The organism is Bradyrhizobium centrolobii (genome assembly GCF_001641635.1).
GTDB classification, from domain to species: domain Bacteria; phylum Pseudomonadota; class Alphaproteobacteria; order Rhizobiales; family Xanthobacteraceae; genus Bradyrhizobium; species Bradyrhizobium centrolobii.
In genome coordinates, this window is record NZ_LUUB01000114.1 from 57672 (window position 1) to 113807 (window position 56136).

The following is a 56136-nucleotide window of genomic DNA, read 5'->3' on the forward strand; positions in this document are numbered from 1 at the left end:
TTGCCGAGGAGAACCTGCCAGCGGGCGACCGGGTAGCTGAGCAGAAGAAGCATGGTCCCGCGCTCCATGTCGCCGACGATGGCATCATGCGAGATCAGTAGCGCGATTAGCGGAATCAGGAAGATAGTGAGGCTTGAGAGGCTGACGATCACCACGTCCAGCGCACGCACGCCGACGGTGCCGGTCGGGGCGCTGCCGAGGAATGTCAGCGACAATGCCAGTCCGGCGAGCAGCAGCGTGGATGCGAGCACCCAGCGGTTCCGAACTGCCTGGTGGATCTCCTTGCGTGCGATGATCAGCGCATTCATGGCGTCTTCTCCGCCTCTCGCAGGAAATGCGCGTAGAGTTCGTCCAGCGTCGGCGGGATCACATCGAGGTCCTCAACCGAGCTTCCTGCCGCCGTTGCCCTGTGCAGCAAGCTGATCTTATGCTCGGGTCCAGCATCGATCTCGACGATATGGCCATTGAGACGCCGACAGGCTGCACCACCTGGCAGCCACGACGGCAGTGCGGCGGGCGCGAGTCCGGCGACCTTCAGCCGTATCTTGGTCGGCAATCGCGCGATGTTGCGTAACTTTTCGATAGATCCATCGGCGACCTTGACGCCGCGATTCATGATGATCACGCGGCCTGCGCGTTCTTCGAGTTCGGTTAAGGCGTGGGACGACAAGAGAACCGTGGTGCCCTCGGTCGCGAGCCGCTGGATAACCTCATAGAAAGTCTGGCGTAGCTCCGGATCCAGTCCTGTCGTGGGCTCGTCCAGTAGGAGCACGCGCGGATGCCCGATGAGCGCCTGTGCAAGCCCCAGGCGCTGGCGCATGCCTTTGGAATAGGTGCCGACCCGCCGTCGGGAGGCGTCACCTAGGCCGACGGCGTCGAGAAGCTTCAGCGCGCTGGCAACGGGTTCCCGCTTGAGCCGCGCGTAAAAGGCCAGGGTCTCGCGCCCGGTAAGAGCGGCATCGAACGAGACATTCTCCGGAAGGTAGCCGAGCTGTCGGCGGCCGGCGAATTGCCCTGCCGCCGGATTGTCGCCGAGCACCTCGATCGACCCGGCGGTTGAACGGATCAGTCCGAGCATCAGCTTCATCAGCGTGGTCTTGCCCGCGCCGTTGTGGCCGATCAGCGCCACCAGTTCGCCTTGGCCCAACTCAAACGAAGCTCCGCGGACTGCTTTGACGCGGCCGTAGTCCTTGGTGACGTCGGAGATGCGCACCGTTTTCATCATCGCTCCTCCTCAGCCGGACGGCGCGCGGGCGGAGACATGAGCGGGTGGCTGTCGACGACGCCGCCCGGCAGCAACGCCGGAAACTGTGCCTGCGCCCAGCGGATTACCTGCACGGCGGGGCTGTTGACGAGGAGCTTCGCAGCCGGCGCTGTCCACAGCACGCGATCAATGAGGTCGTTCGGCCGGTATGCCGTATCGGCAATTCCATCCCCGTTGAGGTCGAAGGCCGGATTGTCGCTCCAGTAATTGCCGCGTCCGCCGGACGACCAGTCGAGGTGCCGGGTGCCGACGTATTTCACCTGGTTGGCATTGTTGACGAAGGCGTTGCCGGTGATCTCGTTTCCCTCGGAGCCGGCAGTGAAGTGCACGCCGATGGCGCAGCCTTCGAACCAGTTGTTGCGGAACTTGTTGTGGTTGGTGTTGTAGATGAACACGCACTTTTCCGGGCCATTCCGGATAGCTTGCTCTCGGTTCACGTCCGGAATCATGCCTGGTTCGTCGTCAGGACTGTCTTTCACCATACCCGCGAGCGTGCCCAAGAGTCCCCCCGTCACCCGGTTGGCGTCGATCTCGGCATAATTCGCGTAGTTGAACAGGAGCCCGTGGTCGCGGTCTCGATCGGAAATATTGCCGCGGATCACCAGCCGGTTCGAATACATGATGGCGTAACCGACATGGTTTCCGATCGAAACGTTGCCGCTGACTTCGCTGTCGTTGGTGTACATGTAGTGGACCGCGAAGCGCACCTGCTCGAATCGATTGTTGATGAAACGGTCCTTCCGGCTGGAAATCGTGAAGATGCCGTCACGACCGTAGCGGAACGTGTTGTCCGCAATGGTGACGTCAGGCGCATTCCAGAGCGAGACGCCGTTGCCCGCCTCGCTGAGGCGCCCGCCACGCAGCCCCTCGATCACGTTATGGATGACCCGCGAACCCCGCGCTCCGTGAACGTAGACTCCGAACAAGTTTCCCACCAAACGGTTATTCTCGATTGTCGCCCGTTCGGCGGTTTTCTCGAGAAAAATTGCGGAATTCATCGCCTGCAGATCGCGGCCGGATCCGCGGACGATCACGCCGCGGACGGTAACGTCCGGCGCACCGACTGTGACGACGCTGCCGTCGCCGCCGCCGTCGAGCACCGCGCCGGGGCCTCCGGTCAGCACCAGGGGGCGATCGATCCGGATCGCACCCTGGTATCGGCCCGGAGCCAGTTCGACGACGTCGCCGGCGTGCGCACGGTCCAGCAGCGTCTGCAGCGGCCGGTCGGGCGCAGCGGTCAGCGTCTCCGCAGCGGCGAAGCCCGATAGTCCGGCGGCGACGAGCGCCGCCGGAAGCATTCGTGAGAGAAGACGCACGGGCTGCTCCCGATCAGACCGATTTCGGTTCGACGAACATGCGACCCTTCATCTCCATGTGCATGGCGTGGCAGAACCAGGAGCAGTAGTACCAATAGACTCCCGGTTTATCGGCCATGAAGGTCACCGACGCCGTCGCCATCGGCGCGATCTCCATCTGGATGCCGTAGTTGACGATGCAGAAGCCATGCGTCAGGTCTTCGACCGCGTCGATATTGGTGATGAACACGGTGACCTCGTCGCCTTGCTTGACCTGGAATTGCTCCAGGCCATAGGCGGGCGCGGTCGCCGTCATATAGACACGCACCTTGTTACCATCCCGAATGAGCTTGGAATCGGCCTCGAGGTTGATGCCGTCGGCCTTGGCCTGCTTGACGGCATCCGCAAACATCGGATCCGCCCGGTCAAAGATCGAGATCGGGTTGATCTTGGAACGGTGGACGATCGTGGCGTCATGCGGCTCAGCGAAGCTCGGGCCGTCGTGGACCAGGACCATCTTATCGCCGGAGATGTCGATGAGCTGGTCGTTCTCCGGCTTCAGCGGGCCGACGTTGAGGAAACGATCCTTTGAGAACTTATTCAGCGAGATCAGCCACTTCCCGTCGGCCTCCTTGGTCTGCCCCATCGAGGAATGGTTGTGGCCGGGCTGATAGTGCACATCGATCTTCTGAATGATGGGATCGACCTTCTCGCCCTTGAAGGCGCGTTTGGCGAGCTCGATGTTCCATTTGCAGACCTGGCTGTCCAGGAACAGCGTCGTGTAGGCGTTGCCCTTGCCGTCGTAGGCGGTATGCAGCGGGCCGAGGCCGAGCTCCGGTTCCGCGACGACGACGTCGCGCGGCTTGATCTTGTCGTCGAACAGATCGTCGAACTTGCGGACGTCCATCACCGTCACCGTGGGCGCGAGCTTTCCGGCCGCGACGATATGGATGCCGTCGGGCGCGGTGTTCATGCCGTGCGGATTGTTCGAGACCGGAACGTAGCGCGTGTAGGCCGAACCCTTCCGGCCGTCGATCACGGGCACGCCGCTCATTTCCTTATAGTCGCCCTTCTTGACCGCTTCCTCGATCCGCTTGAGGTTGAAGATGACGACCCAATCCTGCTCGCTGGCCGTCATCTCGGCCAGGGTGACGCCTTCTTCACTGTTGTAGCAGGTCGAGAAGCAGTACTTGCCTTGATAGTCGGAATCGACGTTGTCGAGATTGCCGCTCACCATCACCTGCCAAGCCACCTTCATCGTGTCGCCGTCGAGCGCCGTGAAGATGGAGTGGTACTCTTTCGGGTTGTCGAGAACCTTGCCGTCGTTCGGCAGCGGCACGCCGTCTTCTCCGTTGCAGAACACGTATCCGGTGCGCGGATATTTTTGCAGTCGCAGGCCATGAACCGTGTGCTGGTTCGGCAGTTCGATGATCTTGTCGCACTTCATGATGTCGAGCCGCACCCGCGCCACACGGCTGTTGGCCTTGTCGTTCATGAAGGCGTAGCGGCCGTCGTAGGTGCCGTCCGTGAACGAAATGTGCGGGTGGTGCAGGTCGCCGTTCATGAAAGTGCCGCCGCGGCTCTTGAGGAATTCGCGGGTTGCCGGCTGCATCCCTTCGGTCAGAATCTTCAGACTTTCGTTGGTCTGGCCCCAGCCGGTCGCGCTGCAGCGGTTGAAGACGGGGACACGCATCAGTTCGCGCATCGACGGGAGCCCGATGATCCGCATTTCGCCGGACTGGCCGCTCGAGAAGAACACGTAGTATTCATCGAGTTCGCCAGGCGCCACCTCGGTCTTCTGCACTGCTGGCCGCGCCGCCGGCGCCTTCGGAGCGGCCGTCTTGGTCTGCGCGTCTGCGGTCGAGACGAAGCCACTGCCGTCCTTCGTCACCACCGCTCCACCGGCCAGGCCAACGCCCGCCGCGGCGGCCGTGGTCCCCAGCAGCGTTCGGCGGCTGACACCCTTTCCGTTCTCGTTGTCACTCATGATTATCTCCTCGACTTTCGGTTTCAGGTTGCTGGTGGAGTGATGGCATCGACAGGTGGCGCGCCGACCGGCTTGCCCGCGGCGGTGATGACGGTGGCAGGACCCTTGCCGCCTGTGCGCATTGAAGGTGACGACAGCGCCTGGCGCTTCTCCCGCTTCAGCCGCAACTGGATCATGTGCGGGCAGCGGTGGTCATCGAAATAGAGTTCCTGACAGTGCATGCAGTAGATGCACTCGTTGACGTTGATATGCCCTTCCGGATGGATTGCCTGGACCGGACACTCGTTGGCACAGCGCTGACAGGGCGAGCCGCATTCGGGCCAGCGCCGCAACCACTCGAACATGCGGATGCGGCCGGGGATCGCCAACGCCGCGCCGAGCGGACACATGTAGCGGCAGAAGAACCGCTCGACGAAGAGTCCCACTGCAAGCAGGGCCAAGGCGTAGACGACGAACGGCCACTCGCGCGCGAATTTCAGGATGATCGAGGTCTTGAACGGTTCGACTTCGGCGAGTTGCTCCGCGAACGCGGTAGAGTAGAGCGACATGCCGAACAGGCCGAGGAAGATGATGTACTTGATCGGCCAAAGCCGTTCGTGAAGCGCCCAGGGAACGCGGTACTGCGGGACCTTCAAAGCCTGCGCGACGTTGTTGAGAAGTTCCTGCAGTGCGCCGAACGGGCAGAGCCAGCCGCAGAACGGTCCGCGCCCCCAGAACAACAGCCCCGCCGCGATCGAGGCCCAGAGGACGAAGATCAGCGGCGCCGAGAGGAAATACTCCCAACTGAACCCGGTCAGCAGCGAGTTCGTAAAGGTCAGGACGTTGACGACCGAAAGCTGCGCGTTCGCGTACCAGCCAAGCCAGACCAGAATGAAAAGCAGATAGCCCCGGCGAACCCAAACGTACACGGCGGGACGGCGGACCAGGATGTTCTGAAAAAAGAAGATCAGGGTGAGCGCACCCAGCGCCGCCACGGTGAAGCCGATCTTGACGGTATTGCCGCGCCAAATCCGCGTCCACAGCGGCTCCTCGTCAGACGCGGCAGGCGGCGTACCGACTTCGCGCGTCTCGGCAGCCGCGGGTGCAGACGCGGGCGCCGCCTGTGCAGGCTGCGTCGGCGGCGCCTGGAACTTCAGATAGGTGTCGGGAAGCGTATAGCCGACATCGAAGGTAACCAGCGCCTTGTCCCGGGCGCCAACCACGCGCTGTACCAGGAGCTGCAGTACCCATGGTTCGGTCGGATCGAGCGCGAGCTCGGGCGGCACCGTGAACAGCGCGATTTCCGGGAAGTCGGGTGTGCCCTCGGCCGCAAGGCTGCCAAGCCGGGTGTGATCGCGGTCCCTGAAGCGGACGCTGTTGGTCTCCTGGATCAGTTCTATGCGGTCGAAGATCCCCCCGCGGACGTAGGCGGCGCCCTTGAACGAGTAGCGCCCGGATCCGGCGACGACCAGCGCCTGTTGACCCGGTTTCAGCCGTCCTGCGAGCCGATTGAAGCCTTCGTCCCCGAGCAGACTGCGACCGATCGTGGGGACGGCGACGTCGGCCACATACAGTTCGATGAACGTGTCGTCCGGATCGCCTTCCTCCGGATGCGCAACTGCGGCGGCGTTGCCTGTGTTTTCGAATGCCTTGTTGATGTCCGCAACCGAGAGGAATAGCCGCCGGACCGAACCGTCACCGACGAGACTTTGCCAGTCGCGAACCTCGTTTTTTCCGGGATCGATAGCTTTCGACGCTTGCGGCGTCGCGCTAGTGGCTGCATTGCCTTGGCCGCCGAGGCGACCGCTCTTGATCAGCTTCGCCGCGGAACGGACGATGCTGTCGCCGATCACCAGAACGGTTACCGTAGCGCCGCTGACGATATCGACCTGGGGTGCCGGCGCGGCGCCGCGCGTCACGCTTCCCATATCGACCCCGATCAACTTGTTGACGGCCTCGAGAATGCGCTTCTCCGGAATGCCGACGAGCACGATCGGTTCCTTGTGCTCGACGAGTTTGAGACCGGTGAGGACTCCCTTCGGATCGATTCCGACCAGAAGCCGGATCGGCTTCCCTGAATAGCCGATCGCATTGGCGAAGTCGGAATTGAGGTAGACAAATCCTTGCAACTGGTCGCCGCGGTAGACGGGAACGATCGGCGGGTCCCCCTGCGGCGGCCCGAAACGGTCCGCCCCCGAAAAGAAGTCGCCCGGCGCGACTTTCGGCAGGTAACTGGCGAGATCACCGGCCGCATGCGCCGCATGTGCCCACAACGTCGCGCAAATCGCGAGAATGGCGACGAAGGCCAATGCGGGCGCAGGTTTGGAGGCGGCGAAAAGACGGCCGACCATGGCGTACCTCAAAGCGGAACAGCCTGCCGCATATTCCATCGGATATTGAGTGTTGACGTCCCGGGATCACCATTGACGGCGGATAGGACGACGGGTTGAGCCAAGACAACTTGATCTGGGTCAAGAGGGCCTATGTAGTGATATGAAGGAATGTGAACTTTGCGCTGCAGCAAACAGCGAAGGAAATCGATCATGCCGTTGTTGCGAACGACGCTCCTGCGGGCCGAACCCGCAGGTACCCTGCATTCGCTCGACGAACTGTTTGCGCTTGCAAATGCGATGGAACATGAGGCCGCGACCAAATACGCCGAGCTCGCCGAAGAGATGCAACGGCAGGGCCGTCCTGATCTGGTCGCGGTTTTCGCCGAACTCGCCGCCGCCGAGCGCGAACACGTCGACAGCGTGCAGCGCTGGTCGCAGTCGCGGCGCGGGAAGCCGCCGGATCCTGCCCTGGTCCGCTGGGAAGCGCCGGAGACGTTCGACCCGGAGACGTCCGCGGAAATCAAAGCATCGCGCCTGATGACGCCCTACCGGGCGCTCGCCATGGCCGTGCAGAATGAGGAGCGGGCCTTCGCATTCTGGTCGTATCTCGCCGCATCTGCGCAAGACGCAGAAATCAAGAGGGCGGCCGAAGCAATGGCGCGCGAAGAGCTCGGACATGTTTCGACGCTCAAGAAGGAGCGGCGCCGCGCCTACCACCGCGAGCACGGCCGGAAAGACGCTGACGGATTGGCGAGGGTGGCGCCCTCGCAGGTCGATGCGCGAAGGCTCGAGCTTCGGCTCGCTGCGCACCTTGCGGATGCCGAGCGCTGCCTGCAGGGGGCGGCGGCGGCGCGTGCGCGCGAGCTTCTCGACGAGACGATGGAGATGGCCGATCGAGCCGGCAGTTTCGGCAGCTTCTCCGGCGCCCTTGAACTGCGGGACGCTGAAGTCATCGCCGAGGCCTTGGCCGACGCTTACCTCGAAGGAGCTGAGCGCTCGGACGATGCCGAGCGCGTCCAAATCCTGCAGCGACTCGCGGAGAGAGCGATCTTGAGACTGGCCTGGCTGCGCTCGCTTTCGGCGACCTGAACGAGCGGTGGCTTCGCAGCAGCGCCTGCGCTGCATGCAGCTAGTCGTGCGGATCGTGCCGATCGCACTCCGGGCATCGACCGTCCTCGGCGGCGCCGAGTTGACGGCCGAACTCTTCCCTGAGAGCGTCCGATGGCCAGGCCTCGCCATCGCTCCTAACGATTCGTTTGGCGCGTTCGAAGGCATGGCTCTCGGCGGCATCGTCACCCACGCGGATGACCACCTCCTCATGGAAAGGGCAGACCATCGTGGCGCGGGTGGTCTCGAGTGCATAGCGCACGACTGCAGCTAGGTCGTCTGTGTGAAGATTGGCGGACATCACGGCTCTCCTGCTCGAGTGCCCCCGCGAAAGCGCGTTTGTCGGTCGGCAGACAGGCCTCGCCTGCGACAGCCCTTTGCCGCCGGTTTGAACGAGCCGGACGCAAATCAGCCCCGGCTTCCAGAAGGAGCGCCGAGGCCGATTTCCACTTTCCGTTCAGTTCAGGCTTCGGCGGTCCAACCCGCAATGCCGACTGTAGTTCCACCGAACTGTGCCCAGGCCGGGGCTCCGCAACAGTAACGGCGGCGCGCGCTCATACTTTAAGTGTAGGCTCGAGCCGGCGGCTCGCCTTGACCTGCCTCAACCAGAATGAGGACGGCAGGGCCGCTCCCTGAAGCGGGAAAAGTTTGAGGCTGTCCTGCGTCGGCTCGTGAGTAGTCGGGAGGGGAGTGCCGTCGGCTGCCGCCTATCCTTGAAGCTGGAACGGGTCGAGTCCGGCCGCGTTGCCACGCGCAGGAGGATAGCTCGATGCCAAAGCGAAACGGACGAACCGCGGACGCAAACAGGATGGTCCTCCCGTAGCCGGCGGACAGAAACACGAATTGCACAACGAAGCCCGAAAGAGGGAACGCCTTGCAATTCTTGGGCTCGGTCGCGAGGTCCCCGATCATCTCGCATTCTGCGGTTTGAACGCGCAGATTCCTCCCTAGCGCGCCGATGCGGTCCGGCTTTTCTTCACTTGAGTGAGCGGATGTACTCGGCCAAATCCGAGATTTCCGACCGCTGGAGCGACAGGCTTGGCATATTGGGGTGAGGCCTGAGCAGCAGGAACGCGAGTTGCTTCTGATCGAACTCGGGCGTTCGCGCAATTTGGCTGAATGGCGGCGCATGGTCGATGGCATTCGTCTGGCCGGACTCGACGACATGGCAGCTTGAGCACCAGCGTTTTGCGATGTCCTTGCCGTGTTGGGGATCGGCCACGGCGGATTGCGCCAGAATTGCGAACACGAGAAATGCGACGAAGGAGGATTTGAGTGCTTCGGACATCATGGGCCTTTTAACGTTTCAGCTCAAGGATAGTAGACGGTGCGACTACGTGGAGAGTCGGCCGGATCTACCTTCAGACGATCCGCATGCAGAGACCAGTCGTGGGTCCCGTGGATATTGCAGAATCTCGCCTTGGCCTTCCGCTCCGCCTCCCCGTCCCGAGCGTCGAGTTCGATGGTGGTCTGGTAGACCTCCGACATTTGGCCATTTTTTTTCGCCGAGGACATCCTTGGCGAAGTGGAACGGACAAATCACTCTCGCGTGCGGCGACCTTCTTCGCCTGTCGCCAGTTCTGGATCATTCCTATGTATTCGGCCGGCGCGATGTACTCGCTATTGAATAACCAGGAAACGCGGCTACTTTCGTTCGGCTTCAGCCTCTTGCTCCAGCCGCAGAATATGTGCGCGTAGCGCATCGAACCGCTCTTCGGCAACATCGCTGAACAGCGGATCCTTACGACCGGTTACCGCCGAGGCGATCTCGGTCCAATCCTGTGGCTTTAGTGCCTTAAGCGCAGCGGGAAAGAAATCGCGATCTTCCATCATCATATGACGGCGCTCCTGCTCGATGAAATCGCGAACGATCGTATCCACATTTTGGCGAAGAACCTCCCGATCCGCGAGCACGCTGTCAATCGCGTGAGCGACGCGGCGCAAGCGTTCGGCCCCTTTCTGGTGTTCGCGAGCTAGGTCGCCGACCTTCGCAGCCGCAGCCGGATCACGCGCTTTTAGCTTGGCAAAGACGCGGTCTTCCTGGGGATGGTGATACACTTCCGGGTAGACTTCGAAATAGCTGATCACCGCGCGAATGACCTCGTAGTCGGGACGGTCTCCGCGGTCGAACACCTCGAGTTCCCGCTCGAGGATGGCGAGCAGCGTCTCAATATTGCGATGCTCTTGGGATAGGCGCTCAATGATCATGGCAACACTCCACTGAGTGAACCACTTTAAAGAATGGTCCTCTGGCCAGTATCGGCTTTGCGACAGATCAAATCTGGTCAGATTCAGGATGCAGCCACATACGCTGAAATGAGTTCCGCCGGGGGAGGCTCACCGGCCAGCCGCGCGCCAGGGTGGGACCGCACACGAAGCCGAGATCGTGATTCCCAGGGCCTTGAGTCCGACAGTGACGTCGCGCCGAGCGCTCTCTATGCGGTTGCGATCGGGGGGCTCGAACGTGAAGCGTCGTGTCGTGATGAACCGGCCCGACGATCGCATTCGACGAGGTCGTCATGAAGCCGTAGACAAGATGCGGCCCGGGATCACCTTGGACTTGGTGCTGCGGTCGCCTTTGAATTCAGTCGAGATGCCGCGAGCGCCGTGAGTGGTGGATCGTAACTCAGAACTCATCGCTGCGAAGATTGTTTCCGCTTGGGTGCTTCCTGAATCCACTTCATGTAGTTGAGGACCGCCTCCGCATCGTCCCTGTTGAAGCGGAAGGTCGGCATCGAGGGATGGATGCTGCTATAGCCGTCCTGCAGTCGTTGCAGGAAGTCGCCGTCGTAGAGTTTGGTTTCGCTAAAACTGCGGAAGGGCGGCGCATGCCTATCGGGGCTCGCGCCGGTCCTGCCAACCGAGTGACAGCGGGCGCACAAGCTTTGCAGCAACTCTTTGCCGTGTTGCTGCTCCTCATCGCGCGCGTTGACGCAGGTAGTCCACAACAGACTGACTATCGAAAGTATCAGCAAGGATCGCATAATCGCAGTCTCTTCGCGGAATAGTTACCAACGCGAGGTCGCCTTGCCGTAGATATAGAGCGCAATCAATCCGAGGGTCACCATTGTCGAGAAGATCAAGGCATTTCGATCCCAATCAATCCGTTCCCTTTCGCTTCTCCTAAAAGCGAGCGCCGTGAATAAGGCTTTCATGGCAAATCGGCGCATCGGAGGAGTCCTCCAGATTAAAAAAGCGATACCACGACCGTCGAGAGCCAGTTTGATGCAGCTCAAAAGGTGAGTTCGGCTGGCGATGAGTGCCGCCCACGGTTAGGCCTGGCCGCCGGCTTCTTTGGTGAGAGTTGACCTGCCTCAAGAAGCGCACGCCAATTCGGAGTTAGACGTTATGTTAAACGGAGGCGACCAATGGACGAGGCGTGCAGACGGAGAATACTTCGGCTTCTGGATCAGCACCGGACCATGAGGATCGCGACGTTGCGACCTGACGGCTGGCCACAGGTGACCACCGTTGGCTACGCCAACGATGGCCTCGCTGTCTATTTCCTGTGCGGAGCGGACAGTCAGAAGGCCGCTAACCTCGCGAGCGACGATCGCGTCTCGCTTGCTGTGGATGACGATCCCGCGCAAGTGGTGGACATCACGGGCCTATCGATGGCGGCACGCGCGAAGCTCGTAACGGACCCCGCGGAATTCGAAAAGGCCTTGCGGCTCCTGATCTCGCGATATCCGAACCAGAAGGGGCTTGATTTCCCCATGCCGAAAACTTCGGACGTTTGTGTCTTCCGCCTGACACCCACGATCGTCTCCTTGCTCGACTACTCAAAGGGATTTGGACATACCGACTTAATCGCGTGCTAGACAGGCCGCGTCTTCCGCTGAGGCGAAACCCGCTCATCGCGTCCGATCAGGCCGAAGCTCTCGCGAATTACATCCTTAGCCTAAAGACTCAGGACTAGAACACCGATCAGCGCGAACGAGCCTGGTCGCCTTGCAAGGTCTCAAAGAACGCCACGATCGCATCGATCTGGTATTCGGCGAGCTTTGGATTGAGCATTGCCTGGTTCGGGCCTACGCGGCGGTGGTTTGACGTCAAGAGGTGTCGGAGATCGCTGACTGAAAAGGATGGCCGGCTGGCAATTTCGCTGAAGCTTGGCGCTGGGAAACGAAAGGCAGGTGTCTCCCTTGAAGGATCCGAGACGACGTGACAGAGACCGCAGGTCCCGTGAGCGAGCGCGCGACCCTGCGCGATCTGATCCGCGAACAACTGATCGCTGAACGGCGAGTTGGCCGGCACCTGGATGGTGATCGAACCGAATCCGCTGGCGCGGTGGCAAGTATTGCATCCGTTGGTGAGATCCGAGTAGGCCTTCGCGAATGCGGCACTATCCTTCAGTTGAATCGCGCGATCCAGGGCTTGCAGCTGTTCGGTAGTTTGGGACGATCGCATGCTTTCGGACGGCAGGAGCGTTGCCTTCCGCAAGTTAGCCTGGATCTGCCGAAGCTCATAGTTCGCCAGAGTCCAGTTGCTGAGCTTGCCGGCGAACCACAATTTGATGTGCTGGAATTGGAGCGCGCCCATGAGGTCGGATAGTTGGGTTGGCGTGCTATCGGCCGGCAAATTGACCTCCGCCCCCGCATTCAATAGCGGCAGCAGGGCGACAATCGCGGCGGTCATCAGCGTCCGGAAGTTCATACCAGCGCTCAAAATGATGAGGCAGGATGGCATCAAGGCCAGGCTCGGCGTTGATTTCGATCAAAACCGCTCCAGATGACGGACGTCGCGCGCGCACCAGACCATGTCCCGACGGGTGAAGAGCCGCAATCGATCGCGAGGCGCTCGCCCGGTACGAAAACCTGATCGAGGACGTCCAGGACTCGCCGCCCTCGGCAGTCGCTGGCGCGAGTTGATGCCGGGGAGAACCAGGGACCTTGCAGCCGTAGGTTGGCTGTGCGGGGAAGCGGGCAGCCGTTCGTGGTTTGGAGCAAGCCGGACATTCGACTGATCCCGCATGTCCCGGAAGAGCGCACAAGCTGGCTCGCGAGGAGCGACCGTTTTTGGCGGACTGCCCGGACCTGCACGCCCCAGGGGGGCCAAGTTCTGCGATCTTGATGACCGGGCTTGCCATGGTAGTACCGTAGATAGCGTACAAGGGATATCCGACCGACGCGACAGCTGGACGTTCGCGTGCCATCTAGGGCTGCAATGATTGTGCGTCAGTCCCGTCGATGAAGTTAGCAACAGCTCGCTTAACCCCTGCCTCGCGCCCGACAAGTAGGTGTCCTCCCGTTTCGAACACTTCGAGCTTGGCTGCCGGAATAGATCGGGCGGCGAATTCGGCGGCAGGAAGCGTATTGAAAAGATCGTCCCGTGTTGTCACGACCATAGTCGGCACGCGGATAGCGTCCAGCGGTATCGGATGGAGATCCGAAACAGTGTCGAGATTAACGCCGCGAAAGCGCCGGGAAAGTGGTTGCACACTCTTCATGATGTGCAGGACGCGATCCTTTTCGCTCTGTGACGCCGCGCGGAGCACTGCCGGCGAAACACCCAGAAAGCGGACGAGAATGGACGGCGCGATCCTCTCAAGCGACCACCAGGCGAACTCCGCCCCCGAATTGACGAGCCAGAATGCAAATTTGCTCGCGCGACTTCCCTCGATCGAGACAAGACTTGCAGGCGAGTAAGTCGCGGGCACAATAAGAACGATCGCCGTCACGCGGCCGGAGTGGCGGAGTGCAAGCTCGATTGCAGACCGCGCGCCAGCCGATGTCCCGATCACGATGGCTTTTTCAATCTTCAACGCATCGAGAAGCGCTGCGTGCATGTCCGCCTGCGCCGCATCAGACGGATCGGGCGGAACTGGCGTGCCGAGATAACCGAACCGGGACGGCGCAATCACGCGATAGCCGCTGCCGACGAGATCGGCGGCGATGTCGAGGCCCTGATCGTAGCCGCCGCCAGCACCATGGATGGAGAGCAGCGGCATGCCACGGCCGAATTCTGCGAACTGGACCGCGCCTAGCGCGGTGGAGATCACACGCCCGCCGCTTTCGATCCTGGTCCGCGCATTATCTATCTCTGCACGGTATGACCAATAGACGAGAGCGCCAGCGCCAACGAGGACAGCCAGTATGAGCGGAAGCATGGCCTTGCTCCGGCTCACGCGGCATCGATGACGGCGGAAACCGGCCGGCGTAGCGAGGGCGGCAGCATCGCACCGCGACCAAATCGCACAATCAGATCCGGGCGCCGGTCGCCAAGCCCCAAATAGGCTGCGATCTGGAGTCGCAAGAAAGGCACCTCAACAGGTTGATTGAGACATGCGTTCCGGATTCCTAGCGTCGTCGCCTGCAGCGCGAAACGCTGGTAGGCGCGTCCAGCGGCAACCCAGCCTGCCTTGTCGCCGTGCGGAGCGACGAAAATGGCAATGCCCGCCGACGAGCGGATATGCTCGGCGTATTTGTTCTGCTCTCCCTTCTCGGTGAAGACAAACCTCAGGAGGCGCCGCGCAAGCCAGGTCGGCAGTGCCGGGTTGCCGGAGCTGCGTGCGGCAAGCCCGTCCAAGCGCTCGATGGCTACTGCATCGTTGAAGCGGATCCAGGATGTGAGCTCTGCCATGAAGGCAGGATCGCGCATCTGCGCCGTGTTGCCTTGAATGACATAGTCGAGAATAGCCTCCATGCGCGATCGCTCGGTAACGATAAGACACTCCACGCCGCATAACGAGCCGGCATTCTCGATTGTGCGAAGGTCCTCCGAACTCAGCGCGGTGCCATCATACTTGGCCCGCGTGCATTGGCGTCGCGTGATGGCCTCGGCCAACGCATGATTTGATACTGCAGTGCGGTCGAGCGCGATGACGACTGAGCCGGGATCCGTGGCGTCGACGACAACGCTCGCGCTCAAGCCGAGCATCGCGGCAGCCTGTACCAGGTTCTCAGCTGCGCAGCCGAGTGAAGCGAATAGGTGATGATCGTTGGGATCCACAGCAGGGCAGCGACGGTCGAGATCTGGACGAATGGTGATCCTGTTGGCCGCCAGGGTGAACCGCCACGGCTGTGTGTTGTGGCTGTTGGCGGCCAGGGTCGCCGCACGGACAAGCTCGTGGGCGCCGCGCGCCGGATCGAGCGGACGCCATACAAGACGCACGGCTTCCTCGTATGTTGAGGGTTGCTGGGCGTGGGCTGTTGGCATGCCGGCTGCGTACGTGGCAATCGTTCCGAAAAGCAGGGATCGACGTTTCATGCAAAACTCGCAAAAGAGCCGCTGCGTAAGAAAAGTATCGCCGAACTCACTCAGGTAACTTGATCCATCGCAACGCGCTCGACTGAGAGGATAAGCTTGTTTTCGCTTTGCGATGGAAGGGACAGTGAAATGGCAAGGCGCTCGGTTCACGGCGTTTCGCTGGCTGCGTACTTTGCCATCGTTTTCGCAGCCGGCTTCGCGCTCGGCGTTCTGCGCGTCCTGGTCCTACTGCCGAGCCTCGGCGAGACGGTCGCTGTCCTTCTCGAAATGCCGGTCATTCTGACGTCCGCGTGGCTTGCCTGTCGATGGATCATCACGCGTTTTGGTGTGCCAAAGAAGGGCACCGCTGGATTGATCATGGGTGGGCTCGCGTTCGCACTGCTGATGACGGCCGAGTTCTTGCTCGCAACATTGGGTCTTGAAAGGACGGTATCGGAGCAACTCATTCGCTATGGCCGGGTGCCGGAGCTGCGGGGACTTGCGGGACAGCTGCTATTTGCAGCATTTCCCAACATTCAGTTGGCGCTGATGCGTCGGAGCGAGCACCAGCTGCCGGTCTCGATGATGAACCGGGCTACTTCAGAAGGAGCAGACAACTGACGCCGTGGACCGCTCTCGGACATGCTCCAACCGCTATCCAAAAGAGTGGTGCGCCGAACTGACATGGTCGGTGTATGTGACGGTTACATGAATGATCTATCGCAAGGCCCGGAGCGCGAGTCTTCGCTATGAAAACAACATAACCGCTGCGGGCTGCATCATGAAAACCCAGATCATTCGCGAGCTCGGACAGGGCGACATGCTGCTGCCGTCGCTGGTAGCGGAAGGCCTTGCCGCCAACGACCGCATCAAGGTGCGCATGAGCGCGCTGCAGGCCGCACACCAGCATGCCGAGGCACCCGATCGGCCGGCGAGCGAGCTTGTGGTGGAGAGTCAAGCGGCCGGAATCGCGCCGGCCGCAATCGCTACACTAATCGCCGGCGCCCACCTGATCGGCGGCGAGCGACTTGCGGCGCCGAACCTCGCCAAGCTGATGAAGGAGATCCAGGACGACGCCGCGACCATGGTCCGTGCCGTCAGCGCCGGTGCTCCAGTCGATGGCGAGAAGGCGAACGCCCGGCTGAACGCGATCCGCGACGCGGGCCTGCTCGAAACCGGCAACGAGATCGAGATCTCGCGCATCGGGCGGTTGACTGGCGTCACCGAGTCCGCAACCGACAGCCTGCACCGCCTGGTGATGGACCTGCACAAGCGGCTCAACGGGCTCGCGGCAAGCTGCTCCGAGGAAAACCTGAGCGGCGCCCACGTATTCGGACTCCATGCCGAGGATCGCAGCGCGGTCGAGGGTTTCATGAAGGGGCTGAACGAGACCCGTGCGCTGAAGTTCGACCACCCCGGCCTCGACACCATGGCGACCCGCTCGGGCGGCCGGCTCCTGATCCAGAATGACATCGGCACCACCGACGCGCATGTCGTCGTCATCGCGGTGAAGAAGGACGTGATCACCGTCACCTACAGCGACGTGCACCTTGCGCGCACAAAATTCTTCATCTCGCTCTTCGACAGGTTCGAGGCGAACTGGAGCGGGCTCGACCGACACGCCGCGGTCGGTCTCGGCGAGGACAATTCCTTCTACCTCATCACCGGCCAATATCAGGCGAACCACGCCAGTGACCGCAACGAATTTCTGGCCGCCGTGGGCGCCGCGCTGGTGTTCCTGATCGACTGGAACAAGGCACGCAAGCTGTTGCGCTCCTGGGTGACCAAAGACGACGCCACACGCATTCTGGAATGGGCTGCACGGAATCGCATCGGCCATCGCGGCTTCCTTGAGCTCGGCGGCAATGAGCTGTTGGGATCGGCGGTGCGCAATGCCGCGCCGACGCGGATCGGCTTCGGTGAACGTCTCGACCAGGTGCTAGGCCGCAGTGCTGCGATCGATTTCCTTAAAGCTGCGCTGCGCGCCTCTACCGGCGCGCTACTCGCGGGCCGTTCGGTGCGCATGGTACGCGACCAGATCGAAGCCGATCTGGTGCGTCACCTCGAGCGCGTCGATGGCGCGCTGCTCGCGGTGGTGCTACGCCAGATCGGGCTCGCGCACGACATCGTCGCCGCAATCTCCCGCCACATCGCGGCCCTCCAGGCCGGCCTGCCGGCCGACCGCAAGGAGCTCACCAGGCGATGCGGCCACATCGAGCAGAAGGCCGACCGCATCGCACTGGAGGCGCGCAAGGAGGTCAGCCGGCTCAACGCGCGGCCGACCATCGGACAATTCATCGACCGCGCCGAAGAGGCCATCGACGAATTCGAGCAGGCGGCGTTCATCGCCTCATTGATGCCCGACCTGACCGACAAGGCACTGCTCGTAGCGCTCGCCGAGCTGTGCACCATCGGCCTGACCGCCACGGAAGTCGCAGCCACCGGTCTTGCCGCCGCGACCGACGTCTCGGAAGGGCGGCGCGCGGATTCTGAGGACGCGCTCTCCGCGGTGACCCGGCTAATCGACGCCGAGCATGCCGCCGACGGTCGGGAGCGCGCGACCACGGCGCTGGTGTTTTCCGGTGGCTTCGACGTCGCGACCTCGCTCTCGGTCCTCGAGCTCGCGCGCGCCATCGAGCGCGCCACCGACCGCTTCGCCGGCTTCGGACATCTGCTGCGCCGGCACATCATGATTGATCTCGCAGCCTGAGGAACGACCATGCATATCGTGCGTATCGGCGACGCGGCGACAGAACTGCACTCTGCCGAGGAGATCGGCGCCAAGGCAGCCAACCTCGCCCGGATGGCGGCACTCGGCCTGCCGGTGCCGCCGGCCTTCGTGCTGCCCGTCAAGCTCTGCGCCGACATCATCGCCGGCCATGCCCATGCGGAGCGGAACTTGCGCGATGGGCTGAAGGAAGGCATCGCCTTCCTGGAGGAGACGACAGGAAAACGCTTTGACGATCGCCGCCAGCCGCTGCTGGTGTCCGTGCGCTCGGGCGCAGCGCGATCGATGCCAGGCATGCTCGACACCGTTCTCAACGTCGGCTGCACGTCGAACGCCGTACACGGCCTGATCCGTGCCACGGGACGCCCGCGGCTCGCCTGGGATTGCCGCCGCCGCTTCCTCGAAAGCTTCAGCGAAACCGTACTCGGCCTCGATCCCGCGGCGTTCGCCGCGCGCCTCGTCGAGCTGACGGCCGGCGAAAGGGTCTCAATCGATCGCGAGCTCGACAGTGAGGCGCTGGAGCGGCTCGCTGCGGAGGAGCAGGCGCTGGTCGAGCACCGCGACGACGGCTGGCTCGAAGACGCTGTCGCGCAACTGGAAGCCTCGGCGCAAGCAGTCTATCGATCCTGGATGAGCGCGCGCGCGCAGACCTATCGCAAGCTGCAACAGCTGGATCATCTCGAAGGCACTGCGGTCACGGTGCAGGCGATGGTGTTCGGCAATGGCGGGCTCGCATCCGGCGCCGGCGTGGCGTTCTCGCGCGATCCCTCAACGGGGAAGCCGCATCCGATGATCGAGCTCGTGCTGGACGCGCAAGGCGAGGACGTAGTCTCCGGGCGGCGCATGCCCGATACGGAGGAGGCGATCGCGCGAGCGCTCCCTTCGACCGAGGTCGAGCTCGGTGAGGTCCTGACGCGGCTCGAGCGGGAGTTTCAAGACGTCCAGGATGTCGAGTTCACCGTTGAGGACGGCAAGCTCTGGATCCTGCAGACGCGCTCAGCCAAGCGGACGCCGCGTGCGGCGGTCAGGATCGCCATAGACCTTGTGCATGAAGGGCTCATCACAGAGAGTGAAGGATTGGCGCGGATCGCCGAGATCGACATCGCTACGCTCACCGAGACAACGCTTATTTCGACCGGCGAGCCGGTGGCAACCGGCATGGGCGCCTCCGGTGGCATCGGCGTCGGCCGCGCCGCCTTCGATTCGGAATGCGCAAAGCGGCTTGCCGCCACGGGCGAGCCGATCATCCTGCTTCGGCCTGATACCAGCACCGCCGATGTTGCGGGCTTCGCTGTGGCGGCGGGCATCGTCACGGCCGTCGGTGCTCGGACATCGCATGCGGCGCTAGTGGCGCGACAGATGGGCAAGCCGTGCGTGGTCGGCTGCAGCGCGTTGAAGATCGCCCTCGATAACAGACAGGCGCAACTTGCAAACGCGACGCTCAGGGAAGGCGACTGGATCACCATCGAAGGTGATACCGGACAGATCTATCTCGGGCGTTGCAAGACGGTGGAGACGCGGCCGGAGGTCGAACTTGCCGAAATCGCCAAATGGCGATCGCAAGTCAACGCGCGGCCAGCACGCGAGTGTTCGCAGAACTAGTTCAAAAGTGCGCCAAGCACGTATCCATCGGTGCCCAGCACCTTAGCCGCGATTCCGACGATCCCAGGAGTCCGTTCCTCGTGTCGTGATCGAATTCGGAACAAAGACAAGTTGACGAGCGGTGGGTGGCTTGCGAGCGGCTCCGTTTGTTGGAGGCAAGCGTTCAAAACGTTGATACTGCTCAAACAACGGAGCTGGTTTTGGAAAAGAATGATGTGAGTAGCTGCGGAATGAGACCATGTCATTTGAGCGGGTTTTGCGATGGACCCTGGTTGCGATCGCATCCGCGGGATTGACCGCGGGTATTCTTGCGAGAGCTGCGGGCCGGCCTGATCTTGCCGACCTTGCGTGGGCAATCGGCACGGCGCCCGTGATCGCAGGACTGGCGGTCTCGATCGTCAGGGACCTGCTGGGCGGCCGCCTGGGAGTGGACGCGATCGCACTCCTTTCGATGGGCGCGGCGTTGGCTCTCGGACAGCCGCTTGCCGGGGCTGTGGTCGCGCTGATGTACTCCGGCGGCAACGTGCTGGAGGAAATCGCGATCGCGCGGGCTGAGCACGACTTGCGGTCACTGGTCGATCGCGCACCGCGCTGGGCACATCGCAAGACCGGCGAGCGGATCGAGGAGGTGCCGATCGAGGCAGTCGCGGTCGGCGAAGAGCTCCTGGTACGGGCCGGCGAGATCGTGCCGGTCGACGGCATCGTCCGTTCGGCCATGGCCACCATCGACGAGTCCGCGGTTACGGGAGAGCCGATCCCCGTCGAGAAGACACGTGGCAGCGCCATCCTTTCTGGTTCGCTGAATGCGGGTGAGACGTTCGAGTTGACCGTGACCGCGCCGGCCGGCGAAAGCACCTACGCTGGCATCGTGCGCATGGTGACGGCGGCGCAAACGGCGAAAGCTCCCTTTGTGCGGCTGGCCGACCGCTATGCTCTGATCTTTCTTCCCGTGACGCTCGTCATCGCCTTCCTGGCGTGGTGGATCTCCGGCGATCTGACCCGCAGCCTCGCCGTGCTGGTGGCGGCGACACCTTGTCCCCTAATTCTGGCCGTACCGGTCGCCTTCATCGCTGGTGTGGCGCAAGCGGCCCGCCGCGGCATCTTGGCCAAGGGCGGAGGGGCGCTGGAGGTGCTGGCTCGCGCGCACACGGTGCTGTTTGACAAAACCGGCACGCTGACCGTGGGAGGTGCGCGGTTGCTTTCGGTTGAAGTCGCTCCGGGGGAAAATCCGGACGAAGTCCTCACGCTTGGGGCATCGCTTGAGCAGGCCTCGCATCACGTCCTCGCCAAGACCGTCGTCGCTGCGGCCGTCGATCGCGGCCTCAAGCTCAAAGCGCCCGAACAGGTCAAAGAAACCATGGGCACCGGTTTGTCCGGCCTGATCGACGGCCGCCAGGTAACCGCGGGCTCGCGAGAGCTGCTTCGCTCGCATACCGAGCCGTCGCCATGGGAGCTGCGGGCAATCCGGCGCGCATCGTGGCGCTCGGCGCTGATCGTCTTTGTCGCCGTGGACGGCCGTCCGATCGGTGCGCTGCTGCTGGCCGACGAGCTGCGGGCTGATACGCCGCGAGCGATCCGGCTGCTGCGCGATGCGGGCATCGCCCGAATGGTGATGGTCACAGGCGATCGCGCCGCAGCGGCGCAAGCCATCGGTGCAGCGCTCGACCTCGATGCCGTGCTGGCCGACCGCGTTCCCTCGGACAAGGTCGAGGCCGTGCGCACGGAACAGCGGCTGTATCCGACCATCATGGTCGGTGATGGCATCAATGACGCCCCGGCACTGGCCGTGGCCGATATCGGGGTCGCGCTCGGTGCGCGCGGCGCGAGCGCCTCGTCCGAGGCGGCGGATGTGGTGATCCTGGCCGACCGACTCGATCGCGTTGGCGAAGCGATCATCATTGCGCAGCGGGCACGGCGTATCGCCCTTCAAAGCATTGTTGTCGGTATGGGATTGTCGATAGCGGCCATGGTGGCCGCCACCGTCGGCTGGCTGGATCCTGTGCCGGCGGCGATCGTGCAGGAGGTGATCGATGTTGCCGTCATCCTGAACGCGCTGCGGGCGCTCACTCCAGCTCATGGGAGCGCCGGTCGCCGGATATCCGCAGAGCAGGGCCTGGCACTGCACCACGACCATCAGGCGCTGTTCAGGGATCTCGACCGACTGCGCAAGATCGTCGATGCGATCGACGATGTCCCGCCAGACACCGCGGCGGCCTTGATCGAAGAGGCCGATCGCCTGGTTCAGGGCAGTGTCGTGACGCACGAGCGCGAGGACGAGGGCAGCGTCTATCCGAAGATTGCAAGTGTGCTGCGAGAACGCCACGGCCTCTCGGCCATGAGCCGCGCGCACCGAGAGATCCTGCACCTTGCGCGGCTGCTCGCGCGGATCGCGGCGGACCTACCGTCAGAAAAGGTCGACCGTTATCTTATCCGAGACGCCCAGCGTGTGATCGAGGCGATCGAAACGCTGGTGCGCATGCATACTGCTCAAGAGGAGGATATTTACGAAGCGGTGGCCGCGCAGTGATCAGCTTGGCGAGCTTTACGCAACCTGAGCGCCAAGCAACAGGGCCTTGTTGGTTAGGGCGCGGACTCATTAGCACACAGCCAATCACGTCTCGGGCAGCAGCATCAATCGGCAACGCCCCGGGCCTGATTTACTTCCGCTTTCGGCGATATAGCCGAATTGGCGGGACTTGCTACTGGCTTGACCTGGTCGCGAATGACCCGGAGCGGAATTGATCAATATCGAAGTGAATTCTTAAACGCCCGCGAACAACTGGATGTTAAAGGCAGGGCATCTAGACAAGGGCATACCTAAATGACAGGTCGCGTTTTAGCGCTTGCCGTTGCGATATCAGCGGTCGTCCTCGGCTCTGCCGCCGCCACACTTGGATTTTCAGCCGCGACCAATGTCGAGCGCAGGGCTTGCGCGGACCGGAACGCAACCGCGCGCGACGAGGTTGCGGCCTGCACGATAGTGTTGAACGATCCATCCGATCCGTCGCAACACGCAAATGCATACCACCACCGCGGCATAGGCTACCTCCGACTTTGGAGTTTGGATCGCGCTATCGCCGACTTTGATGCGGCAATCCAGTTGGATCCGAAGTTCACTTACGCTTACGCAGCGCGCGCTTTTGCCTATTGCTCGAAGGGCGAGCACGGCCGCGGGATGGAGGATGTAGAGCAGGCGATTAGGCTGGAGCCGCAGTCCGCCGAGATGATTGCAACCCGCGGCTCTTGCAATGAGAGCAAGGGCGCGTGGGAAGCGGCCCTTGCGGATTTTACCGCGGCCATCAGGCTGAACCCGAGCAAATATCAGTACTACAATTCCAGGGCCGACATCTATCGGGATCACGACAATGAGCGTGCCGCCCTGGCGGATTACGCCTCGGCTATTCGACTGAGTCCCGACAACGTTGCGTCTTACCGCAAACGCGGCAGTCTTTTCTTCGACAAGAACGAGTTCGACAGCGCGCTTGCAGATTACGATATGGTGATCAAGTTGGATCCAAGGGACAAGACCGCTTACGCGGCGCGAGCCTATCTTTACGAGCAGAAGGGGGACACCGCCCGTGCGGTGGCTGACCTCGAACAGGCCAAAAAGCTGGGCTGGAAAAACTAGACGCGGGAGGCATCGTCCACCGGGCGTTACAATAGAGCATGGAATCCCTGTCGGCGTGGATCGCAGCATATCTAATCGGCGAGTCCGATGATTGGGTACCGCGAACACTATTGGGCTGGACCAGAGTCGGGCTGCTTGCCGGTCTCATCGGGCAGGCTATCTACCTAATCCATGCATGCATCACGTTGTCGGTCCCGACGATCCTTTGGTTTAGCCTCCCGGCAAATGTATTGACGCTGGTTGTCATCCGCCGCGCTCTACGTTGGCGCTACCCCGTCTAGCAAAACTTGAGTGACGGACGGCCTTTTGTCCGCTTGTGGCCCATCACGTCATTTAGCTGCGTTGCAGAATTTGGTCGCAATCGATGCATAGCGGACTTTGGGCAAGCCGTCCGCCCTGACAAAACGTTATGGGTTCACGCCTAATCGATCGTGCCGAATCCTGCCACGGGCAGGATCCAATAGACGAGGTTGGTGCCGGTAAACGAAGCCCGAACCCGGTCGAGCAGGCGCTCGGCATCGCTTCGATCCAGGACAATCCATACGATGATCTGATCGGCGTGCCCTTTGACGCGCTCGGCCATGCTTTGGAGGCGCACTCCTGCGCCGTGTCCGGCAGCATCGGCGGCCGTGAAACCCCTCACCAGATCAGTCTGTTCGCCGAGATATTCGAACAGCTCGTCGCGGAACTGACGCGGTAGGATCAGCGTCAGGCAGACGGACTCGCTCGTCATTTGGCCCCCTTCGCAGCGCCGCCGTAGCGGCGATACAGGATCGGCAGCAGGATCAACGTCAGCAGTGTGGACGACACCAGGCCGCCGACCACGACGATGGCCAGCGGCCGCTGCACTTCGGACCCCGGACCGGAGGCGAACAACAGCGGGATCAATCCGAGCGCCGTGATACTGGCCGTCATTAGAACGGGCCGCAGTCTTCGCATGGCGCCTTCGACGACGATGCGCCCCTCGCTCAGGCCGTGAGCACGGAGCTGGTTGAAATAGGAGACGAGCACGACGCCGTTAAGCACGGCGATGCCGAGCAGTGCGATGAATCCGACCGACGCCGGAACGGATAGATATTCACCGCTCGAGACCAGCGCGAACACACCGCCAATCAGCGCGAAGGGGATGTTGACCAGCACCAGCAGGGCATGGCGCACTGAGCCGAATGTGGTGAACAGCAGCACGAAGATCAGGCCGATGGCGACCGGCACCACGACAGAGAGCCGCGCGGCGGCGCGCTGCTGGTTCTCGAACTGGCCACCCCAGGTCAGCCGATAGCCGTCTGGCAGCGGAAGCTCGGCTGCGACCTTCTGCTGAGCTGCCCGGACGAATCCGACCATGTCGCGGCCGCGGACATTAGCGCGAACCACGCTCATCCGATTGCCGTTTTCACGGTCGATCTTCACGGGCCCATCGACGCGCTGGATTCTGGCGACCTGCGACAGCGCGACGTGCTGCCCGGACGAAAGCGTCAATGGCAGGCTGGCGAGCAGTGTCGGCGCCTCCCGAGTCGTCTCGCTGCCACGGATGAGGATGGGCGTGCGGCGTCCCTCCTCGAGCGCCGTCCCGATGGTTCGGCCCTCGATCTGCGTGCGCAGCAAGTTGGCAATGGAGTCCACCGTCAGGCCGAGGCGGCCGGCCTCCATCCGGTTGACGGCGACCGTGTAATATTGGGCGCCTTCGTTGAGCGTGGTGTAGACGTCTTGGGCACCATCGATGCCGGACAGAATGGACGACAGTTTCGCCGCGATCTCATTGAGCCTGACGATGTCCGGGCCGAAGATCTTGACTGCGACGTCGCCGCGCACGCCGCTGATCATCTCCTGCACGCGCATATCGATCGGCTGGGTGAAGCTGAGCGAGATGCCGGGAAAGCCGGCCAGGACCTCGCGAAGCTTCTGCAGCAGGGCTTCCCTGTCCGCAGTCTGCCTCTCTGTCGCCGGCTTGAGCACGAGAAACGTATCGGTCTGGTTGGGGCCCATGGGATCGAGGCCGAGCTCATCCGAGCCGGTTCGGGCGATAATGCCGGCAACGTCCGGCACCTTCAACAGCGCGGATTGCAACCGGGCATTGATGGCGAGCGATTCGACCAGGTTAACGGAAGGAAGCGTCTCCACGCTGACGATGACGTCGCCCTCGTCCATCGTCGGCATGAAGGTCTTGCCGAGTTTTGTGTAGGCAAAGCCCGCAGCGATGAGGCCGATCAGCGCTGCCGCGATGACCTTGCGCTCATTCTTCAGCGCCCAATCCAGAGCAGGCGCGTAGGCGCGCTGCGCGGCTCGGATCAGGAGGGGATCGCCATGCGGGGCGGACTTGAGCATGAAGGAGGTCGCGACTGGAACGACGGTAAGCGCAAGCAGCAACGAACCGGCCAGGGCGAAAATGATTGCGAGCGCCACGGGAATGAAGAGCTTTCCCTCCAGTCCCTGAAGGGTCAGGAGCGGCACGAACACGATGATGATGATCAGCACGCCAGAAGCGACGGGTTGCAGGACTTCGGAGACCGAGCGGAACACGATGTGGATCAGCGGCGTGGCTCTGCCGGGATCGTGCTTGCTGAGATTACCAACGATGTTCTCGACCACGACCACAAGTGCATCGATCAGCATGCCAATCGCGATTGCAAGGCCGCCGAGACTCATCAGATTGGCCGACATCCCGACCGCCCGCATCGCGATCAGCGCGATGACGATGGCCAGCGGCAAGCTGAGCGCGATCACCAGCGAGGCACGCCAGTTACCTAGGAACAGCAGCAGGAGCACTATCACGAGCACAGTGGCTTCGCCGAGGGCCCGCACCACAGTGCCGACGGCACGGTTGACCAGGTGGCTCCGGTCGTAGAACACGTTGATCGAGACGCTCTCCGGCAGCGACGGTTGCAGCTCCGCGAGGCGCGCCTGGACATCGCGGACAAGCTGACCCGCATTGGCGCCGCGCAGGCCGAGCACCAGCCCTTCGACCGTCTCGCCGCGGCCGTCGGCGGTGACGGCGCCATAGCGGGTCAGCGCGCCGACCTGGACGCGTGCCACGTCATTGACTCGGATCGGAATGCCGTCGCGGGTGTCGACGACGATGGCCCGGACGTCGTCGATGCCACGAATGCTGCCTTCGATGCGAACCAGCGCGCTGTCTTCGCCCTGGTTCACGCGGCCCGCGCCGTCATTGCGGCTGTTGGTCTCGATGGCCCGGCGGAACAGGTCGTAGGAGATGCCGCGGGCGGCGAGCGCGTCGGTCCGCGGAACGATCTCGAAGGCACGGACATAGCCGCCGAGCGCGTTGACATCAGCAACGCCGGGAACGGTGCGCAAGGCCGGGCGGATCATCCAGTCGAGCAGGGTCCTCCGCTCCGCGAGCGAGAGCTCCGGGCTGTCGATGGTGAACATAAACATCTCGCCCAACGGGCTCGTGATCGGTGCAAGCCCGCCGCTCACGCCGTCCGGGAAATCGCGCGAGATGTTTGACAGGCGTTCCGAGACCTGGTTGCGCGCCCAGTAAATGTCGGTGCCGTCCTCGAAATCGACGGTAATGTCGGCCAGCGCATATTTGGTGGTCGAGCGCAGAATTTTCTTGTGGGGGAGCCCGAGCAGCTCAAGCTCGATGGGAACCGTGATGCGCTGTTCGACCTCCTCGGGGGTGAGGCCCGGCGCCTTCATGATAACCTTCACCTGAACCGGCGATACGTCCGGAAAGGCGTCGATCGGCAGGCTTGGCAGAAACACAGCGCCGGTACCGATCAGTAGCAGCGCGCATAGGACGACGAACAGCCGCTGCGAAAGTGCAAATGCGACGAGGCGCTGGAGCATCTATGGCCCTAACCCAGAGAGAATACCACGAAGCGCCGAAATGCCGCTGACGGCGATCTCGTTCTTGTCCGTGATGGGGCCGGATACCACGACGTGGTCCTGATCTTCCGCGAGCAGCGTGACCGGAACGAGGCGGAAACCGCCGTCGATGGCCACGAAGACCGAAGTCTGTTCGCCGCGGCGGACCAGCCCGCTATAAGGAATCTCCCAGGCGCTTTCGCCAGCGGAGAGGAAGCCGATGCGCGCTGCAGCCGTCTGGCCGGGATGCAGCTCTCCGTTGTTGGAGATTTCCGCGCGCACCAGAATGGTCTGGGTTGCCGCGTCCGTGGTCTCGGAGACCAGCACGACCTTGCCCGGCGTGGCATAGCCTTCGATTTCAATTTTCGCACCGGTGCGGATCGCACGGATGTTGGCCGCTGGAATTGCGATTTCTGCCCAGAGTGACGATAGCTGCGCGAGCTTAAGGAGCGGTGCGGACTGCTCGAGCCGCTGGCCTGGCGAAACCGCGATATCAACCACGGAGGCCGCCTGCGGTGCGATGACGGTCAGCCTCGAGCTGATCGCCGCCTCGTTGGTCAGCCGCGAGACCGCGCCATCGGACAGTCCGCTTAGATGCAGCATTTGACGCCGCTCTGCGACCGCGATGCTCGCCTGCCGCGCCTCGGTCTGGCTCGCCTCCAGCACACGTTGCGGCACCGCCCTGCCTGCAAACAGGTCGGCGTTGCGCTTGAGTTGCTGGGCGGCGAGAACTTCTTGCGCGATCGCTTGCAGATACTCGCGCTGCTGCGAAACGAAGCTTGGGCTTTCCAGCGTAACGAGTGGCTGGCCGCCGTTGACTCGATCTCCGCGAGCGACGGCCAGATTGGACACCATTCCTGCAACGGGAGCGCTGACGACCCACAATTGCGGCGTTGGAATCACGATCTGGGCCGGATAGGGCAGCGTTTGGTCGGTACGGCTCGATATCGGATGCGTCACCCGGACTCCGAGATTTTGAGCCTGCGCCGCGCTTAGCTTCACCTCATCTTCCGCCATCGATGCCGAAGACGGAAGAATGAACGCAAGCGCAACAAGAGCGCGGACCGTGCTCCGAAACGGGATCGGACGGAGCGTCGCCTGCCGGAGCTGCATGACGGATGTCCTCTGTCGGCGGGCAGCCGAAGCGTCCCGCGATTGCAGATTTCGCTTACTCCCCCAGAGCGCCGATGGGTTGATTTGCATCAACTGACCACAATCCACTTATCGTCCGGGAAGGGGATGCAGTCGGGTGCTTCAACGGCCTCCCTGCGGGTCGCCAGTTTTCGCAAGTTTATGTCTCGACGACCGGCCGGTATCCGCAGCGCAGTAACGATCGCGATCAAGCAATGCTGTGACGTGTTCTCGCGATTTGTCGCCTTCCTTGATCAACATCAAGGTCGCGCCGGGACAGCGATGACATAAGTAATCATGGAAAGGATATTGTCAGATCCCGCGAGGATTAAAGTCGGCAATAGTGCCGGTGGCACCCTAGCGGTCGGGGGAGCTCGGGCAGAGGGAGACAAACAGCCGTTCCGAAAGATCGTCTCCGCGTCAATCCAACTGTCTCGTGGTACGGCAAGCTTTTGATCGTTGGAGCGCTGCTCGTCGCCCTGGGATCGGAGCTCTTCCGACTGATCATCATTCTATTGACGTTGGACTGAGGGTTATTCGTTGAGAACAGGGATGATCAAGGATGATGCGCCCCAAATTTACGTTGCCCGACCTGGAGGAGAAGCTGCAAGCGTTGCAAGATGGAGCGCTTGTTCAGATCCGCCGCCGGGACTACGAGCGCCTGTTCGGATTGAACGATGCCGCGCTCGGTCGTCTGCGTAATTTCGCCCACGGGCACAAATGCGTTGCGAGTTTCGCGGACACGGCCATACTGTTTCGCAAGCGTGTCGCGTCGGTCGATGAGAAGTCTGCGCCGCGACAATAAGAACTCGCGCGGGAGATCGTCCTGTCTGTTTGGCTGAGATGCAGAGGACAGATCGGGGCGATGAGGCAGTCCTGCAAATCGCACTCAAGAGGGAAAGTCGGCCGGCTCCACGTCGATTCGATCGGCGTGAAGTGACCAGTCTCGAATCGTGCGCCCTTCACAGAATTTCAGCTTCGCCAGCAGGGCCGCTTCCGTCTCGTCGCGCGGGCCTCGGCCGCCACACGGATGGCTGCGCGTTCGGCCACGGATGGTGCGAAGCCCCAGAGGTCGACAATCCCGTTCTGGACCGTTGCGTTCAGGTTGAACGTATGCGCCCAGGGCTGCTTCCTGAGCTCGTCAAGGAGCTTCCTCTTGATGATTGAATCGGGAAGCGATGCCTCGAACGCCGGCTTTGCGCTCGCGATCGCCTGAAGCAGGTTGGCTCGGCTGACGATTCCGACGAGCTGACCTTGTTCATTGACGATCGGCACGCGTTTGATCTGGTTCTCTTCGAGCAGCATTGCGATCTCGTGCAGCGGCGTCTCGGGCGCAGCGGTTACGACGTCGCGCGTCATTATGTCCTTGACCTTGACCGCATGCGATTTGACGTAGTCGGTTGCCAGTTGAGCATCGCCGGTCAAAACACGCAGCCACCAGGAGTAGGGGCGTTCGGTACCGGCTTTGGCTCGATGCATCAGATCGCCGTCGGTCACGATCCCAAGGATCTTGTTGTCGGCATCGACGACGGGCACCGCGCTGATGCGTCGAGCAAGCAGGAGTTGCGCGACCTAGCGGACGGTGGCGTTGGCGTCGACGGTCAAAACGGGGAAACCGTCACGTCTCGTGCCTGCATGACAACCTCCCCAACAATCGCTCGGGTTCGAATTGTCGGGGCATCTTGCCGGATTGCGAGCGGTCGAGATTGATCGGGATCAAGCGGCACGACCTGCCGAGCGGTAGAAATTATCGACCTTCGAGGGAGGAGATCCGAATGACCAAGATACCGCATCGTGCCGTGGTGTTCGTCGGCGACGGACGAAAGGCGCTGTTCCTTCGTAACGAAGGCGGCGAGAAGTTCCCGAACTTGCAGATGGAAGCCGTCTTCGAGGATCAGAATCCGGCGGCTCACGACCAGGGAAGCGATAGGCCTGGCCGGGTCAGCATAGCCTCGCAGTCGGGGCACAGAAGCGCGGTGGAGATGACCGACTAGCATGAGCTCGAGGAGCGCCGCTTTGTGAAGCAAGTGGCGGCCGCGGCGGAACGCATTGTACGCGGCGAGCCGTCGACCGCACTGATCATCGTCGCTCCGCCTCGCACGCTGGCGGCGCTTCGGTCGGATTTTCATCCTGATGTGAAGCGACGGATCGTGGCGGAACTTGCCAAGGACCTCACCAGGCATCCGGTCGGCGACATCGAAAAGCATCTGCTGGACGAGTAGGGCAGCCGCGTGGTCGCGGCCTGCGTGAGGCGCTTCCGACGACAGGCGATACCAGAAGCAGTCGACCGTTGTTTCGCTTGATATGCATCAAGCCTGGAAGCGGCCAGATGCAGGATAAGAGCACATCGCCTGAGCTAACGGAGTTCGGACATGTCTTTCGCCAGCGTTATGGTCTACGTCGATCCAGAGCAGCAGGAAGAAGGGCAGATTGCCGTCGCGGAGGGCATCGCGAGCGGATTTGGGGCGTCCATCCTCGGTGTCTCGGCGATTGCAACAGAGCCCCTGATCGTTGCCGAGGGCGTTATCATCCAGGAAACGACAGCCGAGGATCTCGAGCGCATACGGGCCGCGCTGTCGGCCAAAGAGGCGTGGTTCAGACGGATTGTCCGTCTGCCAAGCGAAAAGGTTGAATGGCGCTCGGCGATCGGTTTCCCGACTGAGTTTCTGGCTGGGCAGGCCAGGGCCGCTGACCTTGTCGTCGTCAAGCGCAAGCAGCTCAGGACCAATTACCCTCGCTATCTCGATTCTGCCGGTGCCATGCTGCGGATGGGCCGCCCCACGCTTTCAGTACCGGACGGTGTGACGCAACTGGCAGGCGATCGCATCGTGGTCGGCTGGAAGGATACTCGGGAAGCGCGCCTTGCCGTTCGCGAGGCCTTGCCGCTTCTAACGCGGGCGTCGAAGGTCACGATTGCCGAAATCTGCACGTCGGACGAACAGGATATGGCACATCGCCGGGTGCAGGACGTCGCCAGCTATCTCGGACGGCACGGCGTGAGTTGCGAGCACGAAGTTCGTGTACATTCGACGGAGCCGGATGCCGGTTATCTCATTCGCTTGGCCGCGGACGTCGGCGCCGACCTCATCGTCACCGGGGCCTATGGACATAGCAGACTGGGCGAATGGATATTCGGCGGCATGACGCATAGCCTTTTGCAACAAGCGCGAGTCTGCTTGCTGATGGCCCACTAGGCCGCAACGCTCCTTCTGTTCAGGTCGACCGATGGCCGTTCAATGGCGCGATCAAGAGGACCGCGGCGCGGTTCCGATGGAGAGAAGCAATGCGGGCGTCAGATATCATGCGGACGTCGTTCGCAACGGTGAAGCCGGAAACGCCGCTGCTAGAGGCCCTCCATCTCCTGCTCGAGACCAATCAACGTGGCCTGCCGGTTCTCGATGATGAAGGGGCTTTGGTCGGCATCATTGCCGAAGGCGACTTCCTCCATCGTCGGGAGTTGGGCGTCAGTTATCCCGAGGGGTTCTGGCTCGAATGGCTACTGGGGAAGCAGGAAGGTCAGCTCGCTCGTGAGCGAACGAGGGGACTGCGGGTCGGAGCGGTCATGAGCCGTCATCCCGTTTGCGTCGAGGAGAACGCGACGATCGAGGCGGTCGTCAAGGAAATGGATATGCACCAGATCTCGCAGGTGCTGGTGCTTCGCAACAGGCAGGCCGTTGGTATCGTTGGCCGGATACAGATGCTCACAGCGCTGGAGAGCTGTCTCAGAGAGCCTCGGCAAGCCTTAAGGGAATAGGATCAGCCGGGCGGGGATATTTCGAACAATCGCGATGGGACCACTCGACAATATGCCAGGCCGGGACATTCGGCTCGATGCCTGCAGAGGGATTGCACTCTGGTTCGTCTTCATCAACCATATCCCGGGGAATGTCTGCAGTTGGCTTACGTTGAGCCATTATGGATTCAGCGACACCACCGAAGTCTTCATGTTTGTCTCGGGGCTGACGTGCACGATGGCATATGGACACGTGTTCCGAAGCGCCGGGACTTGGGCGACGATCTGTCATACGGTTCGACGAAGCTGGGAGATTTATGCGGCATTTCTGCTGCTGACGGTCTTACTGGTCGTCGCCGTTCACTGGATGGATGTCGAACTCGCAGACGATGCAAATGTTGCGATCGTCCTGCAGCAGCCGGGAGAAGCGCTGTCGCGTGCGGCGATCCTGCAATACCGGCCCGTCAATACGGATGTGCTGCCGACCTTCGTGCTCTTCCATCTGCTGTTTGCGCCGTTGCTTTTGCTTTTGCTCAGATGCCCAAATGCCACTTTGGCCGCTTCGGCCCTGCTGTACGGCCTGGTTCAGATATACGGCTGGAACCTTCGGGGGTGGCCGACGAACGACTGGTATTTCAACCCGCTCGCCTGGCAGTTCCTCGTCACGCTCGGTGGATGGTGGGTGGTGGTGGGGCGCTGGCGGCTAATGCCACTCGTGACGTCACGTCCGGTGATCATGCTGTCAGCCGCATACTTGATTTGGTCACTGGCTGTTACGATGAGTTGGATCAATCCGGCTCTCGAGCTCGCAGTTCCTCGATTCCTGAAAGGCTTGATCTACCCTATAGACAAGTCGGATCTTGATCCGCTGCGGCTGCTGCATTTCCTTGCGCTTGCGGTCTGTGTCACCAATCTCGTGCCGGCGCATTGGGCCGCTTTGCGGTCGCGCGTGCTGCTGGGAGCCGTTCGTTGCGGAGAGAATTCGCTGGAGGTTTACTGTGTAGGGGTCCTGCTGTCGCTTGCGGCTTATATCGTTTTGAGGACTGTATCTGACGGCGTGCTTGCTCAAGTCGTGGTCAGTGCCACGGGCATCGCCCTTCTCACCGTCTTTGCGACCTTGTTGACCTGGTTCACCGACCTTGCCGCGCCTCGGGTAAGACTGCTTTGATCAAGTACATCATCAGCGTTTCGCACCGTTCACGCTCCTTCAAGCGCTTTGCGCAATTTCCGGATGATGACGCCGCGTGATCGATCGTCCGCCGCGGCCTCGATCTGGTCATTGATATCGAGAAGCAGCTTGGACATATCGTTGTGCCAATCGAGGTTAACGACCGCATCGGGAGTGAGCCGGCGGCGGCGAGCAACGTCGATCGACGTCGGTGCGAAGACATCATCCAGCAACGGCGTGAAAATCTGTGCGGTCGGAACGGTTCGCTCGGCGATCCGGTTCAGAAGACCTCCGAGCGCGTGCTCTTCCCCGTGCACGATGAACAGACCACGATGAATGGGACGGCGCGCGGCTATCCAGCGCGCAAGTTCGGGACCGTCGGCGTGCCCGGAGTATTCGTCGATATACCGAATTCTCGCCGCAACCTTGATTTCCTCACCCTGGATCCTCACCGCCTTCGCGCCATCGCGCAAGAAGCGGCCCAAGGTACCTTGGGCCTGGAATCCCGCGAGAAGGACCGTGCCCTTCCTGCGCCATAACCATCGCTTCAGATGATGGCGGATGCTGCCGGCGTCGCACATTCCGCTTGCGGCAATGATGATGTGAAAGCCGGAGAGCCTGGCGATCGATTTGCTCTCGTCAACGGTTTCCGTGAAGTGCAACTGATTGAACGTAAGAAGTCGGTCCAGATCGACGGTCGGGTCGAGGCTCGCCGCGTTATTCCTGAAGACCTCCGTCGCACGGATCGCCAAAGGCGAATCCAGGAAGATCGGTGCGGTCGGAATCTCACCACGGGCCATCAAGTCGGCCAGATCGACGATCAACTCCTGGGTCCGTTCTACCGCGAAGGCAGGGATCAGCAGCGCGCCGCGTCCGCTGGCGGCGTCGCGCACCTCCTGGGCCAGATGCGAGCGACGCAGCGCGTGCGTTGTGGACGGGCGGTCGCTATCGCCGTAGGTCGACTCGCAAAACACGTAGTCACGGTGGTCGGGCCCTCCGGATCCGGCTCCAGCAGTTTGGCATTTGGGCCGATGTCACCCGACATCAAGACACGCAATGGTCCTCCGTTTCTGCCTTGATCGGCGAATTCCAGCTCGATCGCCCGCCCCATGCGAGGCAGCCGTTGCATGACGCGACGACCTCTTTCATCGCTTCGACGCCGGATGTCATGAAATTGGCGGAGCTGACGAGGAACGCAGCGATTTCCATGTCCGAATAGCGATAGTGCACGAGATCCTCGACAATTGCGCCGATCTCGGGAGCCTCAAGCGTCTTGCCCTGAATCTTGGCGCGAACCGCGTCCAGACTGGGTGGGGAGGGAGCGGGGGTCACTGCAGTATAACTGCCTGCGGGTCGCCCAAAGCGCCGAAACGCGGGCTCCGCCATGCCAAGCTCGTTGGGCCCGACTAGGCTGTCATCGTCGGTGAGAGTACCGTCGCCAGTTGCGTCTTCGAGTCGCTGCGCAGCTCGACCCTGGAAAAGCCTCGAAACAGGTCCGGCCGCAGTGCGGTAGACCGGCGGGAGATCACAACGACGTTCTCCCGGCCGGTATCGAGATTGATACGGCGGGATTTGAGCTGGGCGCGGACGGCTACGATGTCACTCATCGACAGGGAGATCTTTGTTGCAACAGAATACCGATGCGACCGAGCGGCATGTTGACCCAGATCATTGCTGCTGTTGGCTGGCCGGATCAGTGAACCAGCCACGATGGCAAATCAATCGATTTCAGCCTGGTAAAGCGAGACGCGAAGATGGCTTGAGTCATGCCAGGTTTTTACGCATCCATCTTGCGTAGCCGATCGCGGTTACGCAGTTCGATCTGACGCGCACCGGAAAAGCCGAGAACGCCTTGCGCTTGGAGCTGAGAGAGCGCGCGCGAGACCGTTTCGAGAGTGAGCCCGAGATAGTCGCCGATGTCGCGCCGGCACATCGGCAGCGCTATCATGCCGGTGACGGAGAGACGCCGGTCCATATCGAGAAGGAAATTCGCAATCCGTTCCAGCGCGTTCTTGCGCCCGAGGAGCAGCATGTGATTTTCCGCCCGCTTCAGCTCGCCGGCGGTCATGATCCAAAGCTTGCGGGCAACACTGACGTCGGCGCCTGCGGCCCTTTCAAGAGAGTTGCGCTTGATAAGGCGCACCGTCGTATCCACGATAGCCTCAGCAGCGAGCCGGTGAACCGAGCTGGCTTCCAGACCAAAAACGTCGCCGGGCAGGTGGAATGCACCAATCTGACGACGTCCGTCTGACAAAAGCCTGTAGCTGCGCACTGCACCGGACGTCACCTGGTAGACGTATTCAGCCGGCTCATCCTCGCCGAAAATCTCCTCGTCCTTCTTGTAAGTGAACTCGCTGGCGACCAGGCCGACATGGCCGGTAATGCCGGCGAATTGGTCGGAGACGTGGTTGGGGGCAGCGATCGGCGTGGTGGTGGGTGCGTTTGTGAGCATGTCCATCTCCCTCGTGATGGACAGACGGTACGTGACTGCATTCAGGAATGATATTTCGCAGGAATCCCTAAGGAGAACTACTTACTCTTCCTAGGGTGGGGAGCGGAGCGATATAGCTGCTTGAGCAGAAACGTCCCCTGCATCCAGAGGAATGTCGGGACTGGTGACGTACACGTTCAGGATCGGATGATTGGAAATCCGCGTTGACGACTTTCGTGGGGCGCTCCGGAAGCCAAGCCTGTCTCGGGTGGTCCTCATCGCCCTCTAGTCAGGCGCAGATCGCCTAGGAATGTCGGAATGTGGCCTCGGACTTGCGTCTCCTTAACGTGCCGCTGGACTGGTTGCTTTTCTTAAGTGGCTTCGCCTCCATGCCACTGATCGTTTTGCGAGACCGGCTGGCGATGCTGGATGTCCAAGCCGTCTAGATCGAGATACGCCAATTTCGGGTCAACAGCAGACCTGCCGGATTTGGCCTACGGGAGCCCATTTCATCGTCTGAAAGCCAAGCGGCGGGCCGGCGGTAGTCACCGGCGAGGTCTACATAGCTTGAAGCGGGGGCACGTGACTGAAGCTTTGGCGAATGGTTTCGGCGACCTTCAGTTGGGTCGCAGAGCACGGGAGCGCTTGATCGCAGCAGATACAACCCGGTCGTAAGCTTCAAGGGCGGCGTCGGTTGCCAACTGGATCATCTCTCGATACCGGGCGTCGGTCACCTGAGTGAAACTTTGGCGAATGGCTTCGGCGAGTTCATAGTCGCTCACAGTGGGCTGCCCGAGCGTGGCTCGTCCTGTGAGTTGGCTGAACAAGTTTAGTCGGTAGGTGTCCGCTGCAACTTCCCAAACCCAGTCTTGCAGGTTCACTGCCTTGCGCATCTTTCCGACTGCTTTGAACGCCTGAAGACCCGGATAGAATAGCCGCAACCGTTGCGCTTCGCCTCCAACCTGAGCTTGAAAAAGAAAGTCGATGCGCAACTTCAAGTAGGCGGGTCCTCATCTTTCTCAACAATGCGCTGTGCTGCACGGCGTTGCAGCGCACCGCGACGGATTATTGAACTCGAGCGAAAGCGACGTCGCATGAGCGTCGCTGACGATACCGACTGGCCTGCGCTTAAACGCTGGTCTCCGCTCCTCCCTTCAGCGTCACGGGAATAGTGAGATAGCGTACCCCGTTGGCTTCGGCCGGCGGGAATTTGCCGGCGCGAATATTGACCTGGATGGAGGGCAGCAGCAACCTCGGCGCCGAGAGCTTGGCGTCGCGCGCCTGGCGCAGGGCCACGAACTCATCCTCCGTGACGCCCTCCTTGACCTGGACGTTCTTCTCGCGCTCCTCGCGGACCGTTGTCTCCCACGCATAGGTGTCGCGGCCGGGAGCCCTATAGTCGTGACACATGAACAGCCGCGTTTCGGGCGGCAGCGCCAGGAGCCGCTGTATCGATCGGTAGAGCTTGTGCGCGTCGCCGCCGGGGAAGTCGGCGCGCGCCGTGCCGTAGTCCGGCATGAACAGGGTGTCGCCGACGAACACGGCATCCTCGATCTTGTAGGAGACGTCGGCAGGCGTGTGCCCGGGCGTGTAGATCACCTCCACGTCGAGTTCGCCGATCCTGAAGCGCTCGCCGTCCCGGAAGAGCCGGTCGAAGTCGCTGCCGTCGGTCTTCAGGTCGGTGGCGTTGAATATCGGCCGGAAGATGCGCTGCACGTCCTTGATGTGCTCGCCGATGCCGATTCTGGCACCGGTCTTCGCCTTGATGAAAGGGGCGCCGGAGAGGTGGTCGGCATGGGCATGCGTCTCGAGCACCCAGTCGATCGTGTGGCCTGCATCTTCTGCGGCCTTCAACATCGCCTCGACCGAGCGCGTGTCCACCTCGCCCGAGTTGTGGTCGTAGTCAAACACCGGGTCGATGATGGCAGCCCTCTTCGTCGCCGGATCGGCGACCAGATAGCTCACCGTATTGGTCGGCTCGTCGAAGAACGCGCGGATGATGGGTTGTCCTGACATGGCTGGAACCTCCTGATGCCACCGGGTTGGTTGGTCTTGACAAATATATTAGCGATAGCTAAATAAGCAATAGCTAAAATAAGGAGTGGCCAATGGCCTCCCGAGCCTTCGATCTGGAGACTTTCGAAAAGCAGGCGGTTGAAGTCGCCGGAATACTGCGCGCGCTCGCCAACGAGCGTCGGCTGATGATCCTGTGCAACCTCGTCGAATGCGGCGAGAGCAACGTGAATGCCCTCGCGGAAGCCGTGGGGCTGTCGCAATCGGCCCTGTCGCAGCACCTCGCCAGGATGCGCGAGGAGGGCCTTGTCACCTTTCGGCGCGAAAGCCAGACGATCTGGTACCGCATCGCCGATCCACGCATCGAGCAACTCTTTGCCACGCTGCACAGGCTCTTTTGCAAACCCGCCAAGGCGAAGAATTAATTCGGGACAGTAGAGGAGCAAATCATGTCGCTGCCCACAATCAAGCCAACCGACGCGCGCCGACTTGTCGAGAGCGGCGCTCTCCTGATCGACATCCGCGAAGTCGATGAGCACGCCCGCGAGAAGATTCCCGGCGCGCGGCACATGCCCCTGTCGAAGCTCGACGGGATCGACCTCGCCGTGCATCAGGGCAAGCCGGTCATCTTTCACTGCAAAAGCGGCGCCCGCACTCAGGCCAACGCGTCACGGCTCGCGGCGAAGCTTGGCGAAACCTGCGAAGCATTTATCGTCGAAGGCGGGCTCGACGCGTGGCGCAAGGCCGGCCTGCCGGTCATGCGCGACCGGCACCAACCGCTGGAGCTGCAGCGCCAGGTGCAGATTGGCGCCGGCAGTCTTGCTGTCGTGGGCACGCTGCTTGGCCTTCTTGTGTCGCCGTGGTTCTTCGCTGTGCCTGCCTTCGTCGGCGCCGGGCTGATCACGGCCGGCCTCACCGGCTTTTGCGGCATGGCCCGCATTCTAATGCGCGCGCCTTGGAATCGCGGCGTCTACGGCTCGCCCNGAGCCGTAGACAGCGGTTTGAAATGAGGAGTCGCCCACTATGCTGTCGCTGACCCAAGGCGCGTTCGGCCTCGCCTCCGGCTCGTTGGTCGGCTTTTCGCTAGGGCTGCTTGGAGGCGGCGGCTCGATTTTGGCCGTGCCGCTCCTCGTCTATCTGGTCGGTGTGTCGGATCCGCACGTGGCGATCGGGACCAGCGCGATCGCCGTCGCGGCGAACGCTGCCGCGAACCTCTTCAATCACGCCCGCGCCGGCAATGTGAAGTGGCGCTGTGCCTCCGTATTCGCACTCGCAGGCGTGGCCGGCGCGTTCCTCGGCTCTACCCTCGGCAAGATCGTCGAGGGCCAGAAGTTGCTGGCGTTGTTCGCCATTGTCATGATGGTGGTGGGCACGTTGATGCTGAAGGGCCGCTCCGGCGCGGGTGAGCCGTCGGTCCGGCTCAACCGGGGGAACCTGCCGAAGCTTCTCGCCCTGGGGCTTGTCACGGGAGCCTTGTCGGGCTTCTTCGGGATCGGCGGCGGCTTCCTGATCGCGCCGGCGCTCATCGCTGCCACCGGCATGCCGATCCTCTATGCGGTCGGCTCCTCTCTGGTGGCGGTGACCGCCTTTGGGCTGACTACGGCGGCCAACTACGCCCTGTCCGGCCTCGTGGATTGGTATCTTGCCGCGTTGTTTATCTTAGGCGGCGTTCTCGGCGGACTCTTTGGCGCCCGCTCCGCCGGCTCGCTCGCCGGGCGCAAAGGTGCATTGAACACCGTGTTCGCGGCGCTCATATTTGCGGTGGCGATCTACATGCTGGTCCGCAATCTCGGCTTCATCTGATTGAGATCCTCACAACAAATGATCGAAGGTCGCCTTCGGATCGAAATTCTTAGTGCGAGCATAGACGTATGCGTTACCCCGCGGAAGCGGACGACGCATTACACGTCCTAGTCCTCCGGTGTTCGATTGGCAAACTTGCGGGAAGCCGCTCGACGGATCTGGGAGCGGACCGGACGTCTGGCAAAGCTGCCAATCGACGAATAAAGGAGTGTGATTTCGAGCGCGCCATATAGCGCGAGTATCATCAGCGCCTTGATTGCTTCGCTAGTCATTTCGCGATCCTCCAACAGCCGATCTAAATCGGGTGCCTCTCACGTCGCGCGACCTCGGTAATGGCATGGCCTAGACGAGGCTCGTAGACGGTCTGAGTCGTCGCCTTCACAATCATTTCCGGATGGGGCGGGCGGGCGGTCAGTGTGGTCGCTACGATGGCGATGCTGGCGAGCAGCACGGAGACGACCACCTTTAGGTGCGTTGCCTTATCCGCGGTGTAGATCGAGTGATTCATTGCAGGCCCCTGGTCATCGAGCCAAATGCGTGCTGGCGAAGCCTTTCTAAAGCATCCGCCGGGCGGCCGAAATTTGGGGGCTTCACCTAAGTAAGTATCCGTAGGACGGGAGGCGGCGCGGCTCGCGCCCACCCAACATGCGCCCGGCGCTTCACGAGGAGAGTGAGGCGGACTTTGAGAATCCTCAAATCGCACCCAATCCGGGACGTTAGGCTCTTCCGGCAACGATCGCCGAACCGGTGTCTTATGTCACGCAGTATCTTTTGCCGATGTCTAAAATGGATAGGCGTCTCGGTGTGGAGCCTGGTGCTTGTCCTCGGGTCCGGTGCCTGTTGGGGCGACGATCTCTATAGAGAACAAGAGACTTACTCGACGAGGAGCCTTGCTCCCCTCGTGAAACGCATCTCGCCGGCTGTGGTAGGGATACGAAGCTGGGGCGTGCCGTCCGAGCCGCGAATATTCGATCCGGAAGCCGGATTTCCAGATCCTCCTACACCTCGAGAGCTGCAGGGAGCGGGCGTAATCGTGGATGCCCTGGCAGGGCTGATCGTCACCGCAGATCACCTGGTTGCAAACGCAACGGTCGTAAAAGCATTGCTCCAGGATGGGCGAGCCCTGAACGCCGTTCTGCTGGCCCGATCCGAGCGAGATGACGTTGCGCTACTGCGGATCGCTGCTGATAACCTTCGAGCACTGGCTTTGGAGAAACCTGGCGCGCTTGAGGTGGGAGAGCTCGTCCTGGCGATCGGCGATCCCCAGGATTGGGGACAGAGCGTGACATTTGGCATCGTTTCAGCGTTGCATCGTTCGTGTCCAGGCATTGCCAATAGCGATCTGGTCCAATCAGACGTGCTTGTGGGCCAGGGGAACTCGGGAGGCGCGCTGGTGAATATACGAGGCAAGCTGATCGGAGTGATCGTCGCGCGAAGAGGTGGTTTTGCCTTTGCGGCACCGGTCGACGCGGTCACGAGGCTTTTTGTGTCCGCCCAATAGGAGCGGGCTGATCCCAGCCGTCTGCGTCAAAGATCTTGCCGCGGTCCTCGTCCTCTGACCGTCGGAATCCATCCGAATTCCGATCCAGAAGTATGCATGTCAGTGAGGGGCGCGTCGGCTGCGCCCGGAATAGGCCGCAACCAGCCCGACCAGGCCTGTGACAAGGAGTATCGTAACAAAGGTCTGAATCAAGCCGAAGTTCAGCGCGTCACGCGCCACGAACAGCGCAGTGATCGGCGCTGCGATGACAAAGAGAATCCGAACGATCCATCCAAGCATGGTTGCCTCGATGCGCGAGCGATTTAGCCCGCAGCCACCATGTCTTTCCCCGACTCGGCCAAATACTCCGAGTAAGTATAGCGGAGGTGGTCGTGAACCTCCTTGACGCCATTGGTGTTCTCGGCGGCGACGATCGTCGCCCGCCGGGCCTCATCGGTGGTGATGAGGCCGTGCAAATGGACGATGCCTCTGCGGACATTCACTTCAAAGCCGATCGGACGCCAGTCGGTTGCGTTGACCTTGCGCGTGATGCGCTCGCGAATGTGCTCATCATCGGCGGTCGGGTCGGGAATTTCATGCGCGAGGCTCGCCATGGCTTGCAGCAGATTCGTCCTCGTGACAATTCCGACCGGCGCCTTGCCCCGCATCACCGGGACGCGTTTGATGTCGTGCTTTTCCATCAGGTCGACCAGATCGGCCAGCGAGGTCTCTTCCTGCACTGAGATAACGTGCCGCGTCATGACATCTTCGACCTTGCGGCTGCGTTCGTGAATGAATTCGGCGGCCGCCCGTGCCGGTCCCATGAAGAACTTCAACCAGGCGGCGTGCTTGCGACCGGTGCCGATCTCGCTGCGGCGAAGGAAGTCGCTTTCCGAGACGACGCCGACGAGGTTGCCGGCATCGTCGATGACGGGTAGGCCGCTGATGTGCATTCGAAGCATGATCTTGGCGGCTCCTCCGACCGTGCTGTGCGGCGTCACGGCGACGACGTCTTTGGTCATGACATGATGTGCGCGCATGATATGCCCTCAAAGGTCGATGATGCTCCGACTTCCATGATTGGGGCGAGGCTGCGGCTGGGGGCAGCCTCGCTCCGTTGAGGCCCTCAGGCCGCCCTCACGTTGATCGTCTTGGCCGGCTTCTGCGCCTCTTCGGTCTTCGGAAGCGTGACCATCAGCACGCCGTTCTTGAAGGTCGCCTCGATCTTGTCGGCGTTGACGCTGTCCGGCAGGGTGAAATACCGCTCGAAGGTGCCGTAGCGGCGCTCGGAGACGTAGTAGTCCTTCTTCTTTTCCTCGGTCTCTTCCCGCTTCTCACCCTTGATGGTGAGGGCGCCGTTTGCGACCGTAATGTTGATGTTCTTTTCGTCGAGGCCAGGCAGCTCAGCCGTGATCTCGTACGCCTTGTCGCTTTCGGCGACGTCGACGGCCGGCCCAGAGATCGACTTGGAAAGGTCGCGTTCGAGCCGCGCGAGCGATCGGAACGGCCGATTCCAGAAGCCGCTGCCGAAATCGTCGAAGATCTGGTCGATTTCGTTTCTCAGTGCCTGAAACGGCCGCCATGTCTCGCTGCCGACTGCGGGCGCGCGGGACGGTTTCGTGACAGGTACTTTTGTCTCGGTTGCCATGATGATTTCTCCTTCGAGGTTTGACCATCTCGGTCGCCTGGAAGAATAGTCACGGTCATCGGTCGGAGGTTGATTTCGCTCAAATTCGCGAGCAGCGCCGCAAAGGTGTTTCGAGCTGCCCGGGTTACAGTCGCGCTTAGTTGGATTCACTGGAAAAAGGTGGTGAGTGAGGCCTCGTTCAACGCGGCGCGAGCTCGGCGATCAGCGCCCATCCGACGGAGCAAAATGCGGCAGAGAGACAGACATTTCTCGATCGACAGCCGAGATCATATGCGTCGGCTATGCATCCGGTCTCCTCGGCATCCAGTGGTCGCCGAGTTTCACGTAGGAGCGCTTCACGGCCGCCCAGGCCGTTCGGTGTGCGATCTCTTCCTGTCGGAGGTCCCCGACATGCGAGGCAAAGGAGTGATTGAACGCTTCCCGGTAGATGTCCATGGCATGAGGCGGCAAGTGGTGTCGTACTCCCGCGGGAAGGTCTTCGTTTGAACGATAGGGCATCGTCGCATCCTGTGCTGGCAGGACGTCGCAGCTACATCGCCAAGTCGGGCTCGGGCAACCGCTCGCGCTTCGGCTCCGCAATTTCCGTCATCGTCGCTTCCGTCAGAAGCAGCACGCTCGCGACGGAAACCGCGTTTTCAAGCGCGGTCCGTACGACCTTCACCGGGTCGACGATGCCGGCCTCCACGAGGTCGACATAGACCTTCCGGGCGGCGTCGAAGCCGAAGTTACCCTCGCTGGCGAGCATCCGTGCAACCACGACGCCGCCGTCAGTCGCGGAATTTTCGGCGATCTGACGCGCGGGGGCTTCGAGTGCGCGCCTCAGGATCTGTAAGCCGGTTCGTTCGTCGCCCTCGCACGCGGCCTCCTCCTCGGCCACAGCTGCGAATGCCCGAAGCAGTGCTAGGCCTCCGCCCGGAACTATGCCTTCCGCGACCGCAGCTTTCGTCGAGCTGATCGCATCGTCCAGCGCTTCTTTCTTCGCCTTCATCTCGGCCTCGGTCGGTGCTCCCACCCGGATCACGGCGACGCCACCTGACAGCTTGGCAAGGCGCTCCTCGAGCTTCTCGCGATCGTAGCCGCTGGTCGTTTTCTCGATCTCGACGCGAATTTGAGCCAGCCGTGCGTCAATGCGGGCGCGATCGCCTCCACTGCCGATCAGGGTGGTATTCTCCTTGTCGGAGACCACGCGCGCGGCGCGACCGAGTTGCTGCAGGGTGGCGCTTTCCAGCTTCAGGCCAATCTCCTCCGAGATCACCTGCGCGCCGGTGAGTATGGCAATGTCCTCCAGCATGGCTTTGCGCCGATCGCCGAAACCGGGCGCCTTGACGGCGCAGGCCTTGAGCACGCCGCGTAGTTGATTGACGATGAGGGTGGCCAGAGCTTCGCCCTCGATGTCCTCGGCGATGATCAGAAGCGATCGGCCGCTTTTGGCGACTTGCTCGAGCAGGGGGACCAGATCCCGCAGCGCGCCGATCTTGTGATCGCACAACAGGACATGGGGATCCTCCAACACAGCTTCCATCCGGTCGGCGTCCGTGACGAAATACGGCGAGAGGAATCCGCGATCGAATTTCATACCTTCGACGACGTCCAGGAGGGTCTCTGTCGTCTTGGATTCCTCGACCGAAATCACGCCGTCGCCGCCGACTTTTTCGAGCGCATCTGCCACCAGCTCGCCGATGGAGACGTCGTTGTGCGCTGAAATCGTGGCGACCTGTACTTTCTCCGCCCTGGTCTTCACCGGTTTCGCCATGGCATGCAACGCCGCGATGGCAGCCTGTGTTCCGCGATCGAGGCCGCGCTTGAGGTCGATCGCGCTTGCACCGGCGACGACATTTCGAACGCCGTCGGCGAGGATGGCATGAGCGAGGATCGTGGACGTGCTGGTGCCGTCGCCCACGACATCGCCGGTTTTCTCGGCTGCTTGTCGCAGTACCTGAGCGCCCAGATTCTCTTCCGCGTCTTTGAGATCGAATTCCTTGGCAATAGTAACACCATCGTTGCAGACGATCGGCGCGCCCCACGCCTTCTGGATCAGAACGGACTTCGACTTCGGGCCCAGGGTTACGCGTATGGCGTCTGCAAGCAGGGATGCGCCGCGTAAGACTTTTTCACGGGCCTCTGAGTGAAACAGGACTCGTTTGTGCGCCATTTGAATGCCTCAGATGTGCTGCCCGTTGCCAATGCGATCTGCGCGCCAGTGTGTACGACTGCGCTTGGCTTAAACTTGATCCTGGTCAACCTGAGCTTCACCCTCGGCGGCCGCGGTTCGGCAACGCTGGCATCTCCTTACAATGCGCCAGAAGCGGCTGCCTGTGTTGACCTGAATCAAGTCGAGTTCGCCGTCCCAGATTACCATTTAACTACATTGCAGCCGACGCCGATGGGAGGAGCAGGTGGACTCAAATCAAGTCTCGCGAAAGCAGGCCATAACGATGGCCGTTATTTTCGCAGGCGGTATGCTGCTCGTCGTTTTGCAGTTTACTCTGACGACGTACGATTCAATCGAAACTGTCCCTTATAGCCAATTCGAGCAGTTGCTCGCCCAGGAAAAGGTGGCCGAAGTTTCCGTTGGGCCAGATACAATTCAGGGAAAATTGAAGGAGCAACTTCCGAGCGGAAAATCGGCATTCGTGACCGCGCGGGTGGATATGGCCTTGGCCGAAAAGCTCGCGGAAAAGGGCGTGAGTGTTACCGGCGTTCCCGGAAATGGCGTACTGCAAACACTGCTGTCCTGGCTCTTTCCGGCCATCGTCTTCTTCGTGATCTGGTTTTGGATCGGTCGCAGTATGGGCGGCCGCCAAGGTTTCGGAGGACTTATGGCGATCAGTAAGTCCCGTGCAAAGGTGTATGTCGAGAAGGACACGAAGGTTACGTTCGCGGATGTAGCCGGCGTCGACGAGGCGAAGTTCGAGCTCCAGGAAGTGGTCTCATTCCTCAAGGACCCCACGAGCTACGGCCGGTTGGGCGCGCATGTGCCGAAGGGAATTTTGCTGGTGGGACCGCCAGGGACGGGGAAGACCCTGCTCGCCCGAGCCGTGGCGGGAGAGGCCGGCGTTCCGTTTTTCTCGATCTCGGGCTCGGAATTCGTCGAGATGTTCGTTGGCGTTGGCGCAGCGCGCGTTCGGGACCTGTTTGAGCAGGCCCGCAAGGCGGCACCATGCATCATCTTCGTCGACGAACTCGATGCGCTGGGGCGCAGCCGCGGACCGCTGTCGTTCGGGGGCTACGACGAGAAGGAGCAGACTCTCAACCAGCTCCTGTCGGAGCTTGATGGCTTCGACCCGAGCGCCGGCGTCATCCTGCTGGCAGCCACTAACCGCCCCGAGATCCTGGATCCCGCGCTGTTGCGGGCGGGCAGGTTCGATCGACAGGTCCTCGTCGACCGGCCGGATAAGGGCGGGCGCATTGCCATTCTCAAGGTGCACGTCCGCAAGATCCGTATGGGCAAAGATGTCGACCTCGACAAGGTGGCGGGCCTGACGACCGGTTTCACCGGGGCTGATCTCGCAAATCTGATCAACGAAGCTGCGATCGCCGCGACCAGGCGGAGCGGCGAGGAGGTCACACTCACCGATTTTGTTACGGCGATCGAGCGGATCGTGGCCGGTATCGAGAAGAAGAGCAGGGTACTCAGCAAGGACGAGCGCCGCAGGGTTGCCTATCACGAAATGGGGCATGCCCTCGTCGCGGCCAGCCTGCCCGGCGTCGACCCTGTGCAGAAGGTATCGATCATTCCGCGGGGAATCGGCGCGCTGGGGTACACCATCCAGCGCCCGACCGAGGACCGGTTCTTGCTTACGGTCGACGAGCTGAAGAACCGGATCGCTGTGCTGATGGGGGGACGCGCGTCGGAGCGCCTGATTTTCGACGGGGCCATTTCGACCGGCGCCGCCGATGATCTTCAACGTGCGACCGAAGTCGCCATCGAGATGGTGACCAAATACGGCATGGACGAGACAGTAGGGCAGCGCACCTATGCCGCTAAGCCGAAAGCGTTTCTTGCAGCGGCCCAGGATGCGGTCGTTGCGGCAGCGGAAGCGACGGGCCGCGAGATCGATCTCGCCGTACGTAACCTGATCGAGGAGGGCGACCGTCGCGCCCGGGATATCCTGCAACGACGGCGTGCCGACCTCGACGCCGGCGTTGAACTCTTGATCGCTAATGAAACGGTCACGTCGGAGCAGTTTGCGCCACTGCTCCGCAAGAACAGCAAGGAAAGCGAGCCGGTCGCCGCATGATTGCGGCGCAGATCGGCCCTCGGCTCACTACGTCAGAAACAGTGAGCAGGCGGAAGCCGTTCGAACTCAGCCTGCGGAGCGCAGCATCGGCTCTCGACGAGTGTCGGCAGGCGGCTCCTGTTGAACAACGATGTCGTGCCACAGCTTTGCGATGCTCGCTTGCGTTTCGGGCGCCAGGAAACAGTGACCTTCGCTATCGAAGTCGCAGAAACAGACACCTGGATCGCCACGTAGATCAGCAAGAGCCTTGCTGATGGCGTCCAGACCGGTCATCACCTGCTCGATGCCCTGCAGTTTGCTATTGTGCAGAATATCCATCAGCCGGAAGCTCTTGACCGGCGGATCTCCGAAGTTGATTCCGGGTAGCCTGAATTCGAATAGCACACTCAATGCGACCGGCATTCCCCTCAATCGGCCGAATATCGCTGCCATTTCGTCTTCGCTGCAGATGGCTGGGCGAGCGATCCGTGGCGGCGACGAAGCGCGAGCTTGCGGTGCCAAGCGGAGGCCGGCAATGACCTCGTGCTCGATCCACCGTCGCACCTCGATCGGCGCATTGCAAATCTGATCTGCGGTCAGCGTAATTCCAATCATGGCGATGCTCCCATTTTTATTTGAGCATAGGACGTCGCCGAGGAAACGATGTTGATATCAATCAATCCAGGGAAGCGACAACCGCGACACCGCGCGAGGATAAAAAAATGAGTGATCCTTCAGCCGAAGCCAGCGATGGCAGTGCGCGATGAGAACAGAAGAACGCGAGAAATCTAGAGACCGCGCGAGTTGATCTGCCTGCGCAAGCGTTGACACGAATCCTCCAAAATGGCTTGAAGATTTTCAACGTTCACCAGCACCTCGTCTGCTTGTTGCCGTTCCAGCGTTCCCAGAGCAAAACTGTCGCGCAGGTTTCTCACGTGATCCACGCGGTTGCGTCCGGCTGCGGCTCTGTTTTCGGCAAACTCGAGTTGCTCCAGATCGTGACCAAGCTTGTCCTCTTCGGAGATCAGCATCTTGGTGATCGTGCTTCGGCTATCAGCCCTGAGATCAGCGTCGTTCAACAGCGCGATGTAATGATCAACATTCGCCCGAGCGATGTACCGATGCATGGCGTACTCCCCGCAACGTCCCCAGATATGCGCACCTGTTAAATGTTACCATGTATGCGAAGATGACCTCTTGGGCGTGCGATGTGTAGAAGGTGGCCATGCGGTATTCAGGTAGTGCAAGAGGGGCCCAGTCTGAAGCCTAGGTGATCTTCCCGAATTGATCGGATCACAGGGAAGAAGCAGGTGTGTGGGACGGAGAGCTTTTATGTCCAACATCCTGTTTCGCTGTCCCAATACTGGGATGAACGTCCAACACCCCATCAACGAGCGGTCCGAGACGAGCGCCAATGAGCTCGCTGTCGTGCAGTGCCCGGCCTGCGCAAGGATTCACATCGTCAACGTGACGACGGGCGAGCTTTCACGCGATCCCAGGCGTGAAAGAAAGTAGTTTGGCGAGGTCGCGCTTGATCCGGATCAAGTCCGTGCTGAGCGCGGCTGATAGTTTTCGCCTTACGTAAACCGACCCCACGGTTACGTCCCCAAGCTGCCGCCGAGATCCATCCCCCTGGGCTCGGCGGCTCATTTCTTCCGGGCTGATGGGCTTGACCAACCCGAGTGAGCGGGCAGCGGGAATGAGCCGATGCGCATCTGCTACTTCGACATGAAGGACGGCGCTGCCCGTCCGGGACAAGTCAGGCCTGGAGTTTGTGAGTGATGGCGCCGCCATCGCGCACAGCAAGAGCCTCGTGGACAAGGTGCGCAGAGAGAAATCGAAAGGCCATCCGGAGCTCCGGATCGTCGTCATCGACGAGAGCGGCCGGGAAGTTCATCGAGAGCAAATATATCCCGGGGATAGCTGACCTCCTCGCGTTTAACGCAAGCGTCGAGGATCTCTCTCCCAGCCTCGCACGCGCAGACGCTTGCAAGAGCCGTACGTAGTAACCGCACCAGCGCCGAGAAGTACGTAGATTCCGTTGAAATTGTCTTAGATCAAATTTGTTCGCCCTGCCTCGTCCTAACATTTTAGACAGGGGAGGCAACGATGCTGGTGAGAACCAATGCGGCAAACCGCCGTCCCGCAGACGGACACTTGGCTGCCCTTGCCGGCGGGCAGGTCTTCTCTAGCGAATTCAGGTATTGTAGAGGCATGGAGATCTTCGGCGAGGGGGAGGCGGCAGAGTACGTCTACCAGATCATCTCCGGAGCGGTGCGCACCTACAAGCTGCTTTCGGACGGCCGTCGGCAGATCAATTCATTCTATCTCTCTGGTGACATGTTCGGGCTGGAGAATGGCGTAACTCATCGCTTCACGGCGGACGCGGTTGTTGAAACCAGCGTCCGCATAATGAGGCAAAGCAGCCTCCTCGATGTCATGGCAAACCGCGGGACGGGGCAGGAAGCCTTCTCAGTCTCGTCACGCGAAATCTTGAGCACGCCAAGACACATATGCTTCTGCTCGGCCGAAAGACTGCACTGGAGAGGGTGGCCGCATTCCTCCTCGAAATGGACGAACGGCTGATGCATCCTGACGTGATGATCTTGCCGATGAGCCGCCGCGACATCGCCGACTATCTTGAAATTACGCTCGAAACCGTTTCACGCACTCGACGGGCCGACACAGCGACGGATCGTGTTGCTCGATCGTGAAGGACTTGCTCAGTTCGAGGCATGACGTTCCTGTTCGCTCCGTGCGTCGTTTCGATGCTTCGCGGCGGTCGGTTGCAGCGTACCCCGCAGCACCTACTTATGGCGGCTGCAACAGTTCTGTAACTGAGGGAGGCGCAGGGGAGGTTGAAATGACCATTCGTCGACTGCTCCGTAACTGCTCAGTCTCGCCTGACGAGATCACTCGATTGCATGTTGCGTATCGGAAGACGCTCCGCAGACTTTGTCTGGTCGATCGCAATGACCCTGTTTGCGAGATGATTGCGCGGCGAATCATTGAGATTGCGGGAACGGGGGTTCGGGACCCCGAGCAGATTTGCCAAATTGCGATCGAAGAGCTCGGATTTTGCTAGGCGTTCCGATCACCAGCGTCTGAGTACTGTGCGATGCAAGTGCCCGGCCCTTCCGCAATCTTCGGAAATGTCGCCATCACTTGGCGGAGTAGCGGATGTTAGGCGTGCCGGACCTAAGCACGCAACGGCTGCGTCATTTCTTCTGAGCGTTTCCCATTGGAGCGAATATCTGATTGGCGGGCGGCTGCTGATCGGTCGGTAGTCCTATCGCTATAAAGCCGCGCTCCAGCGAGGTGTGGCAGGCATTACAGCCGTCCGTCAGCCCACGCATGGAAGCGGCGAACCTGCGGCGGTCCCTCGTTTCGATCGCGTCCGCTATTGAGAGCAGCGGTTCTTCCATCGTGGTCACGTTGCTCACGGGAATGCCCGGGTAGAATACGGCAGCTTGGGCAAGACTATCCGTCAACTGGCGCAATTCGTATGTGGCCAGCTCCCAGTTCTTCGACCTGCCCGCGAACCACAATTTCAGATGCTGGAGCCTGCGCCGCGCTCATGATCTCGACCAGACGAGGCGCATACTGTCTGACGGTCGGAGAGGGTTGGAAGTCGGATTGGGCAATAGCGGATGAGCCCGCGCTCGACAAGATCGCAAGAGCCACGCACGAATTCCGTAGAGTCATCTGGCTGTTCTCGAGAGTCATCACGGCCTCTTTCGCTCGAGCTGCGCCACGAGCCCTCATTGCTCCAACGTCTTCAGGAACGCCATGAAATCGCCGACTTGGTCGGAATCGAAACGAAATTCCGGCATCGCCGGATGCCCAGTGACGATGCCTTCGGCCAAGGATTCCTGCAACATCTCAATCGGATATCGTTCGTGTAACGTCCTGAACGGAGGGGCGATCTTGAGAGGGCTGGGGCTGACCTTGTCGGTCGAGTGGCACTTTGCGCAATACAGCAGTGCAAGACGCCGTCCCTGTTCGACGCTCGAAGCTGCGGTTGGGCCTGAGGAGAGAAGCAACGCCGCAGCGAGGATGGCGCCTGCCCGGGTGCGTTCAGTTCGGAGAAGTGTCCTCACATCCCGCTCCATCAGTGGGACATCAGAACGGGAACAGTCATACTGCGGAACATCTCCCGCGTGACGCCGCCGAACACCGTTTCCTGAAACCGAGAATGTCCGTAGCCACCCATAACCAGGAGGTCGAGGCCTTCATCCGCAGCGATCGACAGGATGCTCGACTGCAGATTGTCACGGTCGGACTGAAGCGAGATCGTCTTCGCCGGCAGGCCCTTGCGAGCGAGGTGTTTTACGAGCCGTTCGGGCGATGCGTCGGCGGGCACTTCGGATGCGTTGAGGGTGATGTTCGTCAGGGCGTCCGCTTCGGTGAGGAATGGTATCGCGTCCCGCACGGCGCGAGCGGCGAGACGACTTCCGTCCCAGCAGATGCCGACGCGCGACGCCTTGAACGCGCCCCGGAAAGTATAGGGAATGAACAGCAACGGTCCACCCGCCTGCAAGAGGAGCTCCTTCGGAAGCTGGTTGTCGAACGTATCGCCATCTGGGTCGCCTTGCGACACGATCGTCAGATCATAGAGGCGCGCCGCCGCACCAACCCTCGAAATTATCTCGGCGATAGATCCGCTCAGTGCGTATTTTCCGTAGTTGATTCGAGCGTTCTTCGCCTCGACCTCGAAAATGCGCACTGCCGCGTCAGCCCTTTCCAGCGCACGTTCGTACTCGAATTGCAGAGACGATGCGATAGCCGCGCCGCCTTCTGCAACAAACGGCACGTTCGCCGACACATATCCTGTCGCAACCGCATCCAGGTGCGCGCCGGCGGTCATCGCCAGGGAAACGGAAGCGTCGATGGCGGGCCGCGGCGATCGCTCCGTAGGGATGTGCACCAGTAGATCTCTGAACATGCATGCCTCCCGCTCCGATCTCAATACTAGAGCAGCACATGTCGCCACTGAGTACCTTGACGCACGTCAAAGCGGCAGCGGGCGCGCCGGATATCATTTCGCCAACGAGGTGGGAGCTTTTGACATGGCGCGGGTGGCATTGGTGACTGGCGGGACCAGAGGCATTGGTGCCGCCGTATCTCAAGCGCTCCAGAGCGCGGGTTACCTGGTCGCGGCAACCTACGCAGGAAACACCGAGGCGGCCAAAGCCTTCGCGAGCCGAACGAGCATCTCATCCTATCAATGGGACATCGGCGATTTCGATGCTTGTGCCGCCGGGGTGAGAACCATTGAGGCCTCGCTCGGGCCGATCGACATCCTGGTCAACAATGCCGGCATCGTTCGCGATTCGACGCTTCACAAGATGACCCGGCCGCAGTGGGATGCCGTAATCCGCATCAATCTCGATGGCGTGTTCAACATGTGTCGACAGGTGATCGACGGCATGCGCGCACGAAGATATGGCCGGATCATCAACATCTCATCGATCAACGGACAAAAAGGCCAGTTCGGCCAGACCAACTACTCCGCGGCCAAAGCCGGCGAGCTAGGATTCACCAAGGCGCTGGCGCTGGAAACGGCGCGCCTCGGAATCACGGTCAATGCCATCTGCCCCGGCTATATCCATACCGAGATGTTGGACGCCGTGCCGCAGGACGTTCTGGAGAGGAGCATTTTGCCGCACATTCCTGTCGGCCGTCTCGGCCGGCCCGAAGAGATTGCGCGTGCTGTGGTGTTCTTGGCGGCAGAAGAGGCGGGTTTCATCACCGGATCGACGCTGTCGATCAATGGCGGCCAGTACATGATTTGAGCGTGGGTCCGGTCACCGACCGTCAACGCTCCCGACTCGCCCGAGCCACTCACTCGAGGCCTTACGAACTTGAAACCGCAAGGCGCTTGGCAATCTCCGCCGAGATGAGGTAAGCGGCCGCGATAGCGATTATCGTCGCCAACATTGCCGCAGAAGGCGCGGTAAAGCCGAATAGTCGTCCCCATGGGCCAAGCGCAAGCCCTACGCCGACGATGAGGGCGCCGAGGGACGTCGCGATCAGGATGATGTGAGGGCGGTTTGCGCGCCATGGCATCCGGCGAGATGTCGCCCCTCGCTGAGAGTATCGCATCGTCGAGGGGACTTCTGACCCCGGCCTGGAAGGCGCTGTTGAGGTATGCGAGGCTCAGGACGCGATCGCTAGGTCGCCCCTGCGGGTCGACATGCGCCTTGAGCGTGATTTTGGCTTCCGTCAGCGTGCCGGTCCTGTCGACGCAAAGCGTGTCCATCGCACCCAGATCGTGGATCGCGGAAAGTCGCTTGACGATGACTTTTCGGTCCGCCATGCGGCAGTGCGCCGCGGGCGAGCGTCACCGTCATCACCATGGGCAGCAGCTCGGGTGTCAGGCCGACAGCGAGCGCGACCGCAAACAGGAAGGACTCTATTGCGGGGCGTTGCGCGACGAGATGAGACATCAGGACAAAGAGAGTAAGAAACAGCGTAAGCCGAAGGATCAGCAGCCCGAGCTTCCGTACACCCTGTTGGAGGGCCGTTGGCGGGGCATTGGCCGCCAGTGCAGCAGCGATCGCGCCAAAGCGCGTCTGACCTCCAGTCCTCACGACCAACATCTTGCCGCTTCCGCCCACCGCACTGGTTCCGGCGAACAGGGCATTCGTCGCTTCCGCTGGCAAAGCCGCGGAGCAGGAGGCACCCGTCTTGAAGGCCGGAAACGGCCCCCCGTCATCAAGGCCTCATTGACCTGCAATTCCCGGGAGTCAAGGACGATGCCATCGGCAGGTATCAGATCGCCGATACGAAGCTTCACGACGTCTCCGGGAACGTGCGCCGTTACCGGTATTGTAACATCCTTGCGATCCCGGACGGCGTCGGCCTGAATGGCGACCGAGTCTCGTAACGCCTCGGCTGTCAGCTCGGCGCGATGCTCCTGAACGATATCCAGCGTGAGGGACAGGGACAGCACGGTTGCGATGATCGCAAAGCTGCCAACATCGCCGCTCACCCCGGACACGAGCGCCGCCGCCAGTAGCATCGCAATCAACGGGTTCCAAAGGCGTTGACCGAGCTTGCGCAGGACCGACCGGCTTTGAGAGGCGTCAGCGCGGTTCGCTCCGAAGATCACCAGGCGCTGGTCCGCTTCGGCTTGCGATAGGCCGTCCGGACCGGAGCCGAGCGCGCAGTAGAGGACGTCCTTTGGCGTTTGCCAGAACTCGGCAGCAGCCAAACCCTTGGCTGCGCTAGACTGCTCGATCATCGAAGGGCTCGCCGGTCTGTTGGTCACTTTAGGCCGGGCGAAGGTAAGCGGCAGCTCAATCTTCGGGTTGATGCAGCTCAATTCGGTCTTTGACAACATGGATAGGTTGTGGGTGCCCAAGGAGTTCACCATGTCGCCTCCAGCATCCGTCGGCCGCATTCCCATAGCTTCCAATTCTGATCAGGTCCCCGTGGAGCGCCCGATCAGTGAGAGACCGGCCCCAGTGCAGCCGTCGGGCTCTGATACCGCCGTCGATGCCATCGATCGAGCCTTCCACGCGGCGCTCGCGCGCTTTACCGGAGGTGTCTCGCCAGCAGCCCTGGCCCTGGCTTTTGCCGATTGGCAGTTGCATCTTCTAGCCTCGCCCGGAAAGCAGGCCAGTCTTGCCGGTCGGGCGATCCAGAACGCAATTGACTTTGTCGACGCCATGGTGCCGAGGCGCGCAACGTTCCAGCCGTGGTCCGTGATCAGGCCGCCCGAGAACGACCGGCGCTTCACGGGCCCGGATTGGGAGCTACCCTCCTTCAATCTCCTGGCCCAGGCCTTCCTGCTGACCGAACAATGGTGGCATTCGACGACGACCGGCATTCACGGATTGGCGCATTCGAACGCAGCAATCGCCGACTTCGCGCTGCGCCAATGTCTGGACACCGTGGCTCCGACGAATTTCGCCATCAGCAATCCTGAGGTTCTGCGCAAGATCATGGAGACCGGCGGCGGCAATTTCGTCTATGGCCTGCACAACTGGATCGAGGATTGCCAGGCTCTGCTCGCCGGTGCAGCGCTCAGGAGCGATCAGAAGTTCGTTGTTGGCAAGGATGTGGCCATCACACCCGGCAAAGTCGTCTTTCGCAACGAATTGATTGAGCTCATCCAATATTCTCCGACGACGCCGACCGTGCGGCCGGAACCCGTTCTGATCGTGCCGGCCTGGATCATGAAGTACTACATTCTCGACCTGTCGCCGCGCAATTCTCTCGTCCGCTTTCTGGTCGGAAACGGCTTCACTGTCTTCATGATTTCATGGAAGAACCCAACGTCCGAGTATCGCAATTTTAGCCTCGAAGATTACCGCGAGCTCGGAGTGGATGCAGCCATCGCCGCCATCAGCTCGCGTCGGCCTGGACAGGCCATCCACGCCGCGGGCTATTGCCTCGGCGGCACGCTGTTGTCGATCGCGGCGGCCAGGCTGGTTCGCGAGCGGCCCGACTGCCTGCGAACAATGACACTGCTCGCGGCGCAGACCGATTTCACGGAAGCCGGCGAGCTTACCTTGTTCATTAACGAAAGCCAGGTCGCGTTTCTGGAGGACATGATGTGGCGGCAAGGCTTGCTCGGAACGGCTCAAATGGCTGGAGCCTTTCAGATGTTGCGTACCAACGACATGCTTTGGTCGCGCGTCGTGCGAGACTATCTGGTCGGAGAGCGCGCCGCGCCGAGTGAGCTGATGTCGTGGAACGCCGATGCCACGCGCATGCCGTATCAAATGCATTCCGACTATCTGCGGCGGCTGTTCCTCAACAATGATCTCGCCGAGGGGCGATATCAGGTCGACGACAGGCCGGTCGCTCTCTCGGATCTGCACATGCCGATGTTTGTCGTCGGCACGTTACGCGACCATGTCGCGCCCTGGAAATCGACATACAAGATCAATTTCCTTGCCGATGCAGACATCACCTATGTCCTGACGAGTGGCGGACATAATGCCGGCATTGTCGCGCCGCCAGCCGAGGAGGGGCACAGCTACCAGGTGCTCGCCAAGAAGGCCCATGATCCCTATCTCGGCCCGGACGAATGGATCAAGCGCGCACCGTCTCACGAAGGATCATGGTGGACTGAGTGGACGCGATTTCTCGCCGCGCATTCCGGTCAACCTGTTCCAGCCTCCGTGCCGGTAGGCGCGGCAGACAAAAGCGCGCCTTTGGGCGACGCGCCGGGCACTTACGTGCTCGAGCAGTAGACGCTGCCGTCACGGACGCAACACGGCTGCGCCAACGAGCTTGCCTTCCCTCACACGGGCAAGCAAGGTGATCACATCGCGTCTCATTGAGAGTAGCGAGAAGCTCGACAAGGTCGAGCCGGCCGCCGCAGTTGAGGCATTCGATGCCGCGTTTGCGCGCATCGCGAAGGGGGTAATTCATTGGACGGTGGCGTCACTCGCGATGAAATAGTAGCGCAATTGGAGGATGCCCTTTCTGCTGTGCGTCTGATCGCGAGCGGCCAGGAAGGAGCCGGAAAACGCCAGGTCACGATGCGGGATGCGCCGCGAACTGTTCGTAAGCCGCGATTGCATCGGCGGCGTACATCAGCGATGGCCCGCCACCCATGTA

At 61.4% G+C, this 56136-nt stretch carries 50 protein-coding genes and 5 pseudogenes (2 of these 55 running past the window's edge); 21 read left to right on the forward strand and 34 right to left on the reverse strand.

The features are described 5' to 3' along the window. The 5 genes in view from AYJ54_RS40970 to AYJ54_RS40990 are tightly spaced (at most 23 nt apart) and all read right to left on the reverse strand, a layout consistent with a single transcriptional unit that may run on beyond the window. Positions 1–308, reverse strand: partial view of an ABC transporter permease gene (locus tag AYJ54_RS40970; protein WP_063708162.1) — the beginning only. Its footprint begins 520 nt before the window's first position; the window shows 308 of its 828 coding nt (coding positions 1–308); its start codon is at positions 306–308; its stop codon lies beyond the left edge, outside the window. Next, positions 305–1225: an ABC transporter ATP-binding protein gene (locus tag AYJ54_RS40975; protein WP_063708163.1), complete on the reverse strand. Its 921-nt coding sequence runs from the start codon at positions 1223–1225 to the stop codon at positions 305–307. Before AYJ54_RS40975 ends, AYJ54_RS40970 begins: the two co-directional genes overlap by 4 nt. Then, entirely contained in the window at positions 1222–2580 is a 1359-nt protein-coding gene (locus tag AYJ54_RS40980; RefSeq protein WP_136624290.1) for a nitrous oxide reductase family maturation protein NosD, read from the reverse strand. Before AYJ54_RS40980 ends, AYJ54_RS40975 begins: the two co-directional genes overlap by 4 nt. Positions 2581–2593: 13 nt before the next feature. Further along, a complete protein-coding gene (gene nosZ, locus AYJ54_RS40985; RefSeq protein WP_063708165.1) occupies positions 2594–4546 on the reverse strand; it encodes a TAT-dependent nitrous-oxide reductase in 1953 nt (650 codons plus the stop codon). Between the two features lie 23 nt (positions 4547–4569). After that, positions 4570–6876: a NosR/NirI family protein gene (locus AYJ54_RS40990; protein ID WP_063708166.1), complete on the reverse strand. Its 2307-nt coding sequence runs from the start codon at positions 6874–6876 to the stop codon at positions 4570–4572. Positions 6877–7068: 192 nt separating this feature from the next. Here AYJ54_RS40990 and AYJ54_RS40995 point away from each other — a divergent pair, with 192 nt between their 5' ends. After that, the gene (locus tag AYJ54_RS40995; RefSeq protein WP_063708167.1) at positions 7069–7947 is read left to right on the forward strand and encodes a ferritin-like domain-containing protein; all 879 of its coding nucleotides are present in this window, start codon (positions 7069–7071) and stop codon (positions 7945–7947) included. 40 nt (positions 7948–7987) lie between these two features. Here AYJ54_RS40995 and AYJ54_RS48420 read toward each other — a convergent pair whose 3' ends face one another. The 4 genes from AYJ54_RS48420 to AYJ54_RS41020 form a co-directional block, all read right to left on the reverse strand. After that, positions 7988–8266: a hypothetical protein gene (locus AYJ54_RS48420; protein WP_082906074.1), complete on the reverse strand. Its 279-nt coding sequence runs from the start codon at positions 8264–8266 to the stop codon at positions 7988–7990. 675 nt (positions 8267–8941) lie between these two features. Then, on the reverse strand, positions 8942–9253 hold the full coding sequence (locus AYJ54_RS41005) for a c-type cytochrome (RefSeq protein ID WP_063708232.1): 312 nt from the start codon (positions 9251–9253) through the stop codon (positions 8942–8944). 356 nt (positions 9254–9609) lie between these two features. Next, complete coding sequence (locus AYJ54_RS41015) at positions 9610–10173, reverse strand: hemerythrin domain-containing protein (protein WP_063708170.1); 564 nt, start codon at positions 10171–10173, stop codon at positions 9610–9612. Positions 10174–10598: 425 nt separating this feature from the next. Continuing rightward, a complete protein-coding gene (locus AYJ54_RS41020) occupies positions 10599–10949 on the reverse strand; it encodes a c-type cytochrome (RefSeq protein ID WP_063708171.1) in 351 nt (116 codons plus the stop codon). A gap of 384 nt (positions 10950–11333) precedes the next feature. Between AYJ54_RS41020 and AYJ54_RS41025 the strand changes: the two genes are divergently transcribed. Then, positions 11334–11786, forward strand: coding sequence for a pyridoxamine 5'-phosphate oxidase family protein (locus tag AYJ54_RS41025; RefSeq protein WP_063708172.1), 453 nt, complete (start codon positions 11334–11336; stop codon positions 11784–11786). A 106-nt stretch (positions 11787–11892) separates the two neighbouring features. Here the strand turns inward: AYJ54_RS41025 and AYJ54_RS41030 are convergent, their stop codons facing one another. The 3 genes from AYJ54_RS41030 to AYJ54_RS41040 form a co-directional block, all read right to left on the reverse strand. Continuing rightward, the gene (locus AYJ54_RS41030; RefSeq protein WP_063708173.1) at positions 11893–12621 is read right to left on the reverse strand and encodes a hypothetical protein; all 729 of its coding nucleotides are present in this window, start codon (positions 12619–12621) and stop codon (positions 11893–11895) included. 499 nt (positions 12622–13120) lie between these two features. Next, positions 13121–14074, reverse strand: coding sequence for an alpha/beta hydrolase (locus tag AYJ54_RS41035; protein ID WP_082906084.1), 954 nt, complete (start codon positions 14072–14074; stop codon positions 13121–13123). A gap of 14 nt (positions 14075–14088) precedes the next feature. Next, the gene (locus AYJ54_RS41040) at positions 14089–15174 is read right to left on the reverse strand and encodes an Acg family FMN-binding oxidoreductase (RefSeq protein WP_063708175.1); all 1086 of its coding nucleotides are present in this window, start codon (positions 15172–15174) and stop codon (positions 14089–14091) included. 129 nt (positions 15175–15303) lie between these two features. Here AYJ54_RS41040 and AYJ54_RS41045 point away from each other — a divergent pair, with 129 nt between their 5' ends. The 5 genes from AYJ54_RS41045 (at position 15304) to AYJ54_RS41065 (ending at position 23111) form a co-directional block, all read left to right on the forward strand. After that, positions 15304–15774 (forward strand): hypothetical protein, encoded by a 471-nt coding sequence (locus AYJ54_RS41045; protein ID WP_063708176.1) that lies wholly within the window; start codon positions 15304–15306, stop codon positions 15772–15774. A 160-nt stretch (positions 15775–15934) separates the two neighbouring features. Further along, the gene (locus tag AYJ54_RS41050; protein ID WP_063708233.1) at positions 15935–17863 is read left to right on the forward strand and encodes a hypothetical protein; all 1929 of its coding nucleotides are present in this window, start codon (positions 15935–15937) and stop codon (positions 17861–17863) included. A 9-nt stretch (positions 17864–17872) separates the two neighbouring features. Then, complete coding sequence (locus tag AYJ54_RS41055) at positions 17873–19483, forward strand: PEP/pyruvate-binding domain-containing protein (protein WP_063708177.1); 1611 nt, start codon at positions 17873–17875, stop codon at positions 19481–19483. A gap of 238 nt (positions 19484–19721) precedes the next feature. After that, positions 19722–22010, forward strand: a complete 2289-nt coding sequence (locus AYJ54_RS41060; RefSeq protein WP_063708178.1) for a heavy metal translocating P-type ATPase — start codon at positions 19722–19724, stop codon at positions 22008–22010. Positions 22011–22304: 294 nt separating this feature from the next. Continuing rightward, a complete protein-coding gene (locus AYJ54_RS41065) occupies positions 22305–23111 on the forward strand; it encodes a tetratricopeptide repeat protein (protein WP_063708179.1) in 807 nt (268 codons plus the stop codon). Between the two features lie 421 nt (positions 23112–23532). On the opposite strand, the gene AYJ54_RS41075 is transcribed toward AYJ54_RS41065, so the two are convergent. The 3 genes from AYJ54_RS41075 to AYJ54_RS41085 are packed head-to-tail and all read right to left on the reverse strand — an operon-like array spanning position 23533 to position 28046. Next, the gene (locus AYJ54_RS41075; protein WP_063708181.1) at positions 23533–23844 is read right to left on the reverse strand and encodes a DUF3240 family protein; all 312 of its coding nucleotides are present in this window, start codon (positions 23842–23844) and stop codon (positions 23533–23535) included. Next, a complete protein-coding gene (locus AYJ54_RS41080) occupies positions 23841–26915 on the reverse strand; it encodes an efflux RND transporter permease subunit (protein WP_063708182.1) in 3075 nt (1024 codons plus the stop codon). The genes AYJ54_RS41075 and AYJ54_RS41080 overlap by 4 nt, the downstream gene beginning before the upstream one ends. Continuing rightward, positions 26916–28046 (reverse strand): efflux RND transporter periplasmic adaptor subunit, encoded by a 1131-nt coding sequence (locus AYJ54_RS41085; RefSeq protein ID WP_063708183.1) that lies wholly within the window; start codon positions 28044–28046, stop codon positions 26916–26918. A 580-nt stretch (positions 28047–28626) separates the two neighbouring features. Between AYJ54_RS41085 and AYJ54_RS41090 the strand changes: the two genes are divergently transcribed. Next, entirely contained in the window at positions 28627–28869 is a 243-nt protein-coding gene (locus AYJ54_RS41090) for a hypothetical protein (RefSeq protein ID WP_063708184.1), read from the forward strand. A 167-nt stretch (positions 28870–29036) separates the two neighbouring features. Here the strand turns inward: AYJ54_RS41090 and AYJ54_RS41095 are convergent, their stop codons facing one another. Next, the gene (locus tag AYJ54_RS41095; RefSeq protein ID WP_245329268.1) at positions 29037–29600 is read right to left on the reverse strand and encodes a CBS domain-containing protein; all 564 of its coding nucleotides are present in this window, start codon (positions 29598–29600) and stop codon (positions 29037–29039) included. Positions 29601–29839: 239 nt separating this feature from the next. Between AYJ54_RS41095 and AYJ54_RS41100 the strand changes: the two are divergent. The 4 genes and pseudogenes from AYJ54_RS41100 (at position 29840) to AYJ54_RS41115 (ending at position 32965) form a co-directional block, all read left to right on the forward strand. After that, positions 29840–30286, forward strand: a pseudogene (locus AYJ54_RS41100) (baeRF12 domain-containing protein). 150 nt (positions 30287–30436) lie between these two features. Next, positions 30437–31258, forward strand: a complete 822-nt coding sequence (locus AYJ54_RS41105) for a universal stress protein (RefSeq protein ID WP_063708185.1) — start codon at positions 30437–30439, stop codon at positions 31256–31258. 89 nt (positions 31259–31347) lie between these two features. Next, the gene (locus AYJ54_RS41110) at positions 31348–31818 is read left to right on the forward strand and encodes a CBS domain-containing protein (RefSeq protein ID WP_063708186.1); all 471 of its coding nucleotides are present in this window, start codon (positions 31348–31350) and stop codon (positions 31816–31818) included. Between the two features lie 34 nt (positions 31819–31852). Continuing rightward, a complete protein-coding gene (locus tag AYJ54_RS41115) occupies positions 31853–32965 on the forward strand; it encodes an OpgC domain-containing protein (protein ID WP_063708187.1) in 1113 nt (370 codons plus the stop codon). Positions 32966–32994: 29 nt separating this feature from the next. Here the strand turns inward: AYJ54_RS41115 and AYJ54_RS41120 are convergent. The 5 genes and pseudogenes from AYJ54_RS41120 to AYJ54_RS41140 form a co-directional block, all read right to left on the reverse strand. Next, positions 32995–34067: pseudogene (locus AYJ54_RS41120) on the reverse strand (MBL fold metallo-hydrolase); the annotation flags it as partial. Positions 34068–34128: 61 nt separating this feature from the next. Next, positions 34129–34572, reverse strand: a pseudogene (locus AYJ54_RS48425) (thymidine phosphorylase); the annotation flags it as partial. Between the two features lie 170 nt (positions 34573–34742). Then, entirely contained in the window at positions 34743–35417 is a 675-nt protein-coding gene (locus tag AYJ54_RS41130) for a helix-turn-helix domain-containing protein (RefSeq protein ID WP_430641462.1), read from the reverse strand. A 596-nt stretch (positions 35418–36013) separates the two neighbouring features. Further along, positions 36014–36394, reverse strand: coding sequence for a hypothetical protein (locus AYJ54_RS41135; protein WP_245329269.1), 381 nt, complete (start codon positions 36392–36394; stop codon positions 36014–36016). A 130-nt stretch (positions 36395–36524) separates the two neighbouring features. After that, positions 36525–37412 carry an MBL fold metallo-hydrolase gene (locus AYJ54_RS41140; protein WP_063708190.1) on the reverse strand — a complete coding sequence of 296 codons (888 nt, stop codon included), beginning with the start codon at positions 37410–37412 and terminating at the stop codon, positions 36525–36527. Between the two features lie 92 nt (positions 37413–37504). On the opposite strand from AYJ54_RS41140, the gene AYJ54_RS41145 reads away from it, so the two are divergent. From AYJ54_RS41145 to AYJ54_RS41155, 3 genes are all read left to right on the forward strand, one after another. Beyond that, positions 37505–37834, forward strand: coding sequence for an ArsR/SmtB family transcription factor (locus AYJ54_RS41145; protein WP_063708191.1), 330 nt, complete (start codon positions 37505–37507; stop codon positions 37832–37834). A 24-nt stretch (positions 37835–37858) separates the two neighbouring features. Next, positions 37859–38392, forward strand: a 534-nt coding sequence (locus AYJ54_RS41150) for a rhodanese family protein (protein WP_136624295.1), incomplete at its 3' end; no start/stop codon positions are given. A 40-nt stretch (positions 38393–38432) separates the two neighbouring features. Continuing rightward, the gene (locus AYJ54_RS41155; RefSeq protein WP_063708193.1) at positions 38433–39212 is read left to right on the forward strand and encodes a sulfite exporter TauE/SafE family protein; all 780 of its coding nucleotides are present in this window, start codon (positions 38433–38435) and stop codon (positions 39210–39212) included. 295 nt (positions 39213–39507) lie between these two features. Here AYJ54_RS41155 and AYJ54_RS41160 read toward each other — a convergent pair whose 3' ends face one another. After that, entirely contained in the window at positions 39508–39720 is a 213-nt protein-coding gene (locus tag AYJ54_RS41160; protein ID WP_063708194.1) for a hypothetical protein, read from the reverse strand. Positions 39721–40113: 393 nt separating this feature from the next. Here AYJ54_RS41160 and AYJ54_RS41165 point away from each other — a divergent pair, with 393 nt between their 5' ends. After that, positions 40114–40713, forward strand: a complete 600-nt coding sequence (locus AYJ54_RS41165; RefSeq protein ID WP_201724317.1) for a trypsin-like peptidase domain-containing protein — start codon at positions 40114–40116, stop codon at positions 40711–40713. Positions 40714–40812: 99 nt separating this feature from the next. On the opposite strand, the gene AYJ54_RS41170 is transcribed toward AYJ54_RS41165, so the two are convergent. From AYJ54_RS41170 to groL, 5 genes are all read right to left on the reverse strand, one after another. Continuing rightward, entirely contained in the window at positions 40813–40992 is a 180-nt protein-coding gene (locus AYJ54_RS41170; protein ID WP_063708196.1) for a hypothetical protein, read from the reverse strand. A 23-nt stretch (positions 40993–41015) separates the two neighbouring features. Further along, positions 41016–41732 (reverse strand): CBS domain-containing protein, encoded by a 717-nt coding sequence (locus AYJ54_RS41175; RefSeq protein ID WP_063708197.1) that lies wholly within the window; start codon positions 41730–41732, stop codon positions 41016–41018. 86 nt (positions 41733–41818) lie between these two features. After that, positions 41819–42340 carry an Hsp20/alpha crystallin family protein gene (locus tag AYJ54_RS41180; protein WP_063708198.1) on the reverse strand — a complete coding sequence of 174 codons (522 nt, stop codon included), beginning with the start codon at positions 42338–42340 and terminating at the stop codon, positions 41819–41821. Between the two features lie 279 nt (positions 42341–42619). Continuing rightward, positions 42620–42838 carry a ChaB family protein gene (locus AYJ54_RS41185; RefSeq protein ID WP_063708199.1) on the reverse strand — a complete coding sequence of 73 codons (219 nt, stop codon included), beginning with the start codon at positions 42836–42838 and terminating at the stop codon, positions 42620–42622. A 31-nt stretch (positions 42839–42869) separates the two neighbouring features. Then, positions 42870–44492, reverse strand: a complete 1623-nt coding sequence (gene groL / locus AYJ54_RS41190) for a chaperonin GroEL (protein ID WP_063708200.1) — start codon at positions 44490–44492, stop codon at positions 42870–42872. A 283-nt stretch (positions 44493–44775) separates the two neighbouring features. On the opposite strand from groL, the gene ftsH reads away from it, so the two are divergent. Next, positions 44776–46581, forward strand: coding sequence for an ATP-dependent zinc metalloprotease FtsH (gene ftsH / locus AYJ54_RS41195; protein WP_430641463.1), 1806 nt, complete (start codon positions 44776–44778; stop codon positions 46579–46581). A 66-nt stretch (positions 46582–46647) separates the two neighbouring features. Here the strand turns inward: ftsH and AYJ54_RS41200 are convergent, their stop codons facing one another. Continuing rightward, positions 46648–47175 carry a hypothetical protein gene (locus AYJ54_RS41200; protein ID WP_063708202.1) on the reverse strand — a complete coding sequence of 176 codons (528 nt, stop codon included), beginning with the start codon at positions 47173–47175 and terminating at the stop codon, positions 46648–46650. Positions 47176–47348: 173 nt separating this feature from the next. Then, positions 47349–47687, reverse strand: a complete 339-nt coding sequence (locus tag AYJ54_RS41205) for a hypothetical protein (protein ID WP_063708203.1) — start codon at positions 47685–47687, stop codon at positions 47349–47351. A gap of 647 nt (positions 47688–48334) precedes the next feature. Here AYJ54_RS41205 and AYJ54_RS54190 point away from each other — a divergent pair. Both AYJ54_RS54190 and AYJ54_RS41215 read left to right on the forward strand, forming a co-directional pair. Further along, a complete protein-coding gene (locus AYJ54_RS54190; RefSeq protein ID WP_430641464.1) occupies positions 48335–48487 on the forward strand; it encodes a hypothetical protein in 153 nt (50 codons plus the stop codon). A gap of 182 nt (positions 48488–48669) precedes the next feature. Next, a pseudogene (locus AYJ54_RS41215) lies at positions 48670–49299 on the forward strand (cyclic nucleotide-binding domain-containing protein). 479 nt (positions 49300–49778) lie between these two features. On the opposite strand, the gene AYJ54_RS53180 reads toward AYJ54_RS41215, so the two are convergent. From AYJ54_RS53180 to AYJ54_RS41230, 3 genes are all read right to left on the reverse strand, one after another. Then, entirely contained in the window at positions 49779–50003 is a 225-nt protein-coding gene (locus tag AYJ54_RS53180; protein ID WP_245329270.1) for a hypothetical protein, read from the reverse strand. A gap of 318 nt (positions 50004–50321) precedes the next feature. Further along, entirely contained in the window at positions 50322–50672 is a 351-nt protein-coding gene (locus AYJ54_RS41225; protein WP_063708205.1) for a c-type cytochrome, read from the reverse strand. Continuing rightward, positions 50672–51487, reverse strand: a complete 816-nt coding sequence (locus AYJ54_RS41230; RefSeq protein ID WP_245329271.1) for a universal stress protein — start codon at positions 51485–51487, stop codon at positions 50672–50674. Before AYJ54_RS41230 ends, AYJ54_RS41225 begins: the two co-directional genes overlap by 1 nt. Before the next feature lie 142 nt (positions 51488–51629). On the opposite strand from AYJ54_RS41230, the gene phbB reads away from it, so the two are divergent. Continuing rightward, positions 51630–52355 carry an acetoacetyl-CoA reductase gene (phbB, locus tag AYJ54_RS41235; protein WP_063708207.1) on the forward strand — a complete coding sequence of 242 codons (726 nt, stop codon included), beginning with the start codon at positions 51630–51632 and terminating at the stop codon, positions 52353–52355. Between the two features lie 794 nt (positions 52356–53149). On the opposite strand, the gene AYJ54_RS53620 is transcribed toward phbB, so the two are convergent. Further along, a complete protein-coding gene (locus AYJ54_RS53620) occupies positions 53150–53938 on the reverse strand; it encodes a cation-transporting P-type ATPase (RefSeq protein WP_283808765.1) in 789 nt (262 codons plus the stop codon). Here AYJ54_RS53620 and AYJ54_RS41250 point away from each other — a divergent pair. Beyond that, positions 53937–55766, forward strand: coding sequence for a PHA/PHB synthase family protein (locus AYJ54_RS41250; protein ID WP_063708210.1), 1830 nt, complete (start codon positions 53937–53939; stop codon positions 55764–55766). The genes AYJ54_RS53620 and AYJ54_RS41250 overlap by 2 nt on opposite strands. 286 nt (positions 55767–56052) lie before the next feature. Here AYJ54_RS41250 and AYJ54_RS48450 read toward each other — a convergent pair. After that, positions 56053–56136: pseudogene (locus AYJ54_RS48450) on the reverse strand (carboxymuconolactone decarboxylase family protein) (it continues 271 nt past the right edge of the window).

Bases quoted from the DNA above. Each gene is read 5' to 3' on its own strand.
- AYJ54_RS41045 (WP_063708176.1), top strand. From the start codon at position 15,304: ATGGCAAGGCGCTCGGTTCACGGCGTTTCGCTGGCTGCGTACTTTGCC.
- AYJ54_RS41250 (WP_063708210.1), top strand. From the start codon at position 53,937: ATGTCGCCTCCAGCATCCGTCGGCCGCATTCCCATAGCTTCCAATTCT.
- AYJ54_RS41140 (WP_063708190.1), bottom strand. From the start codon at position 37,412: ATGTCAGGACAACCCATCATCCGCGCGTTCTTCGACGAGCCGACCAAT.
- AYJ54_RS41145 (WP_063708191.1), top strand. From the start codon at position 37,505: ATGGCCTCCCGAGCCTTCGATCTGGAGACTTTCGAAAAGCAGGCGGTT.
- AYJ54_RS41090 (WP_063708184.1), top strand. From the start codon at position 28,627: ATGATGCGCCCCAAATTTACGTTGCCCGACCTGGAGGAGAAGCTGCAA.
- AYJ54_RS41200 (WP_063708202.1), bottom strand. From the start codon at position 47,175: ATGATTGGAATTACGCTGACCGCAGATCAGATTTGCAATGCGCCGATC.
- AYJ54_RS41020 (WP_063708171.1), bottom strand. From the start codon at position 10,949: ATGCGATCCTTGCTGATACTTTCGATAGTCAGTCTGTTGTGGACTACC.
- AYJ54_RS41115 (WP_063708187.1), top strand. From the start codon at position 31,853: ATGGGACCACTCGACAATATGCCAGGCCGGGACATTCGGCTCGATGCC.
- AYJ54_RS41225 (WP_063708205.1), bottom strand. From the start codon at position 50,672: ATGGAGCGGGATGTGAGGACACTTCTCCGAACTGAACGCACCCGGGCA.
- AYJ54_RS48420 (WP_082906074.1), bottom strand. From the start codon at position 8,266: ATGTCCGCCAATCTTCACACAGACGACCTAGCTGCAGTCGTGCGCTAT.
- AYJ54_RS41130 (WP_430641462.1), bottom strand. From the start codon at position 35,417: ATGCTCACAAACGCACCCACCACCACGCCGATCGCTGCCCCCAACCAC.
- AYJ54_RS41015 (WP_063708170.1), bottom strand. From the start codon at position 10,173: ATGATCATTGAGCGCCTATCCCAAGAGCATCGCAATATTGAGACGCTG.
- AYJ54_RS41180 (WP_063708198.1), bottom strand. From the start codon at position 42,340: ATGGCAACCGAGACAAAAGTACCTGTCACGAAACCGTCCCGCGCGCCC.
- AYJ54_RS41005 (WP_063708232.1), bottom strand. From the start codon at position 9,253: ATGTCCGAAGCACTCAAATCCTCCTTCGTCGCATTTCTCGTGTTCGCA.
- AYJ54_RS41050 (WP_063708233.1), top strand. From the start codon at position 15,935: ATGAAAACCCAGATCATTCGCGAGCTCGGACAGGGCGACATGCTGCTG.
- AYJ54_RS41205 (WP_063708203.1), bottom strand. From the start codon at position 47,687: ATGCATCGGTACATCGCTCGGGCGAATGTTGATCATTACATCGCGCTG.
- groL (WP_063708200.1), bottom strand. From the start codon at position 44,492: ATGGCGCACAAACGAGTCCTGTTTCACTCAGAGGCCCGTGAAAAAGTC.
- AYJ54_RS41160 (WP_063708194.1), bottom strand. From the start codon at position 39,720: ATGAATCACTCGATCTACACCGCGGATAAGGCAACGCACCTAAAGGTG.
- AYJ54_RS41110 (WP_063708186.1), top strand. From the start codon at position 31,348: ATGCGGGCGTCAGATATCATGCGGACGTCGTTCGCAACGGTGAAGCCG.
- phbB (WP_063708207.1), top strand. From the start codon at position 51,630: ATGGCGCGGGTGGCATTGGTGACTGGCGGGACCAGAGGCATTGGTGCC.
- AYJ54_RS41025 (WP_063708172.1), top strand. From the start codon at position 11,334: ATGGACGAGGCGTGCAGACGGAGAATACTTCGGCTTCTGGATCAGCAC.
- ftsH (WP_430641463.1), top strand. From the start codon at position 44,776: ATGGCCGTTATTTTCGCAGGCGGTATGCTGCTCGTCGTTTTGCAGTTT.
- AYJ54_RS41085 (WP_063708183.1), bottom strand. From the start codon at position 28,046: ATGCAGCTCCGGCAGGCGACGCTCCGTCCGATCCCGTTTCGGAGCACG.
- AYJ54_RS41175 (WP_063708197.1), bottom strand. From the start codon at position 41,732: ATGCGCGCACATCATGTCATGACCAAAGACGTCGTCGCCGTGACGCCG.
- AYJ54_RS41105 (WP_063708185.1), top strand. From the start codon at position 30,437: ATGTCTTTCGCCAGCGTTATGGTCTACGTCGATCCAGAGCAGCAGGAA.
- AYJ54_RS41040 (WP_063708175.1), bottom strand. From the start codon at position 15,174: ATGAAACGTCGATCCCTGCTTTTCGGAACGATTGCCACGTACGCAGCC.
- AYJ54_RS40990 (WP_063708166.1), bottom strand. From the start codon at position 6,876: ATGGTCGGCCGTCTTTTCGCCGCCTCCAAACCTGCGCCCGCATTGGCC.
- nosZ (WP_063708165.1), bottom strand. From the start codon at position 4,546: ATGAGTGACAACGAGAACGGAAAGGGTGTCAGCCGCCGAACGCTGCTG.
- AYJ54_RS40995 (WP_063708167.1), top strand. From the start codon at position 7,069: ATGCCGTTGTTGCGAACGACGCTCCTGCGGGCCGAACCCGCAGGTACC.
- AYJ54_RS41185 (WP_063708199.1), bottom strand. From the start codon at position 42,838: ATGCCCTATCGTTCAAACGAAGACCTTCCCGCGGGAGTACGACACCAC.
- AYJ54_RS41035 (WP_082906084.1), bottom strand. From the start codon at position 14,074: ATGCTTCCGCTCATACTGGCTGTCCTCGTTGGCGCTGGCGCTCTCGTC.
- AYJ54_RS41075 (WP_063708181.1), bottom strand. From the start codon at position 23,844: ATGACGAGCGAGTCCGTCTGCCTGACGCTGATCCTACCGCGTCAGTTC.
- AYJ54_RS41155 (WP_063708193.1), top strand. From the start codon at position 38,433: ATGCTGTCGCTGACCCAAGGCGCGTTCGGCCTCGCCTCCGGCTCGTTG.
- AYJ54_RS41170 (WP_063708196.1), bottom strand. From the start codon at position 40,992: ATGCTTGGATGGATCGTTCGGATTCTCTTTGTCATCGCAGCGCCGATC.
- AYJ54_RS41065 (WP_063708179.1), top strand. From the start codon at position 22,305: ATGACAGGTCGCGTTTTAGCGCTTGCCGTTGCGATATCAGCGGTCGTC.
- AYJ54_RS41080 (WP_063708182.1), bottom strand. From the start codon at position 26,915: ATGCTCCAGCGCCTCGTCGCATTTGCACTTTCGCAGCGGCTGTTCGTC.
- AYJ54_RS41060 (WP_063708178.1), top strand. From the start codon at position 19,722: ATGTCATTTGAGCGGGTTTTGCGATGGACCCTGGTTGCGATCGCATCC.
- AYJ54_RS40975 (WP_063708163.1), bottom strand. From the start codon at position 1,225: ATGATGAAAACGGTGCGCATCTCCGACGTCACCAAGGACTACGGCCGC.
- AYJ54_RS53620 (WP_283808765.1), bottom strand. From the start codon at position 53,938: ATGGTGAACTCCTTGGGCACCCACAACCTATCCATGTTGTCAAAGACC.
- AYJ54_RS41055 (WP_063708177.1), top strand. From the start codon at position 17,873: ATGCATATCGTGCGTATCGGCGACGCGGCGACAGAACTGCACTCTGCC.
- AYJ54_RS41030 (WP_063708173.1), bottom strand. From the start codon at position 12,621: ATGAACTTCCGGACGCTGATGACCGCCGCGATTGTCGCCCTGCTGCCG.